This window comes from Corynebacterium variabile (assembly GCF_006539825.1).
Taxonomy (GTDB): Bacteria; Actinomycetota; Actinomycetes; order Mycobacteriales; family Mycobacteriaceae; genus Corynebacterium; species Corynebacterium variabile.
Window position 1 is genome coordinate 56,762 of record NZ_BJNT01000016.1, and the last position, 55,893, is coordinate 112,654.

Here is a 55,893-nt window from a genome sequence, read left to right on the forward strand (position 1 = left end):
GACGCGGGGCCGCAGGTCCTGGAGGCACCGTCGGGGTACTGGCTGGTCGTCGAGGGGGAGCGGATGCTCATTCCGGACGCCGGGACCACCGTCGCCCGGGCGCTCGGGACGGTACCGGTGCAGGTCGATAATGAGGTGGTGACGGTGCTGCGGCGTGGGCCGGACGTGACACTGCCTGCTGGTCGGTCCGGGCTGGACGCGCCCTTCGATGCGCAGGGGACGCTGGTGACCGCAGGCGAGCGGGCCTTCCTCGTCGCCGACGGTGGGTTGGCCGAGGTCACGGGGACGCGCCGGGCGGTCGCGGAGGCTCTGGCGGGTGCGCCGGTGGTCTCCGACCTGGGGACCGTCCTGGAGATGCCGGGAGCGACGGCGCTGGACCGGGTGCCGGTGGAGGCGTCACTCCGTGAGATCGGTGGGGTGTGTGCGGGGTCGGTGCTGGTGGAGGCGCCGGAGCAGAAGTCGGGAAAGGAGCCGGCCGGACATTATGCGGGTCCGCGGGGAACCGCTGCCGTGGTGACTGAGCGGGGCTTGGCCCTGGTCAGTGAATCCGGGGTGCGGTACGCGGTGCCCTCGCCGGAGGAGCTCGCTGCACTGGGGGTTCTGGAGGACGGCGAGCTGCCGGTCCAGGTGCCGTGGCGGGTGATTGAGCCGCTGCCGGACGGTGGGGAACTGTCCGTCGAGCGGGCCCGGCGGACCGTCGAGGTGGGGTGACAACGGGGGACGCCCGGCGGATACCTGAGGTCGATATCAATGGACCTGGCCTCGGAGGATGATTCTGATGGCTGACAAGCAGGCGCTGCTGGAGGAGAATCCACAGCAGGGAGGACGGCTCCAGGGGTGACCCGACTCCATGCAGCTACCAGTACCGGGAGGCGGAAGTCAGGTACCTGATCTCCGCTTCCCCGTACTGGTAGCGACAGTGACGCAGACCGCGGCTTAGATGCTGCCGGTGACGGAGCCTACGACCTGGTTGAGCGCGTGGGACACGCCGGAGATGCCGGTGGTGAGGATGGAGCCGATGGTGTGGATGATGGTGGTAATGGCGTCGATCATGAAGTGCCTCCTGTAAGGCGTCGTGTGAATGAACGGCAGCGGGTCCGCTGCACTGGAAAATGAGGTTACGAGCCGTTCCCGCCAGTTCATCGGGGTACGCCTGCAGGGACCGTGGGAGCTCTGTGGCAGTCCCCGGGCATTCACCCGCGAGGACGCCGAGTCACCGTCACGCCGAGTGCCCCGACCAGCACCAGGGACGTCAGAGCGAGTGGAACCCGCAGTTCAAGCCGCTCATCCGGGGCTGCCGCCAGGTCAACCCCGTCAATCCAGGGCGACTCCCGGACGCCGGCCACCGGCTCACCGTCCATCACCGAGGCGACTGCCGCCGCCGGGTCCACCACCGGTACCCCGCCTGACCGGGCGGTGGAGACCAGCACCGACCGCACCTGCGCCGCCGACATCTCCGGGCGGACCTGCCAGACCAGCGCCGCCGCCGCAGAGACCACCGGAGCGGCGAAACTGGTGCCCGCGAACGGGTCCGGATCACCCACGACGGTCACCTCACCGGCAGGGGTACGCAACACCGTCGAGACCGGACCACCCGGCGCGACCAGGTCCACCCACACCCCGGGCACCGAGTAGTCGGCCACCACCCGGCCACGACCCAGATCGCCCAGTTGGGACGCCTCGGGGATACGGGCGTCCACCCCGCCGACCGTCAGGACGCCGGGCAGCGAGGCAGGGAACGGGGTCTGCCCCTCGGCACACTGTCCGGAGTTGCCCGCCGCGGCGACGATGAGCAGCCCGGCGTCCTCCGCATCGGCGACCGCCCGTCGCAGCTCGACAGTGTCCTGGCAGGCCACGAGCGACATGTTCACGATCTTCACCTCGGGGTGCTCACGGGCATGTGTGACGGCACGTTCCAGGGCGTCGACCAGCCCGGCGACGGTGCCCGCACCACGGTCGGTCTCCTGGCGGTGGGAGACCACGGTCGCATCGGGTGCCACGCTGCGCAGAACTCCCGCGACCGCCGTGCCATGCAGGACGCAGTGGTCCAGATCCTCCTCCCGACCGGGCACGACCCCGGGTGAGGACGCCCCGGTGTCCACCAGGGCGATCCCCACTCCGGCACCGGTGGCGACGTCATGGGGCAGCGTCACATCCACCGGCAGTGCCTCACCGGGCTCGGGGACCCCGCACTGTTCGCGGTGTTCCTGTGCTGAGACCACCGGCATGCCCACCAGCAACAGAACCGCAGCACACACCACCGCCGACGCGTGCCCCGCCAGGTACCTCACCCGATGCCCCTGACCAGGTCGAAGACACCGGTGGTGGCGATGAAAAGAGGCACGGCGACAGCGAAGGCGACGGTCTCCAGGATGTCGATCACCCGGCCGGCAAGCGGCGAGGTCACCTTCACCGCGGGCAGGATCACCGGCAGCAGGGCCACCGCCGGCCACGGGGACGCGCAGTGCACCAACGTCCACACGGCGACGATGACTGCGGTGACAGTGACCGCCACCGCGTGGACCGGACGGCAGCCGCGGGCCGAGAGTCCGGTCACCGCAACGGTCAGACAGGCGGCCACGGTGACCCACCCGGGCGCGGACCCCGGTGGGATGAGCTGGACCACGCCAGCGCTGATGACTGTGCAACAGGCGATGACCAGGGCGGCGTGAACCTGCCGGGCCCGGTCGACGGCAGCGTTCCTGGCGTCGGTGGAGTCGGTGGAGTTGGCGGCTCTCTCGCCTGCTGACCTGGCGTCCTGCTTCCGCAGCCGGTCCGTCGCGGCGAACAGGCCGGTCGCAGGGATCCTCGGCAGCGGCACCCCGGCCAGTCCCAGGGCGGTCTGCCCTGCGATGACCAGGCCGGTCATCCCCACCAGCACCGTCAGCCCGGGCCAGAAGTTCAGCGCCGCTGCCACCGCGAGGACTACCGTGACCACCCGTTCGGGTCCCGGCCGCCACACCGCGCAGGCGGCGAGGACGCAGCCGGTCAGTACATTGACCTGCACTCCGGCACTGAAGGCGAGCAGGGCAGCCAGGGCGGTATACCGCTTCCCGTGCAGACTCGCCGCAGCCGCCGCCACTGCGAGGACCAGGGTGAGCACGGAGCACAGCAGTGCCGCCGTACCGGCCGGATCCCCGGTGCCGTCGAGCACATCGCGTGCACGGTCGCTGATCTCCAGCGGGTGCCACAGCGGCGCTCCGGGGCTGAACGGAGGCAGGACAAGGGTGGCAGCCGCGGCGAGGAAGGACGCGACCCACACCGACGGATTGGTCGGGAGATCCCCGCTGAGCAGCCCGACGGTGTCGGTCGGTGGGGCAGGGACCGTGGCGCGCGCCAGGGTGAGACGTTCCCCGGGGCGCACCCCGGCCTCATCGAGCCCGTGCTCGGGGCGTAGGACCCCGGCGGGTCCGCTGAGCTGCCAGTGTTCGCCGGGCGCGGCGTCCACCAGATGGGGCAGGAGTTCAGTGACCGGGACGGTCCCGGACACGGTGGCGTCGAGGACGCGCCCGCGTCCCCGGTCGTCGACGACGGTGATACTGACGGCGATCACTGGTGGATTCCCCCTGGTGAATGATGCTGTGACAGGTGCCGCGACCCCCGGTGGTACGGCATGTGACGGCAACTTTAGGCGATAAACATTCCGCGCGCAGCGGGATTACGGTATCGTCACCGAACACAGGCGTAAGCCAGAGATTATGTTGTCGGGGGTCCGGTGCCACAGGGGGCGCGGGCAGGGTCGATGACGGGGACTTTTCATCTGAGGGGACAGCCGGTGCAGACGCAACCACCACCATCACTGCCGAAGAACAGACAGCCGTTCCTGCGGCTCCTCATGCCCGCGGTCATGCTCGTCGCCGTGCTCGGCATGGTCGCCGCGATGATGCTCTCGGGGATGGCCCGCAGCCCCATGACCTTCATTTTTCCCCTGATGATGGTCGGCTCCATGGTCATGATGTTCCAGCCCGGAGGTCAGGACGTCGACGAGATCCGGCGCAGTTACCACCGCCATCTCGACGCGCTGACCGACGGCGTCCGCCGGGCCCGGAACACCCAGCGGGAGGACACCGAACGCCGCCACCCCCACCCGCAGGCACTGTGGACACGCGCGGTCGAGGGGGTGGACGGGCAGGACGTCGAACCGGGTGTCGTCCGTCTCGGTACCGCTGTCCAGGCCCCCGATGACCCGCTCGACATCCCGGTCGACGTGCCCCCGGAGGACCTGGAGCCGGTGTGCGCGATGAGCCTGCGTGACCTGGCGACCCGCCACGCCACCCTGGACGCCCCGGTGGCGGTGGACCTGCGGCAGTTCCCGGTCGTCGCGGTGACCGGACCAGGGGCGTCCGACCAGGTCAGGGCGATGCAGGGGGCACTGGTCCTGCAGGATCCGGGCGTGGTGGGCATCGACGGACCGCATGACCGGTGGCTACCGCATGACGGCGCACTGCGGATCAGCTTCCGCTACAGCGCGGAGGTCGAGTCACCGGCGCCGCAGGCCGCCGCACCCGCGCGCTGCACCGTCGTCGCTGACCCGGACGACGCCGCCGAGGAGACCGCCCGGACCCGCGGCCTGCTGCTCCACTCCGACGGGGAGGTGCTGTCGGCCTGGACTGTCGACGGCTGGCGTCCCTTCGCCACCGCCGACCGCCTCAGTGACGTCGAACTTGCCGCCCTGTGCCGCGCCCGCTGCACCCGGCGCAGTGAGACCTCCCTGCTCGACCTGCCCGGCGGCGACCTGCGTGCTCCGATCGGCCGGGCGGGGCAGTCGCCGGTGTACCTCGACATCAGGGAGTCCGCCAAGGGCGGCATCGGCCCGCACGGACTGTGCATCGGCGCGACCGGATCGGGAAAATCCGAGTTACTCAAGGCCGTGGTCACCAGCTTCGCCCACCACCACAGTGCCGGGGAACTCAACTTCGTCCTCGTCGACTTCAAGGGCGGAGCCGCCTTCGCCGGTCTGGAACGCCTGCCGCACACCGCCGCGGTGATCACGAACCTGTCGGATGAAGCGGTGCTCGTCGACCGGATGCAGGACGCCCTGCTCGGCGAGATGCACCGCCGCCAGGAGACGCTGCGTGCCGCGGGCCTGTCCACCGCCACGGAGTACAACCGCCGGCACCCCGGTGAGATGCCCTCCCTGTTCATCGTGGTGGATGAGTTCTCCGAACTCCTGCATGCCCGTCCGGAGTTCGCCGACGTCTTCGCCGCAGTCGGACGACTCGGCCGGTCCCTCGGCCTGCACCTGCTGCTCGCCAGTCAGCGACTGGAGGAAGGGCGACTGCGCGGCCTGGAATCACACCTCAGCTACCGGATCGCCCTGCGGACCTTCTCCGCCGCCGAGTCCCGCGCACTCATCGGCTCGACCGCCGCCCACGACCTGCCGGCCACTCCCGGTGCCGCGATCCTCGCCGAGGCCGGTGGCGCAGGTCAGGTGCGGTTCCAGTCGGCCTATGTCTCCGGACCCGAGGTGCCGGCCGACCGGCGCATCATCCGCGAACTGGGGGTGGAACCAGAGGCCACCGGTACGACCATGGATCTCGTCGTCGACCGGCTGGCCGGGCCGAACCTCCGCCCGATCTGGCTGGATCCGCTGCCCACCGAGCTGCCGGCAAGCCGACTGCTCGGGGACCACGCCACCGGGGAATCCACCCCGCTGTGCGTCCCCGTCGCCCTGGAGGACCTGCCCTTCGACGGTGAACAACGTCGCCTCGACATCGACCTGCGTCGCAGGCACTGGGCCGTCGTCGGCTCACCGGGCACCGGCAAGACCACCCTGCTCCGCACCCTCACCGTCGGACTCGCACTGACCAGTCCCTCGGTGGCGGTCTACGTTCTCGACCCCGGCGGCTCCCTGGCCTCCCTGGCGCGCTTACCGCAGGTCGCCGCGGTCGTCGGCGCCGACCGGGTCGACCGGCTGCTCGACGAGCTGGAGCAGGACGCTCCGGCCGGTGTCGCCCACCGCGTCCTGCTCATCGACGGGGTGGACGCCCTGGGTGAGAGCGACCGTCGGCTCGCCACCCTGGTGGCCGGGGGACTGGAGCGTGGCGTCCACGTGGTCGTCACCGCGCTGCGCTGGACTTTCCGGCCCAGTCTGCGTGACCTGCTCACCGGGACCGTCGAACTGAAGATGACGCCCACGGACTCCACCTTCCGCGATGCCCAGCGCAGCCTGCCCGACGTGCCGGGCCGCGGCGTCTCCCCTGCGGGACGCCACATCCAGACCGCCCGTTCCGACGAGGAGGCTGTCGAGCATGCCCGGCGGGTCAGCGTGGCCCGCAACGAACCGGACCTGCACATGAAGCTGCTGCCCGAGCAGATCTCCTACTCCGCGGCCGGTGTGGCAGAGCCCGGCAAGGTCATCCTCGGTGTCGGTGGCCCCACCCTCGGTGCCGTGACCTGGGACCCGGCGTCCTCCCCACATCTCACTGTCGTCGGTCAGGCACGGTCCGGGGTGACGACCACGTTGCGCACCCTCATCGCCGGGCTCACCGATCCCGTTGCGTGGGAGCAGGGGAGTGTGGAACTGCTCGTCGCCGACGGGCGCCGCGGGTTGCTCGGCGTGCCGGGCTACCGCTCCCCGGCGTCTTTCACCGAAGAACTGACCCGCTGGGAGGGGGTGCTGCGCGAGAGGATCCCGGACGACGTCACCTCGCTGAGCCCGCAGATGCTGCGCGACCGCAGCTGGTGGACTGGACCGGACCTCGTGGTCGTCGTCGACGACCTCGACCATTCCACCGACCTCACCGCGGCACTCGACATCCTGGTCCCGCTGCTGCCCCATGCCGCGGACATCGGTCTTCACCTGGTCACCGCCCGGCGTAGTGCGGTGATGGGGCGCAGCACCTACACGCCACTGCTCCAGGGCGTGCGCGACAGTACCGCCTGGGTCCTGCTCTCGGCACCGCGGGAAGACGGCCCGGTCGCCGGCCAGGTGTTGCGTCCCACCGCGCCGGGCCGTGGCGTCCTCGTCGTCGGGGACGCCGTGGAACTGCAGGTCGCCGTGGTGGATGAACCGACAGAGGTTGAGACCGAGGTTGAGACCGAGGACACGACAGGGGAGAAACAGTGAACGCGACAGGAATGACCGTGCAGGCGGTGTCTCTGGTGGAGTCCGGCGTCCTCGTCAACGGGTGGACAGTGACCGACCTGCTCAGCGGGTTCAGTGTCCGGTGCGACGCGCCGGGTGAAGGCGACGGAGTGCGGTGGCGAGGGTCCGCGGTGCCGCTGGAGAGGCTCGAGGCGGTCCGTGAACTTGTCGCCGAGGTGCTCGAGGAACGTGCGGCGGACCCGGATCTCACCGACCCGAATCCGCGGACGCCGCGGATCCGGTTCCCCTGGGGTGTGGGCGAATCCACCACCGATGTGCTGGTCACCGGTCAGGACGCCACGACAGTCGCCGCCTATCTGCGCACTGTCGGGCTACGGGCCCGGTGCGTGGATCCGGATGCCGCGCTGCGCCTCGCCGCGGACCTGGAGATGGCCCGTGCCGAGCTCGCTGATCTGGAGGGCGGGGACCCGGCGGACGGAGTGGAGGACAGGGTCGACAGGGTCGACAGGGACGTGGGCGCGGAGATGGACGGGGAGATGGACACGGAACGCCCACGGGTGCACCGGACCCTTCTCGCCGTCACCGCTGTCGTCGTGGTGCTGGTCGGTGTCCTGGTGGTGGGCCTCCTCGGGCAGGGCGGGGAAGGTTCTGTCACCGCCTCGCCACCGGCCACGCCGCAGACCGCGCCGCAGACCGGGGCGTCCTCCAGCGCGGTGCCGACGCCGGAGCAGGAGTCTGCGGCCGCCGTGCCCGCTGACGGGCAGCAGTTCGCCGACCCGGTACGCCGCGGCGACCCCACCCCGGAGCACACCGCCGAGCGTGCCGACATCCCCGTCGACGCCGACCTCGACGGCTGGACCCTGCGGGAGGCCACCGAACGCCGCGAGATCTGGATGTCGGACGATCCGGACGCCCGTATCCTCGTCGCAGCCACCCCGACTCCGCTGGGCACCCAGGAGGAACTCGACGCCCGGATGCTCACCGGTCTGGCTGACATGCCAGGTGCACGGGTGACCTCGCAGCACCCGGTGAACTACGAAGAGGACAGTGGCCGGTCCACGACCCGATGGCAGGTGCGTCTCATCGACGGTCACCAGGTCTCCGTGGGCTGCCAGTACCGGACGGGTACCGCGGAGCAGACGGCCGGGCGGCTCGCCGCCTGCGACCGGTTCGCCGCCACCGCCCGGGTGGGGTGAACACCATGTCACCGTGGTAGAACCGACAACATGTCAGAAATCTCAGATCCTGGGCGTCCCGCACCCCGGACCAGCACCCATTCGCTGGTCGTCGAGGCGATCGAGAACCGGATCTTGTCCGGGGAACTCGGTGTCGGTGACATGCTCCCGCCGGAGCGTCAGCTCGCCGAACAGCTCGGGGTGAGTCGCGCGGCTGCCCGCGAGGCGATCCGGGTGCTGGAGAGCCACGGCGTGCTCGAGTCCCATGTCGGCTCCGGGGCCCGTGCCGGGACATTCATCACCTCGATGCCGACCGCGGCGCTGAGCCGGTTCCTGAAGCTGCATGTCGCGCTCAACAATTTCGCCCTCGACGAGGTCGTCCAGACCCGCATGATCCTTGAGGTCGAGAGTGCACGGATGGCTGCGAAACACCGCGACCCCGAGATGCTCGACCGCATGAAGCAGGAGCTCGCCGTGATGGACGGGGATGAGGAGGCCGACGATGCGGAGCTGAGTCGGGAGGACTTCGGGGACGCCGACACCCGTTTCCACGTCGCCCTGGCCCACGGTGGCGGCAACCGTCTGTTCGCCGATATGACGCAGGCGATCCGGGAGTCGCTGCGCGCCCCGCTGCTGGAGGGCTACCAGGCCCGGGAGGACTGGGCCGCGATGCAGGCCACCCTGCAGGACCAGCACCGCGCGCTGCTTGATGCGGTGGCACAGGGGGACGCCGATCTGGCCGCGGAACTCGCCGCCGAACACATCCGGACGTCGTACCAGGTGCTGTCGGTGCAGAAGTGACGGCGACGTGACCCGGTGAAGTAATTTCGGTGGGGAGTGAACCGGGCGGGGGTCTGTGGAGTCTAACTAAGGGACGGTCCCGACAGGGGCCGGCACCCACCGGGAAACCGACTCAGATACAGACACAGAAATATGAGGGGGAAGCCATGAGCTTCAGGACAACCACCGACGTCATGCACGCCACCGCGGGGAAGGTGGACACGGTCAACGACCAGGTCCAGGCGGAACTGAACCGGCTGCAGGGCACCGTCGATTCCGTGCAGGGGGTGTGGCGGGGTGAGGCGCAGGCGTCCTTCGGGAATCTGATGGTCCGCTGGAACGATTCCGCCCGTGAGCTGCGCGCCGCACTGACCAGTATCGCGGAGAACATCCGCGGCAACGCCCGGTCCTTCCAGCAGGTCGAGGACGACAACGTCGCCGCGTTCCGCTGACGGCACCGACAACAACCCGAGGAGACTGACATGATCCAGTACGATTTCGCCCAGATCGCCCAGGCAGCCGCCGATATCCGTGCGACCAGCCGTAACATCAACGGAATGCTCTCCCAGCTCAAGGGCGATGTCGCCCCGATGATCGCTGAGTGGGAGGGTTCCTCCGCCGTGGCCTACCAGGACGCCCAGCGCAGGTGGGACAACTCCCTTGAAGAGCTCAACATGGTGCTCGACTCCGTCGCCCGCACCGTCGACGACGCCAATGCGCGGATGAGTCAGATCAACACCAGCGCCGCGAACAGCTGGGCGTGACGGGTTTGGTGGTCGTGACCGGGGGAGAGTAGTGTCTTTCAGGTTGCGGTCACCCCGGTGTATGCCCCGGTGACCGGTCCGCGGGTCTCAACCGGCCGCCGCGGGCACCCCGGAACACGGTGAAAGCCGTGGTCCGGGTAGACGGGCCGGCAGCTCCATGAAGACAAGGAGTCCTTACGTGACTACTTTCCACCCGAAGAGCGGTGACATCACCCGTAAGTGGTACGTCATCGACGCCACTGACGTGGTTCTGGGTCGTCTCGCCACCCACGTTGCAGGTCTGCTGCGCGGCAAGGGCAAGGCCATCTACGCCCCGAACACCGACTGCGGTGACAACGTCATCATCATCAACGCCGACAAGGTCGCGATCTCGTCCAACAAGCGTGACCGCGAGTTCCGTTACCGCCACTCCGGTTACCCGGGCGGTCTGAAGACCATGTCCCTGGGCCGCTCCCTGGAGCTGCACCCGGAGCGCGTCGTTGCTGAGGCGATCACCGGCATGATGCCGCACAACCGACTCTCCCGCCAGTCCGTGAAGAAGCTGCGCGTCTACGCGGGTGCCGAGCACCCGTTCGCCGCTCAGAAGCCCGAGACCTACGAGATCAAGAAGGTGGCCCAGTGAGCGACATCGAGAACTACGAAGCTACCGACGCCGTGAGCGAGGAGTTCGTCGCCACCATCGGTGACACCGTCGCCGAGGTCGAGGAGACCGACGAGGCCACCCCGGCCGTCGCCGATCTCTACGAGGGCCCGATCCAGACCGTCGGCCGCCGCAAGGAGGCCGTCGTCCGCATCCGTATGGTCGCCGGCTCCGGCCAGTTCACCTGCAACGGTCGCACCCTGGAGGACTACTTCCCGAACAAGCTGCACCAGCAGCTGATCAAGGCTCCGCTGGTCCTGCTGGACCGCGAGAACCAGTTCGACTTCCAGGTCAACCTCAAGGGCGGTGGCCCCTCCGGCCAGGCCGGCGCGATGCGTCTGGCTATCTCCCGTGCCCTGAACAAGTACAACCCGGAGGAGCGGGCCGCCCTGAAGAAGGCCGGCTTCCTCACCCGTGACGCCCGTGCGGTCGAGCGCAAGAAGGCCGGTCTGCACAAGGCCCGTCGCGCCCCGCAGTACTCCAAGCGCTGATTGTCCGGGGCCCTGCGCCCCGCCTGTCAGCCCTGGTGGGCTGTCCCGGTTTTCCGGGCAGAGACGCCGTCCATGTCGCACCTCGTGTGCGCCGTGGGCGGCGTTTCGCTGTCCGGGTCCGCGGTGTGCCGGCATCACGCAGCATGAGGCGGTTCCTTCCCCCGCTAGAACAGTCTCCGACTGCGTGATGCAGACACGGTCCGGGCACCGACACGGGAACCAGACACCCCGACCACTAGACTGGCTCCCCATGAGCAGACTTTTCGGAACTGACGGGGTGCGCGGTCTGGCCAACCGCTCCCTGACCGCCCCCCTCGCCCTGCGGCTGGGGGCCGCTGCCGCACGCGTTCTCACCGAGACCTCCCCGAACTCCCAGCGCCGGCCTGTCGCCGTCATCGGCCGGGACCCGCGGGTCTCCGGCGAGATGCTGGTCGCCGCCCTCTCGGCGGGCATGGCCTCCCAGGGCGTCGACGTCCTCAACGTCGGTGTCCTGCCGACCCCGGCCGTCGCCTTCCTCACCGACGATTACGGCGCGGACATGGGTGTGATGATCTCGGCGTCCCACAACCCGATGCCCGACAACGGCATCAAGTTCTTCGCCGCCGGCGGTCACAAGCTCGACGACACCGTCGAGGACGAAATTGAGGCCGCCATGCTGGACCTGGCGGAGACCGGCCCGACCGGCGCGGCCATCGGCCGGATCATCGAGGAATCCGGTGACGGCCTGGAGCGTTACCTGTTCCACCTGGCGTCCTCGGTGCCTGCGCCGCTCGACGGCATCCGTGTCGTCGTCGACTGCGCCAACGGTGCCGCCAGCGAGGCCGCCCCGCAGGCCTACGCCCAGGCCGGGGCGGATGTCGTGGCGATCCACAACCACCCGAACTCCTACAACATCAACGACGACTGCGGGTCCACCCACATCAACGTCGTCCGGGACGCCGTCCTGGAGAACCACGCGGACCTCGGTCTCGCCCACGACGGTGACGCCGACCGCTGCCTCGCGGTGGACTCCGAGGGCAACATCATTGACGGCGACCAGATCATGGCGATCCTCGCGGTGGCGATGAAGGAGTCCGGCGAACTGCGCAGGAACACCCTCGTCGCCACGGTCATGTCGAACCTGGGCCTGACGCTGGCGATGAAGGAGCAGGGGATCGAGCTGCGCCGGACGAAGGTCGGCGACCGTTACGTGCTCGCCGACCTCAACGCCCAGGACCTGTCCCTGGGCGGCGAGCAGTCCGGCCATGTCGTCATCCCGGCGCACGGGACGACCGGTGACGGCACGCTCACCGGTCTGTCGATCATGGCGCGGATGGCGGAGACCGGCCGGACCCTGCGTGAACTCGCGTCGGTGATGACCGTGCTGCCGCAGACCCTGGTCAATGTGCCGGTGGAGGACAAGGAGCGGATCCACACGTCCCCGGTCGTCGCCGAGGCTGTCGCCGAGGCGGAGAAGGAGCTGGGGGAGACCGGCCGGGTCCTGCTGCGCCCCAGTGGCACCGAGCAGGTCTACCGCGTCATGGTGGAGGCACACACCGCGGCCGATGCCAAGAAGATCGCCGGGCAGCTGGCGGCCGTGGTCATCTCCGAGGGCTGATCTCTCCGGGGGAGTTCGGGTACCGGGGGAACCTTCCCGGCCCCGGTGGAGTCCAACAGTGGTATGACTGTCCGCCGTTGGGGCGCGGCAGGGGAGGAGGACCACTGTGAAGACCCGTACGGACAGGATGTCCGTGGACCCGGACAGGGGGAGGGACGCCGTCGCCGCTGCACTGGCCGCGGTCGACGCCGTCGGACCGGGGACGCATCCACCAACGTCAGGAACGTCCCCCGAGGCGTCCTTCGGACGGGGCCTGGGGGCCAGGGGAGCGGCTGTCGTCGCACTGCTGTCCGGGGCACAGGACACCCGGGCACGGCACCTGCGCAGGATCCGGGCGGGACTGGAGGACGCCAGACAGTCGGTGCAACGAATCTCCGGGGCGGACCACCGAGCGGCAGGGGCGGTCGCAGACGCCGGGAAACCGACCGGGGACGGTGATCACCGGTGACCACTGTCGACACCACTCGGACGGACGTCGCCCTCGGCACACTCGCCGCCACTGCGGAACAGACCGGCTGCCCACCTGAACCGGTGCGGCGGATGTGCGACCTGGCGGACTTCACCCGGGGCATGGACACCACCGCCATCACCGCGATCGCCGGTGCCGGCAGCATGGCCATGGACGCCGCCGCCCAGATCGCCCCACTTGTCACCGAGGCGGCCGGGGCACTCGACGGCATCGGCGGAGGGGTGCCGAGCCAGGGCCTCTATGGCGCCGGGGACGCCCTGGCCTCCCACACAGGGCTCTGCCAGGACGCGGTGAACTCGGTGGGCAGCTGTGCCGGGGCGATGGACCAGCTGACCGTCGGCTGCGCGGGGGAGATCAGTGCGCTGGTCGAGGAGGTGTGCGGACTGGCGTCCACCGCCCTGGCCTGTGGCGCCGGGGACGCCGCCGCCGGGATGGTGGAGGGGGCGGTGACGGCGGTGTCCGAGATGCTCGGTCAGCGCAACAGCGGACTGGAGGCCCTGGTCGACATCACTGTCGGTGACTGTCTCCCTGCCGCTGACGACATGCTCCTCACCGGTGCAGCCGGTGCAGCCGGACTGGCACTGGGGGTCGGTGCCGCCGTCGTCGTCGGTGGCGCCGTGGAGCTGGCGGCGGAGTTCACCGCGGACACGTCCGTCGAGCCGTCGGGCTGCCCGGAACAGACACCTGAGCCGGCCTGTCCGGAACCCCGGCCGGAACCCCAGCCGGAGCCGGAATGCGTCGAGCCGGCCGCTGAACCGGAACCCGCACCGGAACCCGCACCGGAACCCGCACCGGAATCCAGCGTGGACCCGGTCCACGGTTTCGACAAGGCAGACCGGGTGCCGGACGCTCCGGGAAGCCCGGCCACCGTCGCCGACCAGCCGGTCTCGCCGGCCGCTGTCGGGGAGACCCCGGAGACCGGGGTACCGGCTGCACCACCGGAGGCATCCTCGGCCACGGACGCCGCGACTGACGGCTGGAACCCGGATATCTGGACCACCGGAACCGGCGACCCCACCGGAACCGCGCCCGAGTCCGCCGATGCCTGGTGACCGGCACCGGGCCCACCTGAACAGGAGAGAGAACGTGACAGAGATCGCACGCCCCACACAGATGAGTGACACGCACCGGGCGGTGATGGACGAGTACCTCGGCAGTATGCGCCGGGTCAGCGAGGACTTCGTCGAGGCCTACCGCGCCCAGACCGAGGTTCTGCGGAAGTTCACCGCCGAGGTGGAGGCGGTGATGGCGGACAAGGATCTTCCGGACAACCTCCGCCGGAGCCTCGAAAAGGTTGCCGAACAGGCGGACCGGGGCGGGACTGCTGAGGAGCCCGCCCCGACATCCCGTCCGTCACCCCCGCAGACGGACCACCGGACCCCTACGGTCCGGCAGGGAAGGTCTCCCGACGACCTGTTCAACGCCCGGGTCCACTGACCGCAGGTCAGCGGTGCAGGATCGCGTCCTGCAGCTTCTCGCCCGGGTCGAAGAACTCGGGGAAGGACTCGAAGAGTTCCCGACGCGTCGCCGTCGAGGTGCCCTTGATGTCGGGGAGGTCCGCACCGAACCGGTGCAGCGGGGTGAAGGCCTTCGCCTCCCTGGTGTCCACCGCGCCGTCGCCGGCGATGAAGCCGATGATGAGGGCACGGATCAGGTCCTGGACGGCGAACTCGAGGCCCGCACCACCGAGGCCGACCTTGCGCAGCACCGGCTCGCTGAACCCGGCCGGGCTGCCCTTGAGGATCTTCCGGTAACCCACCGGGCCACGCCAGTTCGCCGCGAGGCGTCCCGCGTTGCCGGTGGGTACCGATCCGGGGCGCCCCGCATCCAGCACGAGGGCGGGTGCCTCGACGACACGGGCGGCCTCGTAGCAGCTCGGGGTGGTGTCCGAGGGGTACACGGCGATGACGCCGGCCAGGGACGGGGTGTCGCCGGACCCCGGGGAGGTGACCGGGCGACCCGTGGCCGTCAGTACCGCCGCACCGGCGCCCATGCCGTGACCGGCGAGGTACAGACGGTTGACGTCGACGACCGTGGCACCGTCACCGAGCTTCACGCCGGCGAGGATCGTCAGCGAGGACTCCAGGTCGGCGGCGAAACCACGGTGGTCGGGCCGGAAGCCGGTCTCGGTGTCCGGGGCTGCCACGGCGATACCCCAGCTCGCGAGGTTCCGCAGCGTGACGTGGTACGCGTCCGCGGAGATCCGCCAGTCGTGCGCGAACACCAGACCGGGCACCGAGGTGCGCTTCTTACGGCCGGTGCGTCCGGCACCACCGGATCCGTTGACAGGGACGTAGACCCGCCCCGGCAGTCCGGCGACACCGAGGTCGCCGACCCGGACGTCGTAGGGACCGGGCCTGCCGAGTCGGGCGATCAGGTTCTTCACATTCTCAGCCACGGTCCCAATACTAGGGGATGGGTATGCCGGAGGGTCCGGACCCGTGCATACCGAGGGCATACCGAGGGCATACCGAGGACTTCCCGGCCCCGTACCGGCATGGGGCCTACCGGAGTAACCCCCCGAACGTCCGTCTCGGTAGGGTGGTCCGCATGTGTGGAATCGTTGGTTACGTCGGAGATGCGGCACGTAACGTCAGTGCGCTCGACATCGGTCTGGACGCGCTGGCGCGTATGGAGTACCGGGGGTATGACTCCGCGGGAATCGCGGTGGTGCGTCCCGGTGAGCTCGAGGTGGAGAAGAAGGCCGGCAAACTGGCGAACCTGCTGGACCAGATCGACGCGGCCGGGGGCAGGGACAGTGACCGCTTCGCCGGTGCGACCTGCATCGGACACACCCGTTGGGCCACCCACGGCCGCCCGAACGACTCGAACGCCCACCCGCACGTCTCCTATGACGGCAAGGCCGCGATCGTCCACAACGGCATCATCGAGAACTTCGCCGAGCTGCGCGCCGAGATCGAGGCCGCCGGTATCGAGCTGACCAGTGAGACCGACTCCGAGGTCGCCGCCCACCTCGTCGCCCTGGCCTACAACGGTGGCCCGACCGCCGGCGACTTCGAGGCGTCCGCCCTCGCGGTGCTGCGTCGTCTCGAGGGTGCCTTCACCCTCCTGTTCACCCACGTCGACGAGCCGGGCAAGATCGTCGCCGGACGCCGTTCCACCCCGCTGATCGTCGGCGTCGGTGAGGACGAGATGTTCCTCGGTTCCGATGTCGCCGCCTTCATCGCCCACACCCGCAAGGCCGTCGAGCTCGGTCAGGACAACGTCGTCGTCATCACCAGGGACGACTACCGGGTCATGGACTTCGACGGCACCCCAACCGAGGGTCGACCCTTCGACATCGACTGGGACCTGGAGGCCGCCGAGAAGGGCGGTTTCGACTCCTTCATGATGAAGGAGATCTTCGAGCAGCCCGCCGCCATCCGCGACACCCTCGCCGGCCACTTCGTCGACGGCCACGTCGTCCTCGACGAGCAGCGCATCTCCGACGAGGACCTGCGCCAGGTGGAGAAGGTCTTCGTCGTCGCCTGTGGCTCGGCCTACCACTCCGGCCTGCTGGCCAAGTACGCCATCGAGCACTGGGTGCGGCTGCCTGTCGAAATCGAGGTCGCCAGTGAGTTCCGCTACCGTGACCCGGTACTCGACAAGCAGACCCTCGTCGTCGCCGTCTCCCAGTCCGGTGAGACCGCCGACACCCTCGAGGCGGTCCGCCACGCCAAGTCCCAGGGCGCGCGCGTTCTGGCGGTCTGCAACACCAACGGTTCGCAGATCCCCCGCGAGTCGGACGCCGTGCTCTACACCCACGCCGGCCCGGAGATCGGCGTGGCGTCCACCAAGGCCTTCCTCGCACAGATCGCGGCGAACTACATCGTCGGTCTGGCGCTGGCGCAGGCCCGTGGCACGAAGTACCCTGACGAGATCGAGGACATCTTCGACCAGCTCGAGGCCATCCCGGCGAAGATCGAGAAGACGCTGGAGCTCAAGGACCGGATCCACGGACTCGCCGAGGAACTCGGCCCGATCCCGACGATGCTCTTCCTCGGCCGCCACGTCGGCTACCCGGTGGCGTTGGAGGGCGCGCTCAAGCTCAAGGAACTGGCCTACATCCACGCCGAAGGCTTCCCCGCCGGGGAGCTCAAGCACGGCCCGATCGCGCTGATCGAGGACGACCTGCCGGTCGTCGTCGTGGTGCCTTCCCCGCAGGGACGCGAGATCCTGCACTCCAAGATCGTCACGAACATCCAGGAGATCCGGGCCCGCGGCGCGAAGACCATCGTCATCGCCGAAGAGGGCGACGAGTCGGTGAAGCCCTACGCGAACTTCCTGCTCGAGATCCCGGCCTCCGGCACGCTGCTGCAGCCGCTGCTGTCCACGGTGCCGCTGCAGTTCCTCTCCGCCGAGATCGCCCGCCAGTGCGGCAACACCGACATCGACAAGCCCCGCAACCTGGCCAAGTCGGTCACCGTCGAGTAGCCACCACACAGAACGAAGGAACGGAACCACGAACACCACGCACGTCCTCGCTGAAACAGTCATCGACCTCAATGCGGTGGCGCACAATGTGCGCACGTTGGCGGGGCTCGTCGCCCCGGCCGGCGTCATGGCCGTGGTGAAGGCCGACGCCTACAACCACGGCATGGCCGATGTGGCCCGTACCGCGGTGGACGCCGGCGCCGCAGAGCTCGGCGTCGCCACCCTCGGTGAGGCTCTCGCGCTGCGGGACGCCGGGGTCAGCGCCCCGGTCACCGCGTGGATATGGATCGTCGGGGAGGACCTGCGCGGGGCCGCCGAACAGGACATCACCCTCGGCATCCCCTCGCTGGCGCACCTGGAGGCCGCGGTTACCACCGCCGCCGGGTCCGCCGAGGCAGGACGCCCGCTGAAGGTCGGTCTGATGGTGGACACCGGACTGTCCCGCTCCGGCATCAGCCCGACGGAGTGGCCCGCCGCCCTGGACGCCGCCGAGGCCGCGGTCGACGCCGGACTGATCGACGTCACCGGCCTGTTCTCCCACTTCGCCAGTGCGGATGACCCGATGTCACCGACGACGGATCTGCAGGAGAAGCGGTTCTCCGCCCGGATCGGGGAGTGCCGTGCCCGTGGCATCGACGTCCCGGTCAACCACATCGCCAACACCCCGGCAGCCCTCTCGCGGGTCGACCTGCGCCACGAGATGGTGCGTCCCGGCGTCGGGATCTACGGGGTGGACCCGTGTGCGATCCCCAGCGGCGTGGAGCTGCGTCCCGCGATGACGCTGCGCGCGAAGGTCGTCACCACCCGCATCGTCGAGAAGGGTGAGGGTGTCAGCTACGGTCACCACTGGATCGCTCCGGAGGACCACTGCACCGCTGTGGTCGCCATGGGCTACGCCGACGGCCTGCCCCGGGCGATGTCCGGCAACTTCGGCGTGGCCATCGACGGCACCTGGTACCCGCAGATCGGTCGGGTCTGCATGGACCAGATCGTCGTCGACCTCGGGCCCGTGGCTGACGAGGGCCCGGGCGCGTCGGTGCGTCCCGGCGACTGGGCGGTCATCTTCGGCGAGGGAGGACGCAGCGTCCGCGAGATCGCGGACGCCGCGGGCACCATCGACTACGAGATCCTCACCATGCCGCGCGGCGGCCGTGTCGCCCGCCGGACCATTCCTGTGGCGGAGTGAACCGTGGGCGCCGACTTCACCGCTGACTTCACCGCCCCGTCCGGGACAGCGCCGGCGTCCTCCGCCGAGGCCATGCGCGACCTCGGCGAGCAGCTCGGCGCGGTTCTGCAGGCCGGTGACGTGGTCGTGCTCACCGGGCCGCTGGGTGCGGGGAAGACCACCTTCACCCAGGGACTCGTCCGCGGACTGGGGGCGACGGGGCGCGTGCAGTCGCCGACGTTCACCATCATCCGCGAGCACAAGGCAGGCACCCGTTCCGACGGTTCCGCCGGGGTCGGCCTGCTCCACATGGACGCCTACCGGCTGCTCGGGGACGCCGTGCACACCGCCGTCAGTGAGGGCGGGGCGGACATCCCCCGTGAGGCGGTACTCGACATCCTGGAGTCCCTCGACGTCGATGACGACCTGGGGGACCGGGTGCTCGTCGCGGAGTGGGGCAGGGGAGTGGTGGAGACGTTGTCGACCCGGGTCATCGACGTGGAGATCGTGCGCGACGGCGGAGACGGTAGCGGGAACCCTGATGCTCTGGCTGACGATGATGAACCCCGTGACCTGCGGTGGACCTGGCTCGACCGGCACTAGTCACTGTTTGTGACTCCCCCTTAGTTAAACCCCCGACAGGGTTCTCCGGGGGAAATAAGGCGCACGGGATTGTGTAGATGACGCATCAGGTGCATAATGGGTCTCGGATCACTGTGAGGGGTGTATCCAACAGGAACCCCGCTGCAAATGGAGAGTGCAGCGGGGTTCCGCCTTATCTTCACCGGGGGCGGGGGAAGTAGAATCCGTGGTCATGCATGTTCTCTCGGTCGACACGTCCACCTCCTATGTCATCGCCGGAGTGGTCGAGGTCTCTGAAGACGCCGTCCGCACCCTCGCCCACCGCACCGAGCTCAACCCGCGCGGGCACATGGAGGTGCTCACCCCGAACATCGTCGACTGCCTCGCGCAGGCGGGTCTGAGCCCCGCCGACCTGGACGCCGTCGTGGTCGGTACCGGCCCCGGCCCGTTCACCGGCCTGCGGGTCGGCATGGCCACCGGTGCGGCCTTCGGTGAGGCGCTGAACATCCCGGTCCACGGCGTTGAGAGCCACGTCGCCACCGCCTGCTCCACGGGAACCCCCGACTCGTCGCCCGTCCTGGTGGTCTCCGATGCCCGACGCCGCGAGTGGTACTGGTCCGTGGTGGACGCCACCACCGCCGCCATCGTCGACGGACCGTCAGTCTCCGCCCCCGGCGTCCTCACCGACCGTCATCCGGACGCCACCGTGCTCGCCGCCCGCGAGATCGCAGCGAAGCCCGAGCTGGTGCCCGCCTCCTGGAATGTCACCGACGAGGACGCCCACCCCACGCCCGAGGGCCTGGTCACCGCCGCCCTCCGCCGCCACACCCTCGCCGGACTCCGACGCCCCGGCGAGCCGCTGGGTGCGCTCTACCTGCGCCGTCCGGATGCCGTCGTGCCGACCCGCAAACCGGTCTCCGAGGCCCTGGATTTCAGCGGTGTCGATCTTGCCGAGGCGGTCGGGGCCCCGGTCGTCGCCGCCCTGACCGTGGAGGACGCCGAGGCCTGCGCCACCATCGAGGAGTCCGTCTTCGCCGGCGATTCCCCGTGGTCGGCGGCTGCCTTCCGCTCGGAGATCGCCGCCCCACACACCCGCTACATCGGCCTGTTCCGGGAGGGCACCCTGCTGGGCTTCGCCGGCCTGGCCATGGCCGGCCCGCTGGACGACCCCGAGTTCGAGGTCCACACCATCGCCCTGTCCCCGGACGCGCAGGGGCACGGCTGGTCGAAACTGCTCATGGACCCGCTGATCGAACTCGCCGACCGGCACGGTGGCCCGGTCTTCCTCGAGGTCCGCACCGACAGCGAGCCCGCCGTCGGTCTCTACCGCACCTACGGATTCACCGTCACCGGCACCCGGAGGGGCTACTACCAGCCCTCCGGGGCGGACGCCTTCACCATGCACCGCCCCGCGGCCGTGCAACCCTCGGTGGTGACCGACAACGCCGTCGCCCCGGCGTCCACCCCGCGCATCATCCTGGGTATCGAGAGTTCCTGTGACGAGACCGGCGTCGGCATCGTCGAACTGGGGGAGCACGAGGGCCAGACCCGCGTCACACAGATCAGCAACAGGGTGGCGTCCTCCATGGAGCAGCACGCCCGCTTCGGCGGCGTGGTCCCCGAGATCGCCTCGCGAGCCCACCTGGAGGCGCTCGTGCCGACCCTGCAGGCCGCCCGCGCCGACCTGGAGAAGGCCACCGGACGCACCCGCCCGGACGCCGTCTCCGCGACCGTCGGGCCGGGGCTGGCCGGTGCCCTGCTCGTCGGCGCCGCCGCAGCAAAGGCCTGTGCCGCAGCCTGGGAGGTGCCTTTCTACGGGGTCAACCACCTCGGTGGCCACGTCGCCGTGGACACCCTCCACACCGGCGACGCCTACGGCGGGAACCGGGACGCCGACATCCCCGACGACCTGCCCCATGCCGTCGCCCTGCTGGTCAGTGGCGGTCACACCCAGATCCTCGAGGTCCACGGTGTGGGTAAGCCGATGCGTGAGCTCGGCTCCACCCTCGACGATGCCGCCGGCGAGGCCTACGACAAGGTTGCCCGCCTGCTCGGTCTCGGCTACCCGGGTGGCCCGGTCATCGACCGGCTCGCGGCGAACGGCGACCCGACCGCCGTGCCCTTCCCGCGTGGCCTGTCGAAGAAGTCGGACCCCGCCTACGACTTCTCCTTCTCCGGGTTGAAGACCGCGGTGGCCCGTTTCGTCGAACAGGCGGACCGGCGTGGGGAGACCGTCGCCGTCGAGGACCTCTGCGCGTCCTTCCAGGAGGCCGTGGTCGACGTGCTGACCGCCAAGGCGGTGAAGGCCTGCCGCGACACCGGGGCGTCCGTCCTGCTGCTCGGCGGGGGAGTGTCGGCGAACCGCCGGTTGCGCGCCCTGGCCGCGGCACGTTGCGCCTCCGCCGGGGTGACGCTGCACGTCCCTCCGCTGCCGTTGTGCACCGACAACGGCGTGATGATCGCGACACTGGCCGCCCACCTTATCGGGGCGGGGACCGCGCCGAGTGGACTGCGGGTCGCGACCGACCCGTCGATGGACGTCGAAGTTCCCGTGCTGGCACTCGGAGAGGTTGAGCGTTAGCACTCAACCAGGGTAGAGTGCCAGGAGGTTGCAAGACACACAGTTGTTCACCCGCGACGACGGCTGTGCAGGCTCACCAACCGGCACAAGCAAACTCATTCGGACTGAATACACGGAGGTATTCATCGTGGCCAACGTCAACATCAAGCCCCTCGAGGACCGCGTCCTCGTCCAGATCGTCGAGGCTGAGACCACCACCGCGTCCGGTCTGGTCATCCCGGACTCCGCCAAGGAGAAGCCGCAGGAGGCCACCGTCGTCGCCGTCGGACCGGGCCGCTGGGCCGATGACGACGACCGCATCCCGATGGACGTCAAGGAGGGCGACACCGTCGTCTTCTCCCGCTACGGCGGCACCGAGCTCAAGTACGACGGCCAGGAGTACCTGCTCCTGAGCCAGCGCGACATCCTCGCCGTCATCGAGAAGTAGGAGCCCCATGTCGAAGCTCATCGCATTTGACCAGGAGGCCCGTGAAGGCCTCCAGCGCGGTGTCGACACGTTGGCGGACTCCGTGCGCGTCACCCTCGGCCCCAAGGGCCGGAACGTCGTGCTCGACAAGGCCTTCGGTGGCCCGACCGTCACCAACGACGGCGTCACCATCGCCCGCGACATCGATCTCGAGGACCCCTTCGAGAACCTCGGTGCCCAGCTGGTGAAGTCGGTCGCCATCAAGACCAACGACATCGCCGGTGACGGCACCACCACCGCCACCCTGCTGGCACAGGCCCTCATCAACGAGGGCATGCGGATCGTCGCCGCCGGCGCCAACCCGCTGGAGCTCAACCGTGGCATCGACGCCGCCGCCGAGAAGGCCCTGGCGTCCCTGCGCGAGCGCGCCCAGCCGGTCGCCGACAGCTCCGCGATCGCCAACGTCGCCACCGTCTCCTCCCGTGACGCCGAGATCGGCGCCAAGGTCTCCGAGGCCATGGACAAGGTCGGCAAGGACGGCGTCCTCACCGTCGAAGAGTCGCAGTCCATCTCCGACGAACTCGTCGTCACCGAGGGTGTCTCCTTCGACAAGGGCTACCTGTCCCCCTACTTCGCCACCGAAGAGGAGACCGGCCACGCCGTCCTTGAGAACGCCCTGGTGCTCCTTGTCCGCGAGAAGATCAGCTCCCTGCCCGACTTCCTGCCCGTCCTGGAGCAGGTCGCCAAGTCCGGCAAGGAACTGTTCATCGTCGCCGAGGACGTCGAGGGTGAGCCGCTGCAGATGCTCGTCGTGAACTCCATCCGTAAGTCCATCAAGGTCGTCGCCGTGAAGGCGCCGTACTTCGGTGACCGACGGAAGGCCTTCATGGACGACCTCGCCGTCGTCACCGGCGGTTCCGTCGTGGACAAGGAGATCGGCGGCAACCTTTCCGAGGTGAAGATCGAGGATCTCGGCACCGCCCGCCGGATCACGGTCACCAAGGACGAGACGGTCATCGTCGACGGTGCGGGTACCGCCGCGGACCTCGAGGCCCGCCGTACCCAGATCCGTTCCGAGATCGAGAAGACCGATTCCACCTGGGACCGGGAGAAGCTCGAGGAGCGACTGGCCAAGCTGTCCGGAGGTGTCGCCGTCATCCGTGCCGGTGGCGCCACCGAGACCGAGGTCAACGAGCGCAAGCTGCGCATCGAGGACGCCATCAACGCCGCCCGTGCCGCCGCCCAGGAAGGTGTGATCGCCGGTGGCGGTTCCGTCCTGGTGCAGATCGCCGCGGAGCTCGACGAGTTCGCCGCGTCCTTCGAGGGTGATCAGGCCGTCGGTGTGAAGGCCCTGGCCCGCGCACTGCGCCGTCCCGCCTTCTGGATCGCCGACAACGCCGGTCTCGACGGCGCCGTGGTGGTCTCCAAGATCGCCGAGCGCGCCAACGGTGAGGGCTTCAACGCCGCCACCGGCGAGTACGGCAACCTGCTCGAGCAGGGCATCATCGACCCGGTGAAGGTCACCCACTCGGCGGTCGTCAACGCGACCTCCGTGGCGCGGATGGTCCTGACCACCGAGACCGCCGTCGTGGACAAGCCCGCTGTGGCTGCCCCCGCCGCGGCCGGCCACGGTCACCACCACTAGGCGCTGAGACGCCGGGCCTGCCGGGCCTGCCGGGCCCGCCGGACACACTGAGAGGCACGGTCCCCGTCACGGGGGCCGTGCCTCTCTGCTGTGCGTGGTCGTCCTGTGTCTTCCTGTGTCGTTCTGTCTCGTCTGGTGCGGTCTGGTGCGGTCTGATGTTGTACCGCGTCAGTGTCCGGACGCTCGACCGGAGGTACGGGCGCTTCAGGGTGATTCGCCGTGAATGCCATCCGGTTCGGTTCAGCGCCATCGGGCTGTGTCGATCCGGGCGGGGAAACCGTCCCAGCCGGATGGTGCTGGACGCAACCCGATGGCGCAGGGTAGGTGCGGGGTAGGGGAGAGTCGGTGGCGGCGTCCTCAATGAGGGGACGGACGTCCCCGCGTCCTACGCGGAGACGTGGACCTCGCGGGCGGTGCGGCTCGCCCCGCCAGTGACGCGGCCCACGACCCGACCGGCGCGCTGACGGCGGTCGGCGGCGGCGCGCTCGGACTCGCTCATCCCGCCCCAGATGCCGTAGACCTCGCCGACGGCCAGGGCGTGGTCGCGGCACTGTACCAGCACCGGGCACTCGCGGCAGATCGCCTTGGCGCGGTGCTCGCGCATGGTCCGGGCCCGGCCACGCTCGCCGTCCGGGTGGAAGAACACGGCGGAGGCCGCACCCCGGCAGGCGCCGCGGAGCTGCCACTCCCAGAAATCAGAGGTCGGTCCAGGAAGCTGGCTCGGCTGCGGCATGGTGATTCTCCTCGTGTCTGAAGTCTGTCTGGAGTCTTTCCCCGGATCACACTGTCGTGATCCGATGACCACAGCTTCGCGGCCGCTCGTGAACGCCACGTAACAGCCTGTTGTCGAGAAGATGCCGAATGTTCGGACTGTGTGTCCGTAACCGGGTAATCCCTGTGTGTCCCGCATTTCGTCGGGAAACACACGTTAGGACAGGTTTTCTGCGACGGCAGCGCGAATCGTCGGATGCTACCCCTGTGAGGGGGTGGTCAGGGGCGACATGCTTTCAGAAACGATCCTTCGGGCACGGTCCGAGTCCCGTCGTCAGGTGCTCGTACGGTGTTCGTACGGTGCCGTTCCACAATCGGACCTGTGGTAATTTTCACCGGTGGCCCTGTCATGAGAGGGGGCGTCGAGAGCGACAGATGAAGACAGGACGATGAAGGCTACTGACGATACGGACGCACAGCTCTCGCGGCTGGTCCCGTCAGCGGTGAACGGGGACCGGAGGGCTCTCCAGCAGGTCATCGACATCATCCACCCTGCTGTTCTCCGTTACTGTCGCCTGCGCATCCCCGCCACGCGGTACCCGACCCCCGAAGACCTCACCCAGGAGATATGCCTCGCTGTGGCGAGGGCCCTGCCCGGATACCGGGAGGAGGGCCGCCCCTTCATGGCCTTCGTCTACCGCATCGCCGCCAACAAGATCGTGGACGCCCGCCGCTCCCAGGGGCGTGACCTGTCGGTACCCACCGACGAGATCCCGGACAATGAAGTCACGCGGGACACCCCGGAAACGCTGACACTCGACCGGAGCTCGTGTAACGAAGTCTCCGACCTGCTCGATGTGCTGGGAGAGAAGGCACGCAGGATCGTGTCCCTCAGGGTCTTCGGCGGGTATTCCGCCGAGGAGACCGCTGCCATGGTCGGCTCCACGGCAGGAGCGGTGCGAGTCGCACAGTTCCGGGCGCTGGCGAAGATGCGGGCGGTCCTTGAGGAACGTGACGGCGGGCACGAGGATGCGAGGACACAGGAATGAACGACCGGGACATGGAGAGCGTGAACGGCGGCGGGGATGCCGACGCCGTCATCAGGCTCGACAGGCTGCTGGACGCAGTAGCCGCGGGGGAGCACCCCGAGACCGATGACAAGCTTATCGGCCTCCTCGCCGACGCCCGTGCGGAGCTGGACGCAGCGTCTGCCGCCGTCTCGGTCACCCCGCCGGACATCAACGCCCTGCTGGACGCGGAGAGTGCTGATACCGCTGGAGCGGCGGTCACCCCGATCGAGTCCGCACGTCACCGCCGGCTTCGCGGTCTGGGCTTCACCGGCCGTGCCGCGGCAGCCGGCGGCATCTCGGTCACCGGCATGGTGATCGCCGGTGGCGTCGCCGCGGCCATCGCCGTCGGCGGATTCGGTGTCGCCGCCTACCACGGTGCGATCCCGGGCATCCCGGCCCGTGACGCGGTCACTGACGAGCAGGAGTACCGCCCGGAGGATGGTGCGGCCACGACGTCCGAGTCCGAGCGGTCCACGACCCCCGGTGCGTCCTCGTCTGCGACCTCTGGGTCGGCGAGCGAGGAACCCTCGGAGTCCGGGACCACCAGCGGTACGGAGAGTGACGGCTCGTCGACCGAGGCCGAGGGCAGTACCGACCCGACCGAGGGCGGCGGCACCACGGAATCTACTGAAGGATCGGACGAGCCCGGGGAGCCCAGCGACCCGGACGGGACGGAGGCTCCCAGCGAGGGAGAGGACCCTACCTGGACTGAGCCGGAGACTCCGGGCGAGACGTCCGACCCCGACGTGCCGTCGGAACCGGGCGTTCCCACGAATGACAAGGTCGATGACGGCACCACCGGCCAGGCTGCGGCAGCAGCAGCCATCGCAGGCTCCTAGTTTCCAGGTCTTCCAGTCTCCTGGTCGGGGCGGTGGGGGCGGATCAGAACCGGAACCGGGGGTTGGCCCGGTGCTCCTGTTCGATCCAGTCGATGGCGTCCGCGTAGCCGGCGCAGTACTCCCAGGACACGTAGAAGTCCGGGTCGGGGGCGGCACCGGGCTCGTGGACCGGGACGGCGTCCCCGCTGAGCAGGGTCGTGATGTTGGCCAGGATGATCGGCCAGTCGTAGTAGTGGAGCTCGTCGCAGTCGTCGCAGAGCATCGAGATCCCGCGGACGCCGCGGGGTTCGAGCAGCTCGCGGAAGCGGCGGACATTGGTCAGGTCCTCCCGCAGCAGGACCCGCTCCTCATCGGAGACCGGCCCTTCGGGGTAGTCGTCGTCGGGCTCCAGGAACGACGCCGGGTCATTCGGGTCCCCGGCGAAGGGGTCCGGAGGCATCAGCGCGTCATCGTAGTTCACACCGTCCACCGTACAGGTCTGCTCCGGCACCGCATCAGAGGCGATGCTGGACCCGTGGGCGCCGGGGGTTATTCTGGTGCGTACACGGTTGCGCGGGACCGGCGACAACCACGGATGCAGGAGGAACTCAAGGGCATGACCGACGCTCAGTATGTGACCACCGGAGGCGACGACCCGCGGAAGGTGGAGCTTGTCGGCCTGACTTTCGACGACGTGCTGCTGCTTCCCGCAGCTTCGGACGTCGTCCCGTCCAATGTTGTCACCAAGACGCAGCTGACCCGCAACATCACCCTCAACGTGCCGATCATCTCCGCGGCGATGGACACCGTCACCGAAGGTCGGATGGCTGTGGCCATGGCCCGCCAGGGTGGTATGGGCATCATGCACCGCAACCTGTCGATCGCCGACCAGGCCGAGCAGGTCGAGATCGTCAAGCGCAGCGAGGCCGGCATGGTCTCCGACCCGGTGACCTGCACCCCCGACATGACCATCGCCGAGGTGGACGCGCTGTGCGCCCGCTACCGCATCTCCGGTCTGCCGGTGGTGGACGCCGAGGGCATGCTCGTCGGTATCTGCACCAACCGCGACATGCGCTTCGAGGAGGATTTCTCCGCGAAGGTCGCCGACGTCATGACTCCGATGCCGCTCATCGTCGCCGAAGAGGGTGTCTCCGCTGACGCCGCCCTGCGTCTGCTGAGCCAGCACAAGGTCGAGAAGCTGCCGATCGTCAACGGCGCGGGCAAGCTCACCGGCCTCATCACGGTCAAGGACTTCGCCAAGCGCGAGAAGTTCCCGAACGCCGCCAAAGACGGCTCCGGCCGCCTGCTCTGCGGTGCCTCCATCGGTACCGGTGAGGATTCCCTGCGCCGCGCCGGCACCCTCGTCGACGCCGGTGTGGACGCCCTCGTCGTCGACACCGCCCACGCCCACAACACCGGCGTGCTCGACATGGTCGCCCGTGTGAAGAAGGAGTTCGGCGACAAGATCGACGTCATCGGCGGCAACCTCGCCACCCGTGGTGCGGCCGAGGCCATGATCGAGGCCGGCGCGGACGCCATCAAGGTCGGTATCGGCCCGGGTTCCATCTGCACCACCCGCGTCGTCGCCGGCGTCGGTGCCCCGCAGATCACCGCGATCCTCGAGGCCGCGGTGCCCGCCCGCAAGGCCGGCGTCCCGATCATCGCCGACGGTGGCATGCAGTACTCCGGTGACATCGCCAAGGCCCTGGCCGCCGGTGCGTCCTCGGTGATGCTCGGCTCCCTGCTCGCCGGTACGACCGAGGCCCCGGGCGAGATCACCGTGGTCAACGGCAAGCAGTACAAGATGTACCGCGGCATGGGCTCGCTGGGCGCGATGAAGGGCCGTGGCCTGCACGGCGAGCAGCGCTCCTACTCCAAGGACCGCTACTTCCAGGCCGACGTCACCAGCGAGGAGAAGCTGGTGCCGGAGGGCATCGAGGGACGCATCCCCTTCCGCGGGGACGCCGGCGCGATCGTCTACCAGATGGTCGGTGGCCTGCGTGCCGCGATGGGCTACACCGGTTCCCACACGATCGCCGAGCTCAACGACGCGCACTTCGTGCAGATCACCGGTGCCGGCCTGCGTGAGTCGCACCCGCACGACATCACCATGACCGTCGAGGCCCCGAACTACTACCAGCGCTAACCAGGCGCGGATCAGAAGGATCACCACATGCAGGATCAGGTCAGCATCGGCAAGGGCCGCTCGGCCCGTCGGGTCTTCGGCCTCGACCAGGTCGACATCGTCCCGTCCCGTCGTACCCGCTCGTCCCATGACGTGGACACCACCTGGAAGATCGACGCCTACCGCTTCGACATCCCCGTGATGTCCCACCCGTCGGACGCCGTGGTCACCCCGGAGTTCGCGATCGAGTTCGGGAAGCTCGGCGGTCTGCCGGTCATCAACGCCGAGGGACTGTGGGGCCGCCAGGCCGACCTCGAGGGCGCGCTGGAGAAGGTCCGCACCGCGGCCGGCGGGGATGACCCGCTGGGTGTGCCGGAGCCGGACTTCGCGGCCCAGGCGGTGCTCCAGGAACTGCATTCCGCCCCGGTGGACGCCGGTCTGCTCGCCGAGCGGATCGCCCAGGTCCGAGACTCCGGTGTCACCTTCGGAGTGCGCGTCTCCCCGCAGCATGCCCGTGAGCTGGCCCCGGCCCTGATCAAGTCGGGTCTGGACCTGCTGGTCATCCAGGGCACGCTGATCTCCGCCCAGCACGTCTACTCCGACGGCGAGCCGCTGGACCTGCGCGAGTTCGTCGGTTCCCTCGATGCCCCGGTCATCGCCGGTGGCGTGGTGGACTACTCCACCGCCATGCACCTGATGCGCACCGGTGTCGCCGGTGTCATCGTCGGTGCCGGTACCACGACGAACACCGAGACCCTGGGCATCGACGTACCGATGGCCACCGCCATCTCGGACGCCGCGGCCGCCCGCCTGGACTACCTCGACGAGACCGGTGGACGCTACGTCCACGTCATCGCCGATTCGGAGCTGCAGTCCTCCGGCGACATCGCCAAGTCCATCGCCTGTGGTGCGGATGCGGTCTCCCTCGGTGCCCCGCTGGCTCTCGCGGAGAACTCCGGCGGACGCGGCTACTTCTGGCCGTCCGTCGCCGCCCACCCACAGCTGCCGCGTGGTGAGGTCGACGCGGTCACCGGTCTCTTCGGCTCCCCGTCCACGGACGCCCTGCCGCTGGAGAAGCTGCTCTTCGGCCCGACCGACAACCCCTACGGCCGGGAGAACCTGGTCGGTGGCCTGAAGCGGTCCATGGCCAAGTGCGGTTACACCGACCTGAAGAGCTTCCAGAAGGTGCCGCTCGTCGTCCGTTAGTTCTTTCGGAGGTTTCGGAGGTTTCCGCCGCTCACTGCGTTCCCACCCCTTGTGGAGCCGTGGTGGGCGGCGTAGCTTTTCCGTCCATGCAGAACGCACAGGCGGCATCTCAGATGCGCCTCGACGCCTTCACGGCTCAGTCACCTACCCCGCTCCGCACTGCGACGCGGGACTCCCGCCACCCCTGGTGGCAGGTTCTCTGTCTCTCCGGTGTGGACTACTTCTCCACCCTCGGCTACCAGCCGGGCATCGCCGTCGCCGCCGCCGGTGCCCTGGCCCCGGTGGCGACCGGCATCCTCGTCCTCGTCACCCTCTGCGGTGCGGTCCCCGTCTACCGGAGGATCGCCAGGGAATCGCCGGACGGACTGGGTTCCGTCGGCATGCTCGCCCGGATGGTCCCGGGGTGGAAGGGCAAACTCCTCGTCCTCGTCCTCCTCGGGTTCGCCGCCTGTGACTTCCTCATCACCATCACCCTGTCCGCCTCGGACGCCTCCACCCACCTGCTGAGCAGCTCCTCGAGTCCGTGGCTCATCCCGGTGACGTTGTCACTGCTGGCTCTTCTGGCCGTCGTCTTCTTCCGCGGGTTCACCGAAGCGGTCCGGGTGTCCGTGGTGCTTGTCATGGTCTACCTCGGACTGACCACCGTGGTGGTGGCCCGGGGCCTGTGGCGGATCGTCACCGAGGACGGACATGTCGCGCACTGGACGACGTCACTGACCGCGGAACACTCCTCGCCCTGGGCGATGCTCGCCGTGTCGGTCATCGTCTTCCCGAAGCTCGCTCTCGGCATGTCCGGGTTCGAGACCGGGGTCTCGGTCATGCCGCTGATCCGTCCGGCCGATTCGACCGACCCGGCCATGTCCCGGGAGTCCCGGATCCGGCGGGGCCGCCGGCTCATCCTCACCAGCGCGGTGGTGATGAGCGTGTTCCTCGTGGCGTCCTCGCTGTGCGTGACGATGCTGGTGCCCGGCGAAGCGCTGGAAGAGGGGGGAGCGGCGAACGGCCGGGCGCTGGCCTGGCTGGCACACGAGGAGCTGGGTGACCCGTTCGGCAATGTCTACGACACGGCGACCATCGCCATCCTGTGGTTCGCCGGTGCCTCGGCGATGGCCGGGCTGCTCGCACTGATCCCGAAGTACCTCCCGGCCTACGGCATGGCCCCGGAGTGGGCGCGACGCTCCCGTCCCATGGTCCTCGTCCTCACCGTCATCGCTGTCGCCCTGGTGATCCTCTTCCGGGCGGACGTGGACGCCCAGTCCGCCGCCTACGCCACCGGTGTCCTCGTCCTGCTGACCTCCGGTGCGGTCGCGGTGGCGGTCTCGGCGAAACGCGCCGGCCAACGGCGTCCCCACCTCCTGTTCGTGGCAGTCACCGCGGTCCTGGGCTACACGCTGCTCGCCAATGTGGTGGAACGTCCGGAGGGCGTGCGGATCGCGGTGTGGTTCATCCTCGGGATCCTTCTCGTCTCGGCGGTGTCCCGGACGCGGCGGTCCCTGGAGCTGCGCGGCAACGAGATCCGCTACGACCGGGCGGCGGAGAACATCCTGCGCACCGCGGTCGCCGGAACCGGGGAACTGCGGCTGGCCCCGTTCGCGGGGAACCGGACCGCCGGTGGGGAAGGGGTGTACGGCCGCGCGGAGCGACGGCTGCGGCAGGTGAACCGGCTCGTCGACGACCGGCCCCTGGTCTTCCTCGAGATCGTCGTGCGGGACGCCAGTGACTTCAGCCGTCCGCTGGAGGTCACCGGGCACTCGGCGGACGATGTTCCGGTGCTCCGGGTCTCGGCGACGGCGGTGCCCAACGCCATTGCCGCGCTCGCCCTCGACATCCGGGACTTCACCGGGGTCGTGCCGGACATCTACTTCAGCTGGGAGTCCGCATCGCCGGTGAGGGAGATGCTGCGGTTCCTCGCCGTGGGGCGTGGGGAGAATGCTGCGGTGACCCGCGAGATCCTGCGCCGGGCGGAACCGGAGGCGGCACGGTGCCCGCGGGTGCACGTCGGGTAGGGTTGTGGCCGTGACGCACCCAGAGAATCCCAGTACGCCGGGTAACCCACGCCCGGTCCTCGTGGTGGACTTCGGGGCCCAGTACGCGCAGCTCATCGCCCGCCGCGTCCGTGAGGCCCGGATCTACTCCGAGGTTGTCCCGCACACCATGTCCGCCGAGGACGTCGCCGCGAAGAATCCGGCGGCCCTGATCCTGTCCGGTGGCCCCTCCTCCGTCTACGCCGACGGCGCCCCGGCCCTGCAGCCCGGTCTGCTGGAGCTCGGCATCCCGGTCTTCGGCATCTGCTACGGCTTCCAGGCCATGACCCACGCCCTCGGCGGCACGGTCTCGCAGACCGGTGACCGTGAGTACGGCCGCACCGACATCACCGTCGACGGTGGTTCGCTGCACACCGGCTTCGAGGGGACCCACAAGGTCTGGATGAGCCACGGGGACGCGGTCTCCGAGGCTCCCGAGGGCTTCGAGGTCACCGCGCACTCCGAGGGTGCCCCGGTGGCGGCCTTCGAGTGCCCGGCGAAGCAGATGGCCGGTGTGCAGTACCACCCCGAGGTGCTGCACTCCCCGCACGGCCAGGAGGTGCTGACCCGCTTCCTCTACGAGACCGCCGGGCTGGAGCCGACCTGGACCGCCGGCAACATCGCCGAGCAGCTCATCGAGGCCGTCCGCGAGCAGGTCGGTCCGGAAGGTCGCGCAATCTGCGGCCTGTCCGGTGGTGTGGATTCCGCCGTGGCCGCCGCCCTCGTGCAGCGCGCCATCGGTGACCGTCTGACCTGCGTCTTCGTCGACCACGGTCTGCTGCGTAAGGGTGAGCGGGAGCAGGTCGAGACCGACTTCGTCGCCGCGACCGGTGCGAAGCTCGTCACCGTCGACGAGCGCGAGGCGTTCCTGTCGAAGCTGGCCGGGGTCAGTGACCCGGAGGCCAAGCGCAAGGCCATCGGCGCGGAGTTCATCCGCTCCTTCGAGCGCGCCGTCGCCGGCGTCCTCGGTGACGCCCCGGAGGGTTCCACCGTCGACTTCCTCGTCCAGGGCACCCTGTACCCGGACGTCGTGGAGTCCGGCGGCGGTTCCGGTACCGCGAACATCAAGAGCCACCACAACGTCGGCGGTCTGCCGGACGACGTGGAGTTCACCCTCGTCGAGCCGCTGCGTCTGCTGTTCAAGGACGAGGTCCGTGCGGTCGGCCGCGAGCTCGGTCTGCCCGAGGTCATCGTCGGCCGTCAGCCCTTCCCTGGCCCGGGCCTGGGTATCCGCATCATCGGTGAGGTCACCGCCGAGCGCCTGGACATCCTCCGTGAGGCCGACGCCATCGCCCGTGAGGAGCTCACCGCCGCCGGCCTGGACAACACGATCTGGCAGTGCCCCGTCGTGCTGCTGGCCGACGTCCGCTCCGTCGGCGTCCAGGGCGACGGCCGCACCTACGGTCACCCCGTGGTGCTGCGTCCGGTGTCCAGTGAGGACGCCATGACCGCCGACTGGACCCGCGTGCCCTACGAGACCCTCGAGGTGATCTCCACCCGCATCACCAACGAGGTGGCCGAGGTCAACCGCGTGGTGCTCGACGTGACCAGCAAGCCGCCGGGAACCATCGAGTGGGAGTGACGCGTCCCCGCTGACGCGTGACTGCGCCCCGACCGGTTGGTCTGAGACGTTCAGACCAACCGGTCGGGGCGCAGTTGTCTGTGGGGTGGGGGTCAGCTGCGGACGGGCAGCTTTTCGGCGTTCTTCGTGCCGTCGATGAAGGGGATGATCAGCCAGCTGTAGGCTGCACCGACGACGGCGATGCCGAGGCCGGCGAACCAGTTGTCCAGCTCGAATCCGGGGACGAGCATGAGGGCGAGCCACAGTGGCAGCAGCGGGATGAGCTGGCTGAATTTCGTGGCGTAGCGGTGCCCGCGGGATTCAACCGCCGTGCGCACGTCCCGACGGTAGGGGTGGCTGAAGATCCACAGCAGGCCGGCGCCGAGGAAGCCGATGAGTAGGGCGGCCTGGACGGTGCGGTCCAGGGGCGTGGCGAGTGCGCCGACGCCGAGGCCGAAGAGTGCGGCTACTCCGATCCTCAGCTCGGGCGGGGTGTCCGGGACCGGTGCGGGGGTCGGGGTGACCTTTCTCTTCCGTGCCTTGTTTGCCATGCCAGGCAGTCTACCGGGTGGGCCCGGCACCCAAGTGAGGTACGGGGAGGTGGGGCAGACGGTGACAAGGGGGTTTGACGATCTGTATCGAACGGGTGTTTGATAGTCGGTACCGGTCGGCACGGTGCTGTCCGACGTCCACGGTACAACAGTGGAGACTGGAAAACACCAGTTCGGGAGTAAGGGAAAGGAGGTTGTCGGCATGGGTGACGCAGCGGAGAAGACAGACGGACCACTCGCTGATGTGGTCGATGACCTGCGTCGTCGGATCACCCTCATCACCGGGGAATCTCCGGTTGTCCCGGTGCCTGAGACCACGCCTGAACCTGTGGCAGAACCGGAGCACGGGGCGCCGCAGGAGCCGACCTCCACAGACCGTCCGGTCACCCTGGCGTCCGACGCGCTCGGCGTCCCTTCCTGGCTGGGGCGCCACCTCACCCGCGGTGGTCTGCCCCGCGGTGCGGTCACGGACGCCGCCGACTGTCCCGCCGCCCTCGTCGACATCCTGGCCACGGTCACGGCGTCCGGCGGATGTGCGGCCGTGGTCGGCTACCCGCAGCTCGCCCTCGCCGCGGTGGAGGCCGCCGGTGGGGACCTTGACCGGACCGTCGTCATCCCCGACCCGTCGCCGCACACCGGCGCGGTGCTCGGCACCCTCGTCGAAGGCCTGGACCTGGTCCTGCACCACACGGCGAAACCCCTGGCTCCCACCGCCGCCCGCCCGGTGGACGCCCGGCTGCGCCGCAGCAGCTGTGCTCTCGTGGTCGTCGGTGGCTGGCCCGGTGCCCGGCTGCACCTCGACTGGCGGGTGGACGGGGTCACCGGCCTGGGTCGGGGTTCCGGCCGGATCCGCGGTGTCACCCTCACCGGCCGGGCCCACGGTCAGGGTCAGCCGCCGGTGCACTTCCGGGAGAGCCTCGGTGAACCCGCGACGCAGCCTGTGGCGTCCTCCCGTCTGCTGGAGCGTGCGCTGTGAGGACCATCGCACTGCGGTTCCCGGACTGGCCGGTGTACGTCGTCGCCTGCGCGCAGGGCTGGGACCTGCTCGCCCCGGCAGCGGTCGTCGACAACCACCGGATCGCCGCAGCCAACCGGGCCGCCCGGCATGCCGGTGTGAGGGTCGGCATGAAGGCACGGCACTCCCTCGGCGTCTGCCCGTCCCTGACCGTCGCCGAGGAGGATGCCGATGCCGAGGCTACCGCCCATGAGGAGGTCCTCACCGGCCTTGAGCAGGTCACGGCGTCTGTCGAGACGCTGCGCCCCGGCCTGCTCGCCGTGCCCGCCGGCTCGCTGACCCGCTACTACGGTTCCGAGGAGAAGGCGGTGGAGCTGCTGGTGGACGCCGCCGCCCGCGCCGGTGTCGACTGTGTCCCCGGCGTCGCCGACGACCTGGTCAGCGCCGTATGGGCGTCCTTCACCGGGGCTGTGCTCGCCCCCGGAGCGTCGGCGGCGTGGGTGGCTGCGCAGCCGGTCGGCATCCTCACCGCCGAGCCGGTGCTCGGTGCGCCGACGGTGATGGTGGAGACCCTGTCCGACCTGGGGATCCGCACGCTCGCGGACTTCGCCGCCCTGCCGCGTCGCGATGTCGTCGGACGCTTCGGGGCGGACGCCGCCACCTGGCACCGCATCGCCGCCGGGGAACCCGAACGCACCGTCTCCCCGGTGCAGGTCACCGGGCCGCCGCAGGTCCACGTGGAACCTGAGGAGCCGGTGACCTCGACCGAGGCCGCCGCCTTCCTCGCCCGGCGGGCCGCCGCACAACTGCACGCTGCGCTCGCCGCCGCCGGGTCGGCCTGTCTGCGACTGTCGGTGACGGCCACACTCGCGCCGCCGGAAGGCTACACCGGGCCGGCCAGTGTGGAACGGCTGTGGCGGTGCCGGGAACCGCTGGGCGAGGAGGACACCGCCCAGCGGATCCGGTGGCAGCTCGACGGCTGGCTGACCCGCGTCAACGGGCGTGGCGGCGACACCTACGACACCGACGGCGGCGCCGGCACCGCAGACGCCGCGGGTATCCGTTCGGTCACCCTGACCCCGGTCGAATGCGTCCCGGCCGGTGAGGTCGTCGAGACCCTGTGGGGTGGACCCGATGACGGCATCAGGGCCGCCCGGGCGGCCGCCGCACGGGCCCAGGCGCTCATCGGTACCCGGGCGGTGCTGCGACCGGTCCACCGGGGCGGGCACACCGTCACCGGAGGCGTCGTCACCGTGCCTTACGGCGAGGAGGACCCCGAGGAGGTACAGGCCCTGTCGACCCGGCACTGGGAGGGCGCGGTGCCTGCACCGTTGCCCGGGCTGCTGGCGTCCGGCGGCGGGAAGGTCCATCTGCTCGACGGGGCCGGTGCGGAGGTGCAGGTCAGCGGGCGTGGACTGCTCAGTGCCGCCCCGGACCGGCTGGTGCGCGGTGACCGGGGTGGCAGGAGTGTCACCGTCACCGGGTGGGCCGGGCCGTGGCCGGTCGATGAACGCTGGTGGGAGGCGTCCTCCGCCCGTCGCTACGCCCGGCTGCAGATCGCGACCGACGAACCCGGGGCGCATCTGCTGCTGTGCCGCGACAGTTCCTGGATCATCGAGGGGAGCTACTAGAATCTGCAGTTATGTCCACCACACGAAATCCCCGGTCAGGTACGTCGCAGTCGTGCTCCGACGTGACCGTGGAGCCGCTGCCCGGCACCGCCAAGTCCGGCGGTCTCATCCTCGCCCTGGAGTACACCCGCGGGTGGGGCAGGGACATCCTTGACGGTGAGGCGCTCGGTAAGGAACTCACCGGGCAGATCAAGCGGTACCTCAAGACCTACCGTGCCCAGCTGCAGTTCATCCGACGACCGGGCCGGGCGGGGCAGCAGGAGCAGGACAGCGCCGCCCTCTATATCGCGAACGCCGGTGCCGAGCCTCCGACACTGGAGTACCTGGAGCTGACCGGCCCGGAGGACCTGCTGCAGGTCGACCTGTCCACGCCCGGCTCGGTGCCAGGGGCGGTCCGGGTCGACCACCCGCTGCTGCTGGTGTGCACCCACGGCAAGCGGGACATGTGCTGTGCGGTGAAGGGACGTCCGCTGGCCGGAGGGCTGCACCGGGAGTACCCGGAGATCACGTGGGAGTCCTCCCACACCAAGGGGCACCGCTTCGCCCCGTCGATGATCCTGCTGCCGTGGAACTACTCCTTCGGCACCCTCGACCTCGCCGGGGCATCGGCCATGCTCGACGACGTTCTCGCCGGACGCCTCCCGGTCACCGGCAACCGTGGCCGCGGCACTCTCGACTCCCGCGCCCAGGTCGCCGAGCTCGCTGTCGCCGCAGTGCTGGCTGAGGCGGGGGATCCCGCGGCACCCGGCGAGCTGCAGGTGTCGCCGTACATCGACTACCTGGAGTACGAAGAGCACAAGGACGCCCCGGCGGCCTCGGAGGAGCCGGAGCCGACAACCACGCCTGCCGGGGACACCCCCGACCGGGCCGCGGACTATGCCGCCGTCGCCGCGATGGTGCCCGAGGAACTGCGTCGCCGGGCCGGGGAACTGATGACCCAGCGCATCGAGATGAAGATCACCGGCCGCTACGAGGAGCTCAAGGCGCTCAAACGCCAGGGGTACTTCCAGCCCGTCTACGACTACGAGCGGGCGGTGAAGGAGGCCGCGGTCGCGCACGGTGTCTACGGCAAGTACAGCAAGTACGGGAAGAACAGCGCCTACGCTAATACCGGTGCTGTCGGTGGCGTAGGCGTCGCAGGGGAGCGGCGTCCTGCGAAGAGCCGGAAGGACGCCCCGCTGCTGGTGACCCGGGCAGCCCGGTCCACCGGGGAGGACGCCCGCTCCTGGCGGGTGACCCTGGAGTCGCAGCGCTGCTACCCGGTGATGTCCTCCTGCGGTGACAAGCCGAAAGAGGGGCGGTCCTGGGTCGCCACCGAGGTGGTGGAACTCACCGCCTGATGTCGATGACCAGGCGGGTGGGGCTGTCCAGGGTGGTGGCGGAGATGTCGTCGAGTGTGATGTCGCCGTCGGTCAGACCGATGACGATGAGCTGCGTCCCCTCGAAGGCGCCCATGGCCTTCACCGAGGCGACGGAGCCGGCGGGGATGCCCGAGACCGAGGGCTCCACCCAGTTGTAGGTGATGCCGTGGACCGCGACCGTCAGAGCCTGCTCGCCGGTGTACTCCACAGGGAAGCCGGAGCCGTCGGCGGTGGGGTTCTCGGTCAGGCGCAGGACAGACCCCGGGGTGCCGGTGCCGTCCATCTCCAGGACGATGCGGTCGTAGCCGTCGTGGGTGCCGGCACGGACCTCGGTGATGTCGAGCTGGGTTCCGGGACCGGGCATCGTGTCCTCAGGCGGGCCCTGGGGCGGGGGAGCGGGGTCCTCGGTGCCTGGGTTGTCGCCGTCACCAGGATTGTCCGGGTTGTCTGTGCCCGGTGGCGGGGTATCCGTCACCGTGTCCGTGACGGTCCGGGTCACGGTGCCGGTGGCGTCCGCGGTGGTGGTGGTGGCGTCCGCGTCTGTCCCGTCGTCACCGGAACAGGCGAGGAGCCCGCCGACGACCACCAGGGACGCGAGCATCCCGGAGATTCTGGCCGGTCGGGAGATGTTCATGACACCAGGGTACTTTTGCCGCGGGACGTCCGGCACCCCTGCGGGCGGGCACCCCGCAACAGAAATCTGCCAGTCACAGGTCGCAATCGGAGAGTGAAAGCGACCTGAGCCCTGGCAGATTTAGGGGACGGCTGGTGCGTCAGCGGCTTCTTTACCGGCGCATGATCCTGCGCGCCAGCCAGTTACCGAAGAGCTGCGCGATCTGGACGATGACGATGATCACGACCAGCGTCACATAGGTGACGTTGTTGTCGAAGGCGCGGTAGCCGTACTGGATGGCGAAGTCACCCAGGCCGCCGGCGCCGACGTAGCCGGCCATGGCGGACATGTCGACGATGGCGATGAACATGAACGTTGCACCGAGGATCAGCGGGCCGAGAGCCTCGGGGATGATCACCGTGAAGATGATCCGCAGCGGGGACGCACCCATCGCCCGCGCCGCCTCAATCACACCGGGGTCGATGCTCACGAGGTTCTGCTCGACGATGCGGGCGGCACCGAAGGCGGCGGCGATGATGATCGCGAAGGTCGCCGCATTCAGGCCCAGGATCGACCCGACCACCACCTTCGTCAGTGGTCCCAGGGCGGTCAGCAGGATGATGAACGGGACCGGCCGGACGATGTTGACCAGGACGTTGAGGATCCAGAACGTCGGCCGGTTGGCCAGCACACCGCCCTTGCGGGTGGTGTACAGCAGGACGCCGATGACCAGGCCGGCGAGTCCGCCGCCGACCAGACCCCACAGGGCCATGTACAGCGTCTCGCCGATGGCGTCCTGGAAGATGGGGGACAGGTAGTCCCAGTCGGTGTCCTTGGCCAGAACGAGAGTGTCGAGAGTGCTGAGGGTATCGGTGCTGCTCATCGGATCTCCTCGATCTCGGTCGTGGTGGACAGGGTGCGGTAGAAGTTCTCCACGGCGTCCTTCCCGGCGTCATCCCCGGCGGTCATCCGCACGGTGAGACGGCCGAAGGAGTGGGACTGCAGCGTGGTGACGCCACCGTGGACGATGTTCACGCTGACGCCCGCCCGCTCGACCTCGGAGACGGCGTGGAAGAATCCGGCGCCCTCCTTCATGGTGACGGTGAAGAGGCGTCCTACACCGGTGTTGAGGTCGGAGGCCTCCACGAGGTCCGGGGTGTTGCGCAGCGAGGTGGCGACGAAGTTCGCCGCCGTGTCGGTCTGCGGGTTCGAGAAGACGTCGTAGACGCTGCCCTGTTCCACCACGCGGCCGTTCTGCATCACGACGACCGCGTCGGCGATGGTGCGGACGACCTCCATCTCGTGGGTGATGACCACGATGGTGATGCCGAACTCCTCGTTGACCTTGCGCAGCAGCTCCAGCACCTCGTGGGTGGTGGAGGGGTCCAGCGCGGAGGTCGCCTCGTCTGCCAGCAGCAGGGAGGGGTTGGTCGCCAGCGCACGGGCGATGCCGACACGCTGCTTCTGACCGCCGGAGAGCTGCTCGGGCCAGGACTTCCCCTTGTCGGCCAGACCGACGAACTCGAGGAGCTCGGTCACCCGGGCCTCGCGCTCGGCCTTGCCCATGCCCTGCAGCTTCAGGGGGTAGGCGATGTTGCCGGCGACGGTGCGGGAGGTCAGCAGGTTGAACTGCTGGAAGATCATCCCGATGTCGCTGCGGACCTCGCGGAGTTTGCGCTCGGAGTAGCCGACGATGTTCTTCCCGTCGAGCAGGATCTCACCGTTGTCGGGGACGTCCAGCCCGTTGATCTGGCGGACCAGGGTGGATTTGCCGGCACCGGAGTAGCCGATGATGCCGACGATGGATCCGCCGGGGACGGAGATGGAGACGTCGTCGAGGGCGACGATCTCCTTCTTGTCCTGGCGGAACGTCTTGTTGACGTTGCGGAATTCTACTTCGGTACCGGTGGTGGTCATACCTACTCGCCGGTGCCCTGCTCGCGGAACTGCTCCTCGGTGTCCTCGAGGATCTGGTTGAGCTCGTCCTGGGACTTGTCGACCTCGACGGCGGAACCGGAGGTGTCCTCCTGGACGGCCTTCTGGACATCCGGGTCGTGGAAGAGCTCGACGAGCTTGAGGTAGTCCTCGTTGTCGATGTCGTCGGCGCGGGCGGCCCAGACGTTGATGTACGGGGCGGCGGCAGGATCGTCCGGGTCGTCCTTGATGATGGCGTCGTCCGGGGTGACGTCGGCGGCCACCATGAAGTTGTTGTTGATCGCGGCGACGGCACCGTCGTTGTAGGCGACGGCGGTCTGGGAGGCGTCGACGGCCTTGACCTTGACCTTGGACTTGGCGGTGTCGATGTCCGCCGGGGTCGGGGCGACGACGTCATCGGACTTCAGGGTGACCAGACCGGCCTTCTCGAGCACGAAGATGGCGCGGCCACCGTTGGTGTTGTCGTTGGGGATGACGACCTCGCCGGCCTTCTCGATGTCCTCGACGGTCTTGGCGTCCTTGGAGTAGATGCCCATCGGGAAGATCTCGGTCGAACCGAGGACCTTGAGGTCGGAGCCGGACTCGACGTTGGACTGGGCGAGGAACTGGATGTGCTGGAACTGGTTGACGTCCAGGCTGCCGTCCTCCAGAGCGCGGTTCGGGGTGTTGTAGTCGGTGAAGCCCTGGACCTCGACGTCGAGCCCGGCCTCGGAAGCCTTCTCCTTGAAGACCTTCCACTGGCTCTTGTCGGCCTCGGTGGAACCGATGGTGATGGTGCTGCTGTCGTTGTCGTCGGAGGCGCAGGCGGTCACGCCGGCGGTGAGGCCGAGGGCGACGGTGACTGCGGCCGCGGTGCGGATCAGCGGGTTGCGGCGGATGTGCATGGGTTCTCCTGTGCTGGTGATGCCGGAAACGTCAGTGCCCGGACGGTGTCGGGACGATTGTAGTAGTAGTACCGCGCAATGAACCGCTCTGTCTAGTTGAGTTCCGATCGGGGTGGGCGAAACTTCGGGGGCTCTGCGCTAGTATCGAACATATGAACGACCGTCCGCGCAGTTTCAGTAACCACGCAGCCCTCACCTGGTCGCGGCTGGAGCGCCTGCTCTCCGGGAAGGACGCCGGCCCGCTCCACGCCGTCGGCTACGGCGAGGGTGGACGCGAGACACTGTGGAAGACCCGGCAGGACGCCCCGGAGACGGCGTCCTCCACGACCCCCTTCGCCGAGCTCCACGCGGCCGGATCCTACAACTTCCTCCGCGGCGCCGGCGAGCCCGACGACATGGTCGCCACCGCCCGACGCCTCGGCCTCACCGCCCTGGCCCTGGTCGACCGGGACGGCTTCTACGGGGCCGCCCGCTTCGCCACCGCCGCCGCCGAGCAGGGTATGCCCACTGTCTTCGGCGCCGAGCTCAGTCTGGGGGGCACCGGACGAGCCCCACTCACCGTCCTGTGCCGTGGGCAGGAAGGCTACCGGCGACTCTCCCACGTCCTCACCGACGCGCACCTCGGCACCGACGGCCACCGCGACAAGGAGACACTGACCTACCCCGATCTGCCGACCCTCGCCGCGCAGGCTGACGGCCACTGGCTCGTCCTCATCGACCACCGGAACCGGGATGCGGTGTCCCGCATCATCGACGCCTTCGGGACTGCACACTGCGTCATCGAACTGCAGCTCACCATGAGTCCGGCGGACGCTGACCGCAACGCCGCCCTCCACGACCTCGCCGTCGCCCGCGGCCTGCGTGAGATCATCTCGACCGCGGCCACCTGCCCGACCCCGGCGTCCTCCCGGCTGGCCGGGGCGAAGGCTGCGCTGCACGACCGGCTCGACGTCCACGACGCAGCACCTGTCACCCACCCCCTCGGCGGCTCCTGGCTGCATTCGGGGGAGGAGATGGTGGCGATGGCCGGGGACTGCGACTGGCTGCGTCAGGCCGTGGCGACCAGTGCGGATGTTGCCGCCGAGTGCACTTTCACCCTCAATCTCGTCGCCCCGGAGCTGCCGCACGCCGACGTACCCGAGGGGTACACCGACATGGGCTGGCTGGTCGAGCTCACCCGGCTGGGCGGGGAGGAACGCTACGGCACCCGGGCCACCAACCCGCGCGCCTGGGAGGTCATCGACCATGAACTGGAGGTCATCGAGGGCCTCGGCTTCCCCGGCTACTTCCTCATCGTCCACGACATCGTCGACTTCTGCCGACGCTCCGGGATCTTCTGCCAGGGCCGAGGCTCGGCGGCGAACTCCGCAGTCTGCTTCGCCCTCGGGATCACCAACGTGGACGCCGTCGCCGCCGATCTTCTGTTCGAACGTTTCCTCTCCCCGGAACGGGACGGCCCACCGGACATCGACCTCGACATCGAATCGACCCGCCGCGAGGAGGTGATCCAGTACGTCTACCGACAGTACGGTCGCGACAACGCCGCCCAGGTCGCCAATGTCATCACCTACCGGCGTAAAGGTGCGTTGCGGGACGCCGCCCGGGCACTGGGTCACGATCCCGGCCGGGTGGATGCCTGGTCGCGCAGGGTGGAGGACCCGCCGGCGGTGGTCACCGACCTGGCGTCCCAGCTCATCGACCAGCCGCGTCACCTCGGCATCCACTCCGGCGGCATGGTCATCTGCGATCGGCCGGTGGCCGATGTGGTCCCCGTGGAATGGGCGCGCAAGACCGACCGCTCGGTGGTGCAGTGGGACAAGGACGACTGCGCCGCCGTCGGGCTGGTGAAGTTCGACCTGCTCGGCCTCGGCATGCTCGAGGCACTGCACCACTGCGTGGACCTGGTCGAGGAGACCACGGGTTCGCGGGTGGAGCTGTGGCAGCTCACCCCGACCGACCCGGAGGTCTACGCGATGCTGTCGCGGGCGGACGCGGTGGGCGTCTTCCAGGTCGAGTCCCGGGCCCAGCTCGCGACCCTGCCACGGCTGAAGCCCCGGACCTTCTACGACCTCGTCGTCGAGGTGTCGCTCATCCGGCCCGGCCCGATCCAGGGTGGTTCGGTGCACCCCTACATCCGGCGACGCAACGGTGAGGAGGAGGTCACCTACGACCATCCCTGCCTGGAACCGGTGCTTGCGCGCACCCTGGGTATCCCGCTGTTCCAGGAACAGCTCATGCAGCTCGCCGTCGTCGCCGCGGGGTTCAGCCCGGCCGAGGCGGACACCCTGCGCCGCGCCATGGGCTCGAAGCGCTCGCCGGAGAAGATGGCGGCGATGCGGTCCCGGTTCCTCGCAGGATGCGCCGAGCTCAACGGCCTGGTCGGTGAGGTGGCCGAGCGGCTCTGGGAGAAGATCATCGCCTTCGCGTCCTACGGTTTCCCGGAATCCCACGCGCAGTCCTTCGCCTCGCTGGTCTACTTCTCCGCCTGGTTCAAGTGCCACCACCCCGCGGAGTTCTGTGTGGCACTGCTGCGTGCCCAGCCGATGGGCTTCTACTCACCGCAGTCGTTGATCTCGGACGCCCGGCGCCACGGCGTCCCTGTGCTGCCGGTGGACGTCAACGTCTCCGGTGTGGAGGCCGGCGTCGAGAAGGTAGAGGACGCTGGGGACGGCTGGGCGATCCGGCCCGGGCTGGCGTCCGTGCGCGGACTCGGCTCAGAGGCGGCATCTGACCTGGTGGAGGCCCGTGGCCGGGTCGGGATGTTCCGGACGGTCGCCGATCTGTCGCGCGAGGCGGGGCTGGGTGTGGACCGGGTCGTGGCACTGGCCCGTGCCGGGGCCTGCGACTCCCTCGGGCTGACGCGACGTCAGGCGGTGTGGGCTGCAGGTCAGGCCGCGACCGAACGACCCGGGATGCTGCCGGGCACGTCCGTGGCGTCCACCCCCGCACTGCCGGGGATGAGTGCCTTCGAGCTGGCCGCGGCGGACATCGCCGCGACCGGGGTCACCACCGACGGGCATCCGGTGCGGCTGCTCCGGGAGCGGTTGGACGCCTGGCCAGGGCCGTTCCCGGTGGTGCCGGCGTCCTCGCTGCTGTCGGTGGAGGACGGACGCCGCATCCGCGTCGCCGGGGTGGTGACCCACCGGCAACGGCCGATGACGGCAGGTGGAGTGACCTTCCTCGGCATGGAGGACGAGACCGGGCTGGTCAATGTGATGGTGTCGCCGGGGCTGTGGCGCTCGCAGCGTGAGGTGGCCTCGGGTGCGCGGATGCTCATGGTGCGCGGGATCGTGGAGAACGGCAACGGTGCAGCGACGGTCCGGGCCGACCGGCTCGAGGCGCTGGAGATGGGGGACACCCGGGCCCTCGCCGGCCGCTCCCGCGACTTCCGGTGAGCCCGAAAAGCGTTACCATGAAATCCCGCCGATCTCCGGCATCTCCCCAGGTCGCGAAGAGTGTTACCGGTCGGAACTGGTAACACTTTCCCTGACTGTGTGCGCGGCTCCGTTGCGCACCAGCTCGGCCTGTCAATCACACCGCGGCGTGCCGGTGCCAGGACGCGAAGTCCTCTGCGACAACCGCCGCCAGTTCCCGGTACGCCGCCGACGTCGCAGGCTGCAGCCGATCCATATCCACGACCGCGCCCTCGGACAGGTGCCGGTCGAAGGGCACCGTGCACACCGCCCGGGTCCGCGACTCGAAGTGCGTGGCCAGTACCTCCGGGTCCACCGACGCCTGCCCGGGATGCGCCCCGGAGACCACGACGACGGCATTGGCTGCCAGCGTCCCGTGGCCGTGCGCCTCCAGCCAGTCGAGCGTGGCCTCGGCGGACTGTGCACCGTCAAGTGCCGGCGAGGTCACCAGCACCAGCGTGTGCGCCAGATCCAGCACCCCGGTCATCGCCGAGTGCATCAGGCCCGTCCCGCAGTCGGTGAGAATGATGTTGTAGTGGTGCTGGAGGATGTCGACGGTGCGCCGGTAGTCATCCTCGCTGAAGGCCTCCGACACCGCCGGATCACGGTCGGAGCCGATGACTTCCAACCTGCTCGACGCCTGGCTCATGTGTGCTTTCACCTGCGGATACCGGGAGGCGTCCGGCACAGCGAGCAGATCGCGGACCGTCGGCGCACCGTCCGTGTCCACGACGCGTCGGGCCAGCGTCCCCAGGTCCGGATTGGCGTCCACCGCCACGACCCGGTCGCCTCGGGTGGAGGCGAAGATCCCGCCGAGAGCCACCGTGGTCGTCGTCTTGCCGACACCACCCTTGAGGCTCATCACGGCGATCCGGTAGTCGCCGCGCAGTGGCGTCCTGATCCGTTCCTGTAGCTCGCGCGCTTCGACCTGACGCTGCGATTCGCCCGGATTCACCCGGCCCCGTGAGAGACGGTGCAGGACGCGCCGCCACCCGTCCGGCGGCGCGGCGTCCACCGCTCCCACGAGTGCCTGCGAACCCAGCGCATCCGACACATTTCCCGACATGTTTCCGTTGAGTATTCCCCCGGTCATGCGCCTGACCGTACCGTACTGTGATTGACAGGAAAAGCATTTCGGGGAAGAAACAGGAAAACGGGGAGCCGGGGAAACATGGGTTATCAGGGGACGGAACTGGACAGGCGGATCGCCCGGGAGCACTTCGCCCCGCTGCATGTGGTGCAGCGACTGCGACCGGTGCGGCTCCGGGAGCTGGGGCGGAAGGCGACGCCGGAGTCGGCGGCGGAGATACATGTGCAGGTCAACGGACTGTGGGTGCCGAAGCAGAATCTGCGGGACGCCACGATCGTCTCGCTCGGTGCGCAGTCGCACCCCCGGGGTCTGGCGTATGGGCTGGACGCACTGACCCGGGCGAGACTGTGCCATCTGCAACATCCGCACTGGGTGATGTCGGGGTGGACGGCAGCGGCGCAGTGGGGTCTGGAGTACTTCGTCGACGACGCGGGTACCTCGGTGCTGGCCGGCGGGGGGTCAGTACGGTCGCCGCATCCTCGTCGGAGATCACCCGACGACGGAAAACACGCGCGCTCGCGCAGATCCCCACCTACCGTATCGACCCGGGATTCCGGGACCTGCAGGTCACGCCGCCGGTGCTGACCCTGATCCACTGTCTGAAGTCACTGTGGAGCGGGGAGCATTCCTGGAATATCCCGGTGGGCACCGGGCTGACAGATGCCGGGGTGCGCGCTGTACAGCTCGTGGACGCGATGTCCCGGATATTCGGTATCGACCCTCAGGAGTTGCCGGAGGCTTGTGCCCATCATCTGGACCGGCGCAGGATGGAGGTGCTCACGAGCTGGTGCGATCAGGGTGGTGAATCGCCCATGGAAACGCTCATGCGGCTGATGACCAGGCGGATCATGCGGGGAACCGGACGGAAGCTCACCAGCCAGATGGTGGTCCATGCCAACGGCTCGGTGTCGGATCCGGTGCACGGGCGAGGGGCAGGGAACAGCCGGATCGTGGCGCGGCTGGACCTGGGCTGCGAGGAGTTGAAGCTGGCTCTGCAGTATGACGGGTCCGGACATCTTCACAGGTCGGTGCGGGACAAGGATTCCCGGATCAATGCGGAGCTGGCGAACCTCGACTGGCATGTCGTCCGGGTGACGAAGGGACATCTCGATGATGTGAAGACGTTGGAGAAGGTGCTCCTGGACGCCGTCCGGCTGTGTGAGCGGCGGATCGCACAGCGGGGCTGAGAAGTGTTACCAGCTTCGGGTGCCGTGATCCGGCATTTCCCCGGGTCGCGGAAAGTAGTACCAGTGAAAACCGGTAACACTTTGTGGAGGGGGCGTCAGGGCGCCGGGGAGCCGGCCCCAGGAGTCAAGCCCCAGGGAGCAGCCCTAGAACTGGCCGCAGTCCGACGGCGCCGGAACGTCGTTGAAACGGTCGTTGATGTACTGGAACCCGGTACCGACCTGGGAGATCATCGGCACCGCGTGGTTGATGACGGACCGCGGCAGCACCGAGGGCGTCTCGTCGGTGACGAACTTCACGGTGCCGTCGGAGGCGCAGTAGTCGGCGGCGGTGTCACGGGCCTGGCCCCAGGGGATGGTGTCGTCGTTGCGTCCGTTGAGCACCATCATCGGGGCGTTGAGGGCCCGCGACCCCAGCTTGTAGTTGCTGTCGAGCAGGACGTTGCGCAGTCGCTCGTCGTCCCGGATGATCTCGGAGAACGACCGGCCGTCCTTGGTCAGGGTGCGGGTGTCGCGGAAGGCCCAGTTGGCCACGGAGTTGCCGATGCACTCGTTCGCGGTGGAGGCCATGTACCGCTTGCCCTCGTCGTTGAAGTACTCGTCCTGCAGCGACGCCAGCTCCGGGTGCCGCGCGAGCGCACCGTTGAGCGCGTAGCCGAGCACACCCTCGATCATGTGGTTGTCGATGGCCCCGGCCACGGCGTCGAGGCTGGCCGGCGGGGCTCCGGCGAAGGTGCCCTTGACGTTGAGCTCCGGGGCGTAGGACGCCGCGTGCTCGGCCGCGCCGGCGGCGGCACCGCCACCCTGGGAGTAGCCGTAGAAGGCGACCGGGGAGTCCTCGGGGGAGCCGGAGAAGGCGAGTCCGGCCCGGGCAGCGTCCAGCACCGCGTGACCTTCCTCGGTGTGGTTGACGTAGGTGTGCTGGCCCGGGGTGCCGAGGCCGATGAGGTCGGCGACGATGACGCGGTAACCCATGGCGGACGCGGCGGCGTAGAAGGGGTACTCGTAGTTGAGGTTCACCGCCGCGTTGGACAGGTTCACCCCGGCGAACTGGGCACCGGCGCGGGAGGGGGCGCAGTCGTCACCGGCGCCGCGGGTGCCCGGGGCGAAGACGAGGGTGGGGGTCGGGCCCTTGCCGGTCCACTTACCGGTGGGCTCGAGGACCACACCGCTGGTCGCGACCTTCTCACCGTTCTGGGTGGTGGAGGTGTACAGGATCTTGTCGGCCCGACCCGGGGCGTCCCCCACGTCGAAGGCGTCGAGCAGCTGCGGGGCGAACTGGGAGCGGATCAGCGACCCCGGGTTGTCGGGGATCTCAGCCGGTGGTGTGTAGAAGGAGTCGGTCGCGGGCTGCGCGATGGTCGGGTCGGACTCCACGAGGGACGGCGGGATGCCGGGGGCCGCAACGGCGGACGCGGCGGTGCCGAGGGCGAGGGCGGTGACGGCGGTGACGGAGAAGACGGCGGCGGAGCGCCGGCGGAAGATGCTCATGGAGGGAAATACTATAGCCGGCAAAATCACAATGTCCTCATAATCACCGAATCGCCGTGAACTGAGTCTCATATGAAGTGGGCCGGGCTGAGGCGGTCTGAGCGTGGCACGTTGACCTCGTGCTGGTGAGTAGATAGAACGGTGGGGTGCAGCCCACTCGCCGCCCTTCCGTCCCCGGCCTCCGCAATCGTCGCCTCCGCATATCCGGAGGCGTCCTCGCACTCGCCGTCACGGCCGGGGTGGCCGTCGTCTCCTCGCATTCCGCGGTCGGTGAGGCCCCGGAGGTGCTGGACTCCTACCGGGACCAGCGGATCGCGGAGTCCGCCGCCATCACCGGGTCGGAGAATGCGGTGGTCAGTGACGCGAAGGCGCCGATCGGTGAGGGGAAGAGGCTCGACGGTCCCGCCCCGGGCCAGTCCACGAAGATCACGCTGCACAGCGGCGACAAGGACCGCACCGCGATCCTCTCGGTGCCGGACGACTACTACCCGAACACGCCGACCCCGGTGCTCTTCGCCTACCCGGGGTACAACCAGACCGCGGAAAACATGCAGCGGTTCGCCTCGCTCGACAACCTGCCGGCGATCGTCGTCTACATGCAGGGCGTGGGGGACGCCTGGGAGGGCGCGCCCTACGCGAAGACCTCCGACGGTGAGGACCTGCGCTTCACCACGGACATGCTCGCCGCGGTGAACAGCACCTACAATGTCGACGCCTCACGGATCTACGCCACGGGCATGTCCAACGGCGGTGGTTTCGCGGCGAAGCTGGCCTGCCGGGCCCCCGAGATCTTCGCGGCGACGGCCGCTGTCTCCGGCGCCTACTACCCGGGTACCGGCGGGAACTGTGAGAACCCGTCGACCTCCTTCCTGGACATCCACGGGGTGCAGGACGAGACCATCGAGTACGACGGAGGAAACCGCCACGGCGCGTCCTACCAGCCGGCCCGTGAGCGGGCGGAGGCGGTCGCGGCGCGTAACAACTGTTCCCCGGATCCGGTGTCCACGGCCCTGGCCGGCGACGTGCGCCGGGTGCAGTGGCCGATGTGCGGGAACGGACGCGACGTGGTCCACCTCCGCGTCGGCGACGGTGGACACACCTGGCCGGGCGACTCCACGGGCACCTCGGGTGGGGCGGAGCGCGGCGCCGCCAGCGACACCGCGGAGGCGACGAGCTACTCGCTGGACGCCACGACCGAGGTCTGGGCGTTCGTCAGCTCGCACCGGCTCGCCGGACGCTAGTCGGCCAGCGCGCCCATCGGGTCCCATGCGGGCAGCACGTGCGGGGTGGCGTCGGAGGCCCAGGCGTCCCGGTACTCCTGCGGCAGTCGGTCGGGGTGCACGGCAATGACGAAGACGTACTCGTCGAACCAGGAGTCGTTCATCGTCCAGAAGCCCTTGTCCGCGTTCTTCGGACCCCAGGAGTTCTCCACGCGCCACTTCACCGGGACGCCGGAGTCGTCGAGGTCTACACCGGTGATGACCATGGCGTGGGTCATGAGGGATTCGCCGGTGAGGACGCGGGCCTGCTTGTCGAGCGCCTCCACACCGAGTTCCACCTGGTAGAAGCCGGTGTAGTCGTGCAGGTGGGCGTCCCACACGCCTTTGTCGCGGTCGGACTGGGCGACGGTGTCGCAGCCGAACCAGACGGGGCGTCCTTCCTGGAGTGCGGCGACCGCGGCGTCCTTGAGGACGGCGGTCGGGGCGTTGAGGTAGGTGACCGGGGCTGCGCCGACGACATTGCCGAGGTAGTCGACGGTGAACTTCTCGCCGTAGGGGGAGGAGTCGCGCGGGTCGTTGACCAGGCAGACATACTCGCCGAGGTCGGCGGGGAGGTACTTCGCCGCGAACTCGAGCGGGGTGAGCGTGCCCTCGCGGTGGAACTCGTCGTTCTTGTCGCGGTACTGCCAGACGAACTCCTCCGGCGGGACGCCGAGGTGGGCGGTGAGGATCCGGTGGACCTCACCGAGCGCGGCGCGGTGGGCGGTCGACCCGTCACCGCCCCCGGCGATCTCGGCACGGATCCGCAGCGCACCGGTGCGGGTGGCTGTGGAGATGTCGCGGTTCATCTTCGCGGTGTGCGAGGACGACCAGGTCTCCGGCATGGCGTACTTCGGGACGATGCCGTACTTCTCGACCAGCGCGACGAACATGTTCCACTGTCCGCCGTCCTCGGCCGGGTGGTCCAGCAGGTGCTGGACGGTGCGGTCGTCCAGCGGCCGGTCGGCGAGCTCGACCATCGCGGTGAGCAGGTAGTTCGCCTTCTCCAGCTTGTCCCAGTAGTGCAGCCAGGACTGCGAGTACTCGAGGTCCTTGATGCCGGTCTCGTCCATGGCGTCGCCACGCACGGAGTTCAGTCCGGCGAACAGCCAGCACCGCCCGGAGCGCTGCTGGTCGGCGACGGCCCACTGGTCCAGCTTCACGGACATGGAGTGGTCGGCGGACGCCAGGATCTCCCGGTCGAGGGTCAGCTTCTGCACGTCCGCGGCGGTCGCGGCGTTGCGGGCGACCTTCCAGGACGCGTCGGACGCCAGGTCCGCGGCGAATCCGGCGAGGGTGTCTGTGTTGATTCCGTTCATGTTCTCACTCATCTCGCTCAGGCCATTGCATCCCAGATCGGCAGGACAGTGGTCTCGCCACGGTCCAGGGCGTCGAGGCCGGGGAAGTCGTCACCGAGCAGTCGGCGGTGGACGGCGATCTGGAAGACGTTGTCGTCGAACCAGGAGTCCTTCATGGTGCCGTAGCCCTTCATCGACCCGGCGCCGGCGAGCTTGGCGTGCTCGCCGTGGCTCTTCGTGCCCCAGGAGTTTTCGACGCGCCAGGTGCCGGCCTCGTTGTCGTAGCCGGTGAGGACCATGCCGTGGGTAGGCATGGATTCGCGGGTGCGCATCTGGTCGGCCTTCGAGGTCCCCGGTCCGGAGACCGTGGTGGTGCCGTAGAGGGCGTCGCGCTCGTAGAGGTCGGCGTTCCAGATGCCCAGGGCGGCGGCGAACTGGCGGTTGACGTCGCAGGCGAACCAGACCGGCTCACCGGCGTCGATGCTGGCCTTCGCGATGCGCTTGAGCTCGCTGACCCCGACATTGATGTAGGAGGTGTCGGCGGTGCCCCACATGTTGGTCCCCTCGGCGACGCTGTACGCGGCGCCGTAGGGGTTCTCTTCGCGGGGGTCGTCGACCAGGCAGACGTAGTTCTCCAGCCCGCCGGTGAACTCGTCGGACAGGACACGGTCCCGGAACTCCAGCGGGGTGAATTCGCCCTCGCGGTGGAACTCCTTGTCAGTGCCGCTCGAGTCGCGGTACTGCCAGACGAACCGCTCCGGGGGCAGGCCGAGGTGGGTGGCGAGGACGCGGTGGGCGTCCTTCAGGCCGGCCTCGATGATCGGCGCGGTGGTCTCCGCGCCGGCACCCGCGAGCACGGCCTCCCGGATCTTCCAGGCGGTGGCGCGCAGTACGGTCTGCAGCCGGGCGTCCATCTGGTGGGTGTTGCCGGAGTTGAAGGTCTCGCCCATCGCCTCCTTCGGCACGACGCCGTACTTGCCGACGAGGTTGACCAGGTAGTTCCACCAGCCGCCGTCATGGGCGACGTGGGTCAGCAGGCTGTTGACCAGGCGGTCGTCGGGGTCGGTGACTCCGGAACGGAAGAGCTCGTCGAGGCGTCGCAGTGCGTGGTTCGACTTCTCGATCTTGTCGTAGAACTGGAGGTACGACTCCGAGAACTCGAAGTCCTCGACGTTGAGGCTCTCGGCGACACGGTGGCGGAAGACGTTGAGCCCGGCGAACATCCAGCAGCGGCCGGACTGCTTCTGGTCGGTGACGCCCAGGGAATCGAGCTTCACCTCCGTCGTCGGGTCGACAGCGGTGACCGCGGCCCGGTTGAGGGTGACACTGTCGATGTCTGTCGAGGTTACGGCGTTGGTTGCGATACGCAGCGCAGGGTCGGACGCCGCGGTGTCACGGAGTTCCGTGAGCACCCCGGCGGAGAGGGAGAAATCAGGCATGTGTCCGTTATACGCGCTGCAGGGCCCGTCGGCCGGGTTTACCGGCTCTTCGCGATTCACAGTGCGTTGATCCGGTCGCGGAGCTGCCCGGAGTGGATCAACGACCGCAAGATGTAGTGGTCGAGGTTTCTGAATCCCAGGGCGATGCCGCGCAGATGCTCCAGCCGTCCATTGATGGCCTCGACGGGGCCGTTCGACGCTCCCACATCGAAGTACGCCAGGATGTCGGCCCGTCGGCGCCACAGGGTCCGTCCAAGCTGTGCCAGCTCCTCCAGCCCCGCGGGTAGACCCTGACGCAGAGCGTCGATCACCCTGGACATCAACTTCTTGCCCCGTGACTTGTCCGGGTGGCCGTACGCGGCGATGACGTCCTGGTAGAACGCCCAGGTGACCTGCAAAGCGACGTAATCGTCGTCAGTGGCCCACAGCAGATTCAGCCGTTGTTTCTGCCGCTCGGTCAGATAGTTCGTCCTGGTCATCAGGCTACGACGGTGCTTGTACAGCGGGTCATCCTTGCGTCCACGCCGCCCGGTCGTTTCTCGTTGCAGGCGTTGCCGACACCCGGTGAGCTTCTCGGCGGCCAGGTGCACCACATGAAATGGGTCCATCACCTTCGTCGCCGCGGGCAGGGCGTGGTCCACGGCGGTGGCGTAGCCGGCGAAGCCGTCCATCGTCACCACCTGAACCGACTCGCGGAACGCTTCGCTGCGTTGCTGCAACCAGCTTCGTAGAACCTCGGCGCTGCGCCCGGGCCGCATGTCGATCAGACGGGCCGGACCCGCCCCGTCGACCAGTGGGGTCAGGTCCACCAGGACGGTGACCATTGAGGACGGCTCGCCGGGCCGGCGGGTGTGCTTCCAGACATGCTCATCGACTCCGAGGATCCGTACTCCGGCCAGGTGCGACGGGTCGGCGTAGACGAGGTTCCGGGTGGCGGTGACGGCGACCTTGTTGACCAATTCCCAGCCCACGCCGAGGGCCTTGGCGGTTGCCGCGACGCTCATCCGGTCGATGGCAAGGCGCTGGAGGATCCAGCGGGTCACCCGACGGGTCAGCGTGGCTCCATCGTCGGCGCACGGCAGGGAGGTCTGGAAGATCTTCCTGGTGCAGGTGGGGTTGGTGCAGGTGAAGCGCGGTACCCGGACGTGAAGCCTCGTCGGGAAGCCGACTACAGGCAGGTCCACCAGCTGCCGGGTGACGTGATCTCGCAGCACACCCGGATGTTTACAGCCAGGGCACTGATCGTCGACGGCCACCGGGGCGGCGTCGATGGCGGTGAACAGGCCGGCATCGGCGGCGTCGGTGATGGTCAATCCGATTTCAGCGGTGCGGCAGATGGTGTCAGCGACGAGGTTGCCAGTAGTGTGCACTTCTAGGGTCCTGGTTCGGTTCAGATGATGGCTTCGCAACTCTCATCTTGTACCGGCCAGGGCCTCTTCATGTTGTGACACACCGCAGCTGCCCCACCGTCAGCTACGCACTCCGTATCGCGAAGAGCCATCTATCGTGTACTTGATACGGAAAACCAGGGCCAGTATCAATGATTACAGTTTAGTAACAACTGTTGCCCTGAATCCCCCTATCGCGTATTGTGCGTCACAGAAAAATATCCCTCACAGATATGGTCCTCACATGCACTCTTCAATGATGAAGCGCTTGGCCGCCGCGGCATTCTCTGTCGTGGTTCCCCTGGCCCTTTTTGTCGGCCCGGAAAACGCAAACACTGATGTTGCAGAAAAACCTACCGCTGGACAGTCCGGGGGAATCTGAAACCAGGAAATCAAGAAGTCTTCCGACCGGTATAAGAACCCGGATAAGGTCGACACGCATACCGGAAATGAACGCTTCAGGGAATCTGCATCGGAAATCGGATACACCCCCGGAGAGTTAGCTAATGATGTTTCCGAATACTTCAGCGAGGAAGAGGCGGAACGCCTCATCATCGACGGACTTGAAGACGAGGGTCAGCAAGCCAAGACGAAGTCCAGGATCAACACGAAGATCAAGCCTTTCGATCTTGATTTCGGAAAGGCCAGGGCAGGTTGGGCCCTTTATCGGGCACAGGGCTTCCTCGTATGTGCCCCTGCAACGGTCGTGAACTCGCTAGCAGGGGCAGTCTGCAACATTGCGAAGACGGCTGGAGGTGGAGCAATCGACTTCAACAAACTATGCAACTAACCATGTCTAGTTATATGAAAGTAGGTCCGCAATGAGTTTTTGGAGTTTTATAAATACCGGGGTTAATGGAACCGAAGATCGACTTCACATAAAATTCATCTACGGCAATGCAATACTGTCAACAGTTCTGTCTTCGGTAGTCGCGGGAATTACGGGATGGATTACTGAAGGAAGTGTAGTATTCATCGCATTATCCGCCTTTGCTGCCATTGCTGCCGTGTACCTCATCAGCTACATTGTATTCACGGAAATAAGTAGATCCAGATAGGCAACCCCTCTCCTGCTGTTGTTGCAGCATCGTCAGATCACTAGTTACAGCCAGTCGCGGTAGCGTTGTTCGTATTCCTCGTAGCTGTCGCAGCCGGCACCGTTGAGGGCGTCGGCGATGGTGAGGTCGGCTACCTCTTCTTCGGTTGCTTTTCGCACCTGGGTACGACTGTCTCGTTCGGTGATCGCAGCGGTGTATTCGTCGAGGTGCATGGCCCGTACAGCCTGTTCTGCGGCCTGGTGACTATACCCGTCGTGGTTGACCAGGCGAGTGAACATGGCCTGCATCTGCTTGAGGAGAAGGTCTATGTCGTCGGGGGTTGTCGATGGATCGTAGGCGCGCAGTGTGGCGGCGACGTCAGCCCGGGGGATGGGAAGCTCGGGTACTGTGCCTCGGTTCTGTTCTGGGGCCAGTTGCCGCTGCGTGCTGACGAGGTTCAGGACTTGCTGGCCGTACTCTTGCTCCAACTGAGGCAGGGCAATCTCGAGGGCCCGCTTGATGTAGACACTGCGTGAGCGTCCGGTGCGTTCGGCGAGCTCGTCGAGCTGGGCGATGAGGGTGTCGTCGAGCCGGACAGAGACAACGCGGCCGTGGCGGGTGGGGGCTTGCTTACGGGTGGGCATGTGGTGACCTCCATGGGGTGGAATGGAAACGAGAAGCAATGACGAACAGCGGACTGTAAACAATGTATACAACGCGGAAGTCGGGTTGTCCAGGATTTCTGTTGGTGTTCTCGCCGCGCCCGGAAGGCACTGCTGAACTGACCATATACAGGTGGCGTCGTGTTCGGCAGCATTGCGCGTTGCCGACAGTGGACCCGTAAACAATGTCTACCAAACCCGGGACAGTCCCCATTGCGGTGAGACAGGTTAACGAGACACTTTTCGTGACGGTTCCCGCAGGAGCCATGGTTGTTGACGCGCTCGCCGCACGTGTCTTGTAAACCTTAGCTTTCTAAGACTGCGGGTCACGCCTTCTTCGAGTCGTTGCTACAACTAGTTGCTATAGCGACTAAACCGTTGTATGGTGTGATCATGTCAGAGACTACGAG

At 68.5% G+C, this 55,893-nt stretch carries 46 protein-coding genes (1 of these 46 running past the window's edge); 30 read left to right on the top strand and 16 right to left on the bottom strand.

The window, feature by feature from the left end:
* Positions 1 to 711 carry the 3' portion of a type VII secretion protein EccB gene (gene eccB / locus CVA01_RS15480; RefSeq protein WP_141330549.1) on the top strand. The gene continues 471 nt to the left of window position 1, outside the view, so only the last 711 of its 1,182 coding nucleotides appear in the window; the start codon falls outside the window, past its left edge; its stop codon occupies positions 709 to 711.
* Positions 712 to 1,193: 482 nt separating this feature from the next.
* On the opposite strand, the gene CVA01_RS10370 is transcribed toward eccB, so the two are convergent.
* Positions 1,194 to 2,228: a S8 family serine peptidase gene (locus CVA01_RS10370; RefSeq protein WP_141330551.1), complete on the bottom strand. Its 1,035-nt coding sequence runs from the start codon at positions 2,226 to 2,228 to the stop codon at positions 1,194 to 1,196.
* A gap of 59 nt (positions 2,229 to 2,287) precedes the next feature.
* Positions 2,288 to 3,553 (bottom strand): ubiquitin family protein, encoded by a 1,266-nt coding sequence (locus CVA01_RS10375; protein ID WP_141330553.1) that lies wholly within the window; start codon positions 3,551 to 3,553, stop codon positions 2,288 to 2,290.
* Positions 3,554 to 3,775: 222 nt separating this feature from the next.
* Between CVA01_RS10375 and CVA01_RS10380 the strand changes: the two genes are divergently transcribed.
* The 11 genes from CVA01_RS10380 to CVA01_RS10430 all read left to right on the top strand — a co-directional run bounded on the left by CVA01_RS10380 (position 3,776) and on the right by CVA01_RS10430 (position 14,401).
* On the top strand, positions 3,776 to 7,069 hold the full coding sequence (locus CVA01_RS10380) for an FtsK/SpoIIIE domain-containing protein (RefSeq protein WP_141330555.1): 3,294 nt from the start codon (positions 3,776 to 3,778) through the stop codon (positions 7,067 to 7,069).
* Positions 7,066 to 8,244 carry a type VII secretion-associated protein gene (locus CVA01_RS10385; protein ID WP_141330557.1) on the top strand — a complete coding sequence of 393 codons (1,179 nt, stop codon included), beginning with the start codon at positions 7,066 to 7,068 and terminating at the stop codon, positions 8,242 to 8,244. Before CVA01_RS10380 ends, CVA01_RS10385 begins: the two co-directional genes overlap by 4 nt.
* Positions 8,245 to 8,274: 30 nt before the next feature.
* Positions 8,275 to 9,024 (top strand): FadR/GntR family transcriptional regulator, encoded by a 750-nt coding sequence (locus tag CVA01_RS10390; RefSeq protein ID WP_141330559.1) that lies wholly within the window; start codon positions 8,275 to 8,277, stop codon positions 9,022 to 9,024.
* Between the two features lie 146 nt (positions 9,025 to 9,170).
* Positions 9,171 to 9,455 (top strand): WXG100 family type VII secretion target, encoded by a 285-nt coding sequence (locus CVA01_RS10395; protein ID WP_014010803.1) that lies wholly within the window; start codon positions 9,171 to 9,173, stop codon positions 9,453 to 9,455.
* 30 nt (positions 9,456 to 9,485) lie between these two features.
* Positions 9,486 to 9,767: a WXG100 family type VII secretion target gene (locus CVA01_RS10400; RefSeq protein WP_014010802.1), complete on the top strand. Its 282-nt coding sequence runs from the start codon at positions 9,486 to 9,488 to the stop codon at positions 9,765 to 9,767.
* Between the two features lie 178 nt (positions 9,768 to 9,945).
* Positions 9,946 to 10,389 carry a 50S ribosomal protein L13 gene (rplM, locus tag CVA01_RS10405; RefSeq protein WP_014010801.1) on the top strand — a complete coding sequence of 148 codons (444 nt, stop codon included), beginning with the start codon at positions 9,946 to 9,948 and terminating at the stop codon, positions 10,387 to 10,389.
* Entirely contained in the window at positions 10,386 to 10,898 is a 513-nt protein-coding gene (rpsI, locus tag CVA01_RS10410) for a 30S ribosomal protein S9 (protein ID WP_014010800.1), read from the top strand. Before rplM ends, rpsI begins: the two co-directional genes overlap by 4 nt.
* 250 nt (positions 10,899 to 11,148) lie before the next feature.
* Positions 11,149 to 12,495, top strand: a complete 1,347-nt coding sequence (glmM, locus tag CVA01_RS10415) for a phosphoglucosamine mutase (RefSeq protein ID WP_141330561.1) — start codon at positions 11,149 to 11,151, stop codon at positions 12,493 to 12,495.
* Between the two features lie 106 nt (positions 12,496 to 12,601).
* On the top strand, positions 12,602 to 12,943 hold the full coding sequence (locus CVA01_RS10420) for a hypothetical protein (RefSeq protein WP_141330563.1): 342 nt from the start codon (positions 12,602 to 12,604) through the stop codon (positions 12,941 to 12,943).
* The gene (locus CVA01_RS15065; RefSeq protein ID WP_176586716.1) at positions 12,940 to 14,016 is read left to right on the top strand and encodes a hypothetical protein; all 1,077 of its coding nucleotides are present in this window, start codon (positions 12,940 to 12,942) and stop codon (positions 14,014 to 14,016) included. The genes CVA01_RS10420 and CVA01_RS15065 overlap by 4 nt, the downstream gene beginning before the upstream one ends.
* A 34-nt stretch (positions 14,017 to 14,050) precedes the next feature.
* Positions 14,051 to 14,401 (top strand): hypothetical protein, encoded by a 351-nt coding sequence (locus CVA01_RS10430; protein WP_041630153.1) that lies wholly within the window; start codon positions 14,051 to 14,053, stop codon positions 14,399 to 14,401.
* 7 nt (positions 14,402 to 14,408) lie between these two features.
* On the opposite strand, the gene CVA01_RS10435 is transcribed toward CVA01_RS10430, so the two are convergent.
* The gene (locus CVA01_RS10435; protein WP_373862677.1) at positions 14,409 to 15,362 is read right to left on the bottom strand and encodes a dienelactone hydrolase family protein; all 954 of its coding nucleotides are present in this window, start codon (positions 15,360 to 15,362) and stop codon (positions 14,409 to 14,411) included.
* A 152-nt stretch (positions 15,363 to 15,514) separates the two neighbouring features.
* Between CVA01_RS10435 and glmS the strand changes: the two genes are divergently transcribed.
* From glmS to groL, 6 genes are all read left to right on the top strand, one after another.
* The gene (gene glmS / locus CVA01_RS10440; RefSeq protein ID WP_141330565.1) at positions 15,515 to 17,398 is read left to right on the top strand and encodes a glutamine--fructose-6-phosphate transaminase (isomerizing); all 1,884 of its coding nucleotides are present in this window, start codon (positions 15,515 to 15,517) and stop codon (positions 17,396 to 17,398) included.
* 61 nt (positions 17,399 to 17,459) lie between these two features.
* Positions 17,460 to 18,584, top strand: coding sequence for an alanine racemase (alr, locus tag CVA01_RS10445; RefSeq protein WP_141330567.1), 1,125 nt, complete (start codon positions 17,460 to 17,462; stop codon positions 18,582 to 18,584).
* A gap of 3 nt (positions 18,585 to 18,587) precedes the next feature.
* Positions 18,588 to 19,166, top strand: a complete 579-nt coding sequence (gene tsaE / locus CVA01_RS10450) for a tRNA (adenosine(37)-N6)-threonylcarbamoyltransferase complex ATPase subunit type 1 TsaE (protein WP_244938259.1) — start codon at positions 18,588 to 18,590, stop codon at positions 19,164 to 19,166.
* Between the two features lie 211 nt (positions 19,167 to 19,377).
* Positions 19,378 to 21,726 carry a tRNA (adenosine(37)-N6)-threonylcarbamoyltransferase complex transferase subunit TsaD gene (gene tsaD / locus CVA01_RS10455; RefSeq protein WP_141330569.1) on the top strand — a complete coding sequence of 783 codons (2,349 nt, stop codon included), beginning with the start codon at positions 19,378 to 19,380 and terminating at the stop codon, positions 21,724 to 21,726.
* 127 nt (positions 21,727 to 21,853) lie between these two features.
* Entirely contained in the window at positions 21,854 to 22,153 is a 300-nt protein-coding gene (gene groES, locus CVA01_RS10460) for a co-chaperone GroES (protein WP_014010793.1), read from the top strand.
* A 7-nt stretch (positions 22,154 to 22,160) separates the two neighbouring features.
* Positions 22,161 to 23,777: a chaperonin GroEL gene (gene groL, locus CVA01_RS10465; protein ID WP_141330571.1), complete on the top strand. Its 1,617-nt coding sequence runs from the start codon at positions 22,161 to 22,163 to the stop codon at positions 23,775 to 23,777.
* 385 nt (positions 23,778 to 24,162) lie between these two features.
* Here groL and CVA01_RS10470 read toward each other — a convergent pair whose 3' ends face one another.
* The gene (locus CVA01_RS10470; protein ID WP_014010791.1) at positions 24,163 to 24,510 is read right to left on the bottom strand and encodes a WhiB family transcriptional regulator; all 348 of its coding nucleotides are present in this window, start codon (positions 24,508 to 24,510) and stop codon (positions 24,163 to 24,165) included.
* A gap of 427 nt (positions 24,511 to 24,937) precedes the next feature.
* Here CVA01_RS10470 and shbA point away from each other — a divergent pair, with 427 nt between their 5' ends.
* Together shbA and CVA01_RS10480 are read left to right on the top strand one after the other, a co-directional pair.
* Complete coding sequence (gene shbA, locus CVA01_RS10475; RefSeq protein WP_014010790.1) at positions 24,938 to 25,537, top strand: RNA polymerase sigma factor ShbA; 600 nt, start codon at positions 24,938 to 24,940, stop codon at positions 25,535 to 25,537.
* A complete protein-coding gene (locus CVA01_RS10480) occupies positions 25,534 to 26,397 on the top strand; it encodes a hypothetical protein (protein ID WP_141330573.1) in 864 nt (287 codons plus the stop codon). Before shbA ends, CVA01_RS10480 begins: the two co-directional genes overlap by 4 nt.
* A 43-nt stretch (positions 26,398 to 26,440) precedes the next feature.
* Here CVA01_RS10480 and CVA01_RS10485 read toward each other — a convergent pair whose 3' ends face one another.
* Positions 26,441 to 26,857, bottom strand: a complete 417-nt coding sequence (locus CVA01_RS10485) for a DUF5319 domain-containing protein (RefSeq protein ID WP_141330575.1) — start codon at positions 26,855 to 26,857, stop codon at positions 26,441 to 26,443.
* A gap of 135 nt (positions 26,858 to 26,992) precedes the next feature.
* Here CVA01_RS10485 and guaB point away from each other — a divergent pair, with 135 nt between their 5' ends.
* The 4 genes from guaB (at position 26,993) to guaA (ending at position 33,313) form a co-directional block, all read left to right on the top strand.
* Positions 26,993 to 28,522 (top strand): IMP dehydrogenase, encoded by a 1,530-nt coding sequence (guaB, locus tag CVA01_RS10490; RefSeq protein WP_041630714.1) that lies wholly within the window; start codon positions 26,993 to 26,995, stop codon positions 28,520 to 28,522.
* Between the two features lie 27 nt (positions 28,523 to 28,549).
* Complete coding sequence (locus tag CVA01_RS10495; RefSeq protein ID WP_073883343.1) at positions 28,550 to 29,707, top strand: GuaB3 family IMP dehydrogenase-related protein; 1,158 nt, start codon at positions 28,550 to 28,552, stop codon at positions 29,705 to 29,707.
* A gap of 113 nt (positions 29,708 to 29,820) precedes the next feature.
* The gene (locus CVA01_RS10500; RefSeq protein ID WP_141330608.1) at positions 29,821 to 31,713 is read left to right on the top strand and encodes an amino acid transporter; all 1,893 of its coding nucleotides are present in this window, start codon (positions 29,821 to 29,823) and stop codon (positions 31,711 to 31,713) included.
* Between the two features lie 10 nt (positions 31,714 to 31,723).
* Entirely contained in the window at positions 31,724 to 33,313 is a 1,590-nt protein-coding gene (guaA, locus tag CVA01_RS10505) for a glutamine-hydrolyzing GMP synthase (protein WP_141330577.1), read from the top strand.
* A 92-nt stretch (positions 33,314 to 33,405) separates the two neighbouring features.
* On the opposite strand, the gene CVA01_RS10510 is transcribed toward guaA, so the two are convergent.
* Entirely contained in the window at positions 33,406 to 33,843 is a 438-nt protein-coding gene (locus tag CVA01_RS10510) for a hypothetical protein (protein WP_082796349.1), read from the bottom strand.
* A gap of 202 nt (positions 33,844 to 34,045) precedes the next feature.
* On the opposite strand from CVA01_RS10510, the gene imuA' reads away from it, so the two are divergent.
* The 3 genes from imuA' to CVA01_RS10525 are packed head-to-tail and all read left to right on the top strand — an operon-like array spanning position 34,046 to position 37,769.
* Positions 34,046 to 34,819 carry a DnaE2-dependent mutagenesis accessory factor ImuA' gene (imuA', locus tag CVA01_RS10515; protein ID WP_244938260.1) on the top strand — a complete coding sequence of 258 codons (774 nt, stop codon included), beginning with the start codon at positions 34,046 to 34,048 and terminating at the stop codon, positions 34,817 to 34,819.
* Positions 34,816 to 36,429, top strand: a complete 1,614-nt coding sequence (locus CVA01_RS10520; RefSeq protein ID WP_014010782.1) for a Y-family DNA polymerase — start codon at positions 34,816 to 34,818, stop codon at positions 36,427 to 36,429. The genes imuA' and CVA01_RS10520 overlap by 4 nt, the downstream gene beginning before the upstream one ends.
* 11 nt (positions 36,430 to 36,440) lie before the next feature.
* On the top strand, positions 36,441 to 37,769 hold the full coding sequence (locus CVA01_RS10525) for a sucrase ferredoxin (RefSeq protein WP_141330579.1): 1,329 nt from the start codon (positions 36,441 to 36,443) through the stop codon (positions 37,767 to 37,769).
* Here CVA01_RS10525 and CVA01_RS10530 read toward each other — a convergent pair.
* From CVA01_RS10530 to CVA01_RS10545, 4 genes are all read right to left on the bottom strand, one after another.
* Positions 37,759 to 38,424: an AMIN-like domain-containing (lipo)protein gene (locus tag CVA01_RS10530; RefSeq protein ID WP_141330581.1), complete on the bottom strand. Its 666-nt coding sequence runs from the start codon at positions 38,422 to 38,424 to the stop codon at positions 37,759 to 37,761. The two genes, CVA01_RS10525 and CVA01_RS10530, sit on opposite strands and share 11 nt — an antisense overlap.
* Positions 38,425 to 38,575: 151 nt before the next feature.
* Complete coding sequence (locus tag CVA01_RS10535) at positions 38,576 to 39,286, bottom strand: methionine ABC transporter permease (protein ID WP_014010779.1); 711 nt, start codon at positions 39,284 to 39,286, stop codon at positions 38,576 to 38,578.
* A complete protein-coding gene (locus tag CVA01_RS10540; RefSeq protein WP_141330583.1) occupies positions 39,283 to 40,320 on the bottom strand; it encodes a methionine ABC transporter ATP-binding protein in 1,038 nt (345 codons plus the stop codon). The genes CVA01_RS10535 and CVA01_RS10540 overlap by 4 nt, the downstream gene beginning before the upstream one ends.
* A 2-nt stretch (positions 40,321 to 40,322) precedes the next feature.
* Positions 40,323 to 41,222, bottom strand: a complete 900-nt coding sequence (locus CVA01_RS10545; RefSeq protein WP_014010777.1) for a MetQ/NlpA family ABC transporter substrate-binding protein — start codon at positions 41,220 to 41,222, stop codon at positions 40,323 to 40,325.
* A gap of 152 nt (positions 41,223 to 41,374) precedes the next feature.
* Between CVA01_RS10545 and CVA01_RS10550 the strand changes: the two genes are divergently transcribed.
* A complete protein-coding gene (locus CVA01_RS10550) occupies positions 41,375 to 44,617 on the top strand; it encodes an error-prone DNA polymerase (protein WP_141330585.1) in 3,243 nt (1,080 codons plus the stop codon).
* A 136-nt stretch (positions 44,618 to 44,753) separates the two neighbouring features.
* On the opposite strand, the gene CVA01_RS10555 is transcribed toward CVA01_RS10550, so the two are convergent.
* Positions 44,754 to 45,728 carry a MinD/ParA family ATP-binding protein gene (locus CVA01_RS10555; RefSeq protein ID WP_244938261.1) on the bottom strand — a complete coding sequence of 325 codons (975 nt, stop codon included), beginning with the start codon at positions 45,726 to 45,728 and terminating at the stop codon, positions 44,754 to 44,756.
* Positions 45,729 to 46,366: 638 nt separating this feature from the next.
* Between CVA01_RS10555 and CVA01_RS10560 the strand changes: the two genes are divergently transcribed.
* On the top strand, positions 46,367 to 46,912 hold the full coding sequence (locus CVA01_RS10560; RefSeq protein ID WP_141330587.1) for a putative endonuclease domain-containing protein: 546 nt from the start codon (positions 46,367 to 46,369) through the stop codon (positions 46,910 to 46,912).
* 144 nt (positions 46,913 to 47,056) lie between these two features.
* Here CVA01_RS10560 and CVA01_RS10565 read toward each other — a convergent pair whose 3' ends face one another.
* Positions 47,057 to 48,400: a lipase family protein gene (locus CVA01_RS10565; protein ID WP_170209755.1), complete on the bottom strand. Its 1,344-nt coding sequence runs from the start codon at positions 48,398 to 48,400 to the stop codon at positions 47,057 to 47,059.
* Positions 48,401 to 48,546: 146 nt separating this feature from the next.
* Between CVA01_RS10565 and CVA01_RS10570 the strand changes: the two genes are divergently transcribed.
* Entirely contained in the window at positions 48,547 to 49,641 is a 1,095-nt protein-coding gene (locus CVA01_RS10570; RefSeq protein ID WP_141330591.1) for a CE1 family esterase, read from the top strand.
* Here the strand turns inward: CVA01_RS10570 and CVA01_RS10575 are convergent.
* The 4 genes from CVA01_RS10575 to CVA01_RS10590 all read right to left on the bottom strand — a co-directional run bounded on the left by CVA01_RS10575 (position 49,638) and on the right by CVA01_RS10590 (position 55,465).
* A complete protein-coding gene (locus CVA01_RS10575) occupies positions 49,638 to 50,978 on the bottom strand; it encodes a C1 family peptidase (RefSeq protein ID WP_041630710.1) in 1,341 nt (446 codons plus the stop codon). The two genes, CVA01_RS10570 and CVA01_RS10575, sit on opposite strands and share 4 nt — an antisense overlap.
* Before the next feature lie 17 nt (positions 50,979 to 50,995).
* A complete protein-coding gene (locus CVA01_RS10580) occupies positions 50,996 to 52,396 on the bottom strand; it encodes a C1 family peptidase (protein WP_141330593.1) in 1,401 nt (466 codons plus the stop codon).
* A 56-nt stretch (positions 52,397 to 52,452) separates the two neighbouring features.
* Positions 52,453 to 53,766, bottom strand: coding sequence for an ISL3 family transposase (locus CVA01_RS10585; protein ID WP_141330595.1), 1,314 nt, complete (start codon positions 53,764 to 53,766; stop codon positions 52,453 to 52,455).
* A 1,120-nt stretch (positions 53,767 to 54,886) separates the two neighbouring features.
* Positions 54,887 to 55,465: a ribbon-helix-helix domain-containing protein gene (locus tag CVA01_RS10590; protein WP_141330598.1), complete on the bottom strand. Its 579-nt coding sequence runs from the start codon at positions 55,463 to 55,465 to the stop codon at positions 54,887 to 54,889.
* Positions 55,466 to 55,893 lie beyond the last annotated feature (428 nt).

Coding starts and splice junctions, on each gene's coding strand:
- CVA01_RS10370 (WP_141330551.1), bottom strand. CDS start 2,228: ATGCCGGTGGTCTCAGCACAGGAACACCGCGAACAGTGCGGGGTCCCC.
- CVA01_RS10390 (WP_141330559.1), top strand. CDS start 8,275: ATGTCAGAAATCTCAGATCCTGGGCGTCCCGCACCCCGGACCAGCACC.
- CVA01_RS10395 (WP_014010803.1), top strand. CDS start 9,171: ATGAGCTTCAGGACAACCACCGACGTCATGCACGCCACCGCGGGGAAG.
- CVA01_RS10400 (WP_014010802.1), top strand. CDS start 9,486: ATGATCCAGTACGATTTCGCCCAGATCGCCCAGGCAGCCGCCGATATC.
- glmM (WP_141330561.1), top strand. CDS start 11,149: ATGAGCAGACTTTTCGGAACTGACGGGGTGCGCGGTCTGGCCAACCGC.
- glmS (WP_141330565.1), top strand. CDS start 15,515: ATGTGTGGAATCGTTGGTTACGTCGGAGATGCGGCACGTAACGTCAGT.
- tsaD (WP_141330569.1), top strand. CDS start 19,378: ATGCATGTTCTCTCGGTCGACACGTCCACCTCCTATGTCATCGCCGGA.
- groL (WP_141330571.1), top strand. CDS start 22,161: ATGTCGAAGCTCATCGCATTTGACCAGGAGGCCCGTGAAGGCCTCCAG.
- CVA01_RS10470 (WP_014010791.1), bottom strand. CDS start 24,510: ATGCCGCAGCCGAGCCAGCTTCCTGGACCGACCTCTGATTTCTGGGAG.
- shbA (WP_014010790.1), top strand. CDS start 24,938: ATGAAGGCTACTGACGATACGGACGCACAGCTCTCGCGGCTGGTCCCG.
- CVA01_RS10480 (WP_141330573.1), top strand. CDS start 25,534: ATGAACGACCGGGACATGGAGAGCGTGAACGGCGGCGGGGATGCCGAC.
- guaB (WP_041630714.1), top strand. CDS start 26,993: ATGACCGACGCTCAGTATGTGACCACCGGAGGCGACGACCCGCGGAAG.
- CVA01_RS10495 (WP_073883343.1), top strand. CDS start 28,550: ATGCAGGATCAGGTCAGCATCGGCAAGGGCCGCTCGGCCCGTCGGGTC.
- CVA01_RS10500 (WP_141330608.1), top strand. CDS start 29,821: ATGCGCCTCGACGCCTTCACGGCTCAGTCACCTACCCCGCTCCGCACT.
- CVA01_RS10510 (WP_082796349.1), bottom strand. CDS start 33,843: ATGGCAAACAAGGCACGGAAGAGAAAGGTCACCCCGACCCCCGCACCG.
- imuA' (WP_244938260.1), top strand. CDS start 34,046: ATGGGTGACGCAGCGGAGAAGACAGACGGACCACTCGCTGATGTGGTC.
- CVA01_RS10525 (WP_141330579.1), top strand. CDS start 36,441: ATGTCCACCACACGAAATCCCCGGTCAGGTACGTCGCAGTCGTGCTCC.
- CVA01_RS10530 (WP_141330581.1), bottom strand. CDS start 38,424: ATGAACATCTCCCGACCGGCCAGAATCTCCGGGATGCTCGCGTCCCTG.
- CVA01_RS10535 (WP_014010779.1), bottom strand. CDS start 39,286: ATGAGCAGCACCGATACCCTCAGCACTCTCGACACTCTCGTTCTGGCC.
- CVA01_RS10540 (WP_141330583.1), bottom strand. CDS start 40,320: ATGACCACCACCGGTACCGAAGTAGAATTCCGCAACGTCAACAAGACG.
- CVA01_RS10545 (WP_014010777.1), bottom strand. CDS start 41,222: ATGCACATCCGCCGCAACCCGCTGATCCGCACCGCGGCCGCAGTCACC.
- CVA01_RS10550 (WP_141330585.1), top strand. CDS start 41,375: ATGAACGACCGTCCGCGCAGTTTCAGTAACCACGCAGCCCTCACCTGG.
- CVA01_RS10555 (WP_244938261.1), bottom strand. CDS start 45,728: ATGACCGGGGGAATACTCAACGGAAACATGTCGGGAAATGTGTCGGAT.
- CVA01_RS10565 (WP_170209755.1), bottom strand. CDS start 48,400: ATGAGCATCTTCCGCCGGCGCTCCGCCGCCGTCTTCTCCGTCACCGCC.
- CVA01_RS10575 (WP_041630710.1), bottom strand. CDS start 50,978: ATGAACGGAATCAACACAGACACCCTCGCCGGATTCGCCGCGGACCTG.
- CVA01_RS10580 (WP_141330593.1), bottom strand. CDS start 52,396: ATGCCTGATTTCTCCCTCTCCGCCGGGGTGCTCACGGAACTCCGTGAC.
- CVA01_RS10590 (WP_141330598.1), bottom strand. CDS start 55,465: ATGCCCACCCGTAAGCAAGCCCCCACCCGCCACGGCCGCGTTGTCTCT.